Origin of the sequence: Fundicoccus sp. Sow4_D5, from assembly GCF_052116365.1 — a bacterium.
Taxonomy (GTDB): domain Bacteria; phylum Bacillota; class Bacilli; order Lactobacillales; family Aerococcaceae; genus Fundicoccus.
The window spans coordinates 1-57447 of record NZ_JBQKLF010000003.1 but is presented as its reverse complement, the minus strand read 5'-3'; the positions used below and the strand labels follow the sequence as shown (position 1 = coordinate 57447).

Genomic DNA, 57447 nt, shown 5'->3' with positions numbered 1-57447 from the left:
ATGGACACAGTCGCTGTGCCAATTACTGTTACTGAGACTGAGGCGCCTGTAGCGACACATGCCCGTGTCATCGTGCATTTCGTTGACACAGAAGGTAATCTTCTATTACCTTCACAAATAAATGCCCGTGAAATAGGCACAACTTATGGCTCAACACGTGTAGCGATTGAAGGTTACACGTTAGATTCAATTGTTGGTCAGGAAAAAGGCATCGTTGACAAAGATGAAACGAAAAATACAGTCACCTATGTTTACCGTAAATTAACTAATCAGCCACAGTTGCCAAACACAGGAGAAACCAGTAATCTCTTGATTTATGGCTTAGGAAGCTTAGCGCTTTTAGCGGGAGTGGCTTCACTTATAGTAGCTTATCGTAAACGTCGTGGAAATGATTAACCAATATATTCAAGGCGCCGACTGAAAAGTATGGCGTCTTTTTTTGAGGTTCTAGACATGGTAAGGCTTACTAGGATGTGCTGATTTGATCGTGAGGTAAACTCTCCAGCTAATTGATTCTATCGCTAGTTTATAGACTTAATTAGCTGGAGGTTGCTATTATTATGGGAGTTAATCATAACTCTCTATAAGTCGTCGTGTCATCTTCCGCCACGTCTTTTGCAAGCACTGAAAACGCGTGACAAGAGATGACACGTCCTTTTTTTGATAAAAGTAGCTGGATTTGAAGCAGAAAGTCTATTATTTGGTCGAAATATCTGCAGAAAGCGTTAGAACTCTCTATAAGTCGTCGTGTCATCTTCCGCCACGTCTTTTGCAAGCACTGAAAACGCGTGACAAGAGATGACACGTCCTTTTTTTGATAAAAGTAGCTGGATTTGGCAAGTCAAGAACTGTAGGGAAATACATAGAAAGCTTACCAAGCAAGTGTTCTAGCAATAACTCAACTAACTAAATCAACAAATCACTTCCCCTATCACAGTTTGAATATTAATATATCTGAGGTAGTCAAATGTTTTTGAATTTTTCGTCTCATAAAGTCATCGTTTTGACACTAGCGTGTCTGTTGTTTGAATAAATTGTTAGATTCTTGTAACATTCAAGATAGAAATTGTTAGGGGATTCATGGTAAAATTGTAACGTAGTCATTTATATATTCTAATTAAGTTAGGAGCTCAGACATTGGAAAGAAAAATTATGCATAAATCAAAAGGCCGATGGGTTGTATTGTCATCATCTTTGCTAGTTTCTGCGTTTGCTTTAAGCCTAGTGACACCAGTTGCTCAAGCGGAAGAAATAACAGATGATTCAGCTGTTATTTCCGATGAGGTTTCAACAAACGATGCACCAGAAGAAGCGATTGCTTCATTAACAGATGAAGAATCAGAGTTAGTAGACAATGTCGTAGATGAATTAATTTCAGATGTAATTAGTGCGGACGAAACATTAGTCACAGACGAAACAGAAGTTGAAGCAGAAGCAGAAGCCGTAGCTATGGCAACTGAAGCACCTGCAGTATTTGCAAACACTCGTGTAGCGGCAGGAGCACATACGGTTGCTTACGGAGATACTTTATGGAAAATTGCTAATGCACATGGCATTACAGTAGCGCAATTACGTTCGTGGAATAATCTTTCAGGAGATATGATTTTTATTGGAGATCAATTAGTTGTATCAAATCCAGGAACAGTAGTTGACACACCAACAACACCAACTCCTGAGCCGAAACCAGAAACAAAGCCAACACCAGAAACTACTACACCAGCGCCAACAACAGGCAAAACGTATACTGTGCGTCCAGGTGATTATTTATATAAAATTGCGACTGACAATAATATTACGGTCGATCAATTAAAATCATGGAACAATTTGACGTCTAATTATATTTATTCAGGTGACAAATTAACGGTTACGAATCCAGCAACGGTCACACCGAAGCCAGAGAATCCGAAGCCAGAGACGCCGAAACCAGAACCGACGCCAGACCCAGTGACGCCGCCGGTAACGGAAACACCCAAAGCTAAGACGTATACAGTTCGCCCAGGCGACTATCTATACAAAATAGCAACGCAAAACAACGTGTCCATCGAGCAATTAAAAGCATGGAACAATTTAACGTCTAACTATATTTATTCAGGGGATGTATTCTACGTAACAGATCCAAGTAAGGCGCCAGTTAAACCAACGCCAACTCCAGATCCAAAACCAGAAATACCGAAACCTGAAACGCCAACTCCAAACCCAACACCGACGACTCCAACGAAGACATACACTGTCCGCCCTGGAGATTCATTGTGGTTAATTGCCAATAACAATGGCATTACGATTGATCAGTTGAAAGCTTGGAATAAACTAACATCTAACTATATTTATTCAGGAGATGTTTTTGTGGTAACGGATCCTAGCAAGGCGCCAGAACCGAAACCAGAACCGAAACCAGAACCGAAACCAGAATCAAAACCAGAACCGAAACCAGAACCAAAACCAGAACCAGAAACACCAGCTAAGACGTATACCGTTCGTCCTGGGGATTCACTATGGTTAATCGCCAATAACAATGGCATTACGATTGATCAGTTGAAAGCTTGGAATAAACTAACATCTAATTATATTTATTCAGGTGATGTGTTTGTCGTAACAGATCCTAGTCAAGTACCAGCTCCTAAACCAGAGCCTAAACCAGAAATTCCAACAACGCCTCCTGTAGTCGATGAAGGCGATACAACGGAAACGACATTTGACGTGAAAATTAACAAGCCAGACTTAGCTTTCTATGTGGGATCACAATTAGAGTCTGCAGTAGCGTCTGATTCAATTAAATATTTTGGCCAACGGTTTAAAGTTGTGAGTGAATTTACTGATGAGAAGGGTGTTAAATTCTTAGAAGTTTCTCAAAACGGTAAAACCGTTGGTTACGTCAATGCGGATGCTGCGGTTGAAGTGCCAGCGAATAAAAAAGTTGTCTATTTAGACGCTGGACATGGTGGGAGCGAAACCGGAACTTACAATTACGGTGTGGCTGAGAAAGATTTAAACTTGAATATTACACGTCAATTAGCAGAGCGTTTACGTGAATTAGGCTATCTGGTCTATGAAACACGTACAACTGATAAAGAAGTCAAACTGCATGATCGTGATGATCATCCAAACGAAGTGATGCCTGATATTTACGTAAGTATTCACCATAATGCGATGCCAGCTTCTTACCAAGGGCGTGTAAATGGGATTGTGACACTATATCATCATCCAGACATTTCTGAGCCGGGTTGGCCAACGCTGAAAACAGATAATTGGACGCGTATCAATGCAGGTAAAAACTTGTCACAAGCGATCCAAGATGCTTTAGTGGATGCGACAGGTGCAGTGGATCAAGGAATACGTAAACAAAACTTACATGTGACTCGTACAACAAATGTACCAGCAACATTAGTTGAATTAGGATTCTTAGATAACTGGGCAGAGCATCAAAAATTAATCACACCTTCTTACCAAAAGAAATTGGTAGGTGGTTTGGTGACAGGAATTACAAATTACTTTAAACGTTAATTTCAATGAAAATTAAACTCTCCTCCTAACTCAGTTAAATAACAGAGTCGGGAGGAGAGTTTTTATGCTTACACTTAAAACTAACATCTTTCACTTTAGATAACCCAGCACACCGTCGACTAACTTAACAGTGTTACAGGTTGATATTCGTCCCACCGTTAATCCCATGGATTTGACCAGTCACAAAACTAGCATCATCTGAGGCTAAGTAGACATACATATGGGCTAATTCGGCTGGTTGACCGGCACGGCCAATCAAGGAACCTTGTCCGAAATTAGGCAATTGTCCGGGTAACTGTCCTTTATTCAACTGCAAGGGGGTCCAAACGGGACCAGGAGACACTGCATTGACACGGACCCCTTTGTCAGCGAAATATTGCGCCAAGTTGACCGTTAAATTAGAAATGGCGCTCTTAGTTGCTGCGTAGTCTAACAATTGAGGGCTTGGATCGAAACTTTGAGAAGAAGTTGTCGTAATAATGGAACTACCAGGTAGTAAATGCTTCTGCGCTGCTTGGACACTTTCAAACATGCTGATAACATTGACTTTAAAGGTATCTTCCACCTGTTGAATCGGTAAGTCTGCTAAGGTTTCAATCGCCACTTGCATGGCTGAATTCAAAACCAACAGATCTAAACCACCAAAAGCATCAACAGTTTCATGAACAATCCAACTGGCTGCACCTTCATCACGCAAGTCGCAGGGTAACAAGAAGGCTTGTCGACCTTCATCTTCGATATAGCCTTTAACTTCCTTTGCATCGGCTTCTTCTCCAGGAACAAACTGAATCGCAACATCACAGCCTTCACGAGCGAAAGCAATTGCTGCTGCCCGGCCGATACCTGAATCTGCCCCAGTCACGAGCGCTTTTCGGTTCAGTAACTTGCCTGTTCCGACATAGGAGGCTTCCCCACAATCTGGGCGGGGTTGCATTTGACTTTGCAAAGCTGGTTCGGCTTGTGTTTTTTGAACAGGGAATTTGTCTGAATGATACATTACACGAGGGTCATTAAGCACTGATTTTTTCATTTAAATACCTCCATCATCTATGACACACGACATTACTGAATTCAGTATAACATTGCTGTCAGATTATTCGTCTTATTTTGACCGTATTGATTTAAAAAAATGATTAATAAGTATATACTAACGTTAGAAAGAGGTGGCTTTGATGACAATCTTAAATAAAAAATTGACACTTAATAATGGCGTGGAAATTCCACAAATTGCATTAGGAACTTGGCAAGTTTCGACGGCTGACGCTGTCCATTCGACGGCCTTTGCGTTGAAGAATGGTTACCGCCATATCGATGGTGCCCATGGTTATGGTAATAGTAAGGGAATTCGGGCTGGGATTGCAGCTAGCAAAGTGAAACGTGAAGAAATCTTTATTACAACAAAAGTACGCGGAGAATCGAAAACTTACACAGCGGTGATGTCTGATGTGTATGATGAGTTGAAGGACTTGGGAACGGATTATATTGATTTAGTTTTAGTTCACTGTCCAACCCCTTGGCGATTTTTCAGTCGCGATGACAAACGTCCTAACTTTTACCTAGAGAATTTAGAGGTTTGGCGTGCTTTGAGTGAACTCTATGAAAATGGTTTTATCCGTGCGATTGGTGTCTCGAATTTTAATGTGGCAGACTTGGAAAATCTATTGGCTAATACAGATATTAAACCAGTTGTTAACCAAATTCTCTTCCATATTGGTTATACACAATCGGATATTGTTGAATACTGTCAAGCAAATAACATTCTGATTGAAGCCTACTCTTCATTAGGAACAGGAAGTTTACTTGGGAATGCCGATATTCAAGCGATTGCTGATAAGTATGATGCGACAATTCCACAGATCTGTTACCGCTATCCGGTTCAAAAAGGTCATATAATCTTGCCGAAATCGGTACATGAGAAATATATTATTGCAAATACTCAATTGGATTTTGAAATCAGTGAGGAAGATATGTTAGCTTTGGATCAATTGTTTATTTAGTTAGTCAGCTTAAACCTCTCCTTCTGGGGAGGTTTTTAACATCTGTTAAGAGTAAAGTTGATCAGTCCGTATAAACATTCATCGAGGATTGGACCTGAAAGACATAAATGAATTCGCTAACAATCATTCTGGAACTTGTGTTAAACTAGACCTATTAGATTGCGACTTGAGGAGGATGTTAGCGGTGACTGAGAAGGTATATTTGGGGTTTGGAAAAGAGGTTGCATCACTTGAATTGGATAAGCTGAATCGCCACGGAATTATTGCAGGTGCAACGGGAACGGGAAAGACGATCACATTGAAAGTTTTGGCGGAACAATTAAGTGATGCTGGCATTCCGGTATTTCTATCGGACATCAAAGGTGATTTGGCAAGTTTAGCCGAAGCCAACACGAATGATGATTTACAGGGGCGTTTGGAAGCTACGCAGTACACGACATTTGAACCGAAACAGTATCCGGTTGAAATTTGGGATGTATTGGGTGAGGAAGGACTACCCGTTCGTATTACAATTTCTGAGATGGGCCCGATTTTACTGGCTCGCCTTTTAGGACTGAATGACACACAAACGGGAATATTAAATATTGTCTTTGCGGTGGCCGACGAACAAGGCTTGTTGTTGATTGATTTGATGGATTTTCGAGCAATGTTGAATTATGTTGCTGAGAATGCGAAAGAATTGGCCAGCCATTATGGAACCATTTCGAAAGCTTCAATTGGCGTTATCTTGAGAAGTATTGTTGTCTTAGAACAACAAGGAGGCGCTCGTTTCTTTAATGAGCCGAGTTTAGAAATTAACGATTTTCTTCGCCAGGCTCAAGATGGTCGTGGCGTGATTAATATTCTGAATGCCAAGCAACTCTATACACTGCCAACCCTATATGCGACCGTCTTGTTAGCACTTCTATCTGAGCTTTACGAGGAATTACCAGAAGTGGGCGATTTGGATAAGCCGAAGCTAGTGTTTTTCTTTGATGAAGCCCACTCACTATTTGAGGGAACACCTAAAGCATTACTCGATCAAATAGAATTGATTGTTCGATTGATTCGTTCAAAAGGTGTCGGTGTTTTCTTTGTCACACAGAATCCGACAGATATTCCAGATACAGTGGCAAGTCAGCTAGGGAACCGAATTCAACATGGCTTACGAGCATTTACACCAAAAGAATTGACGGTTGTCAAAGCAGTCGCTCAAACGTTCCGTCAAGAAGTTGACATGGATTTAGAAAAAATAATTCAAGAATTAAAGGTGGGAGAAGCAGTCGTTTCAACCCTTCAGGCGGATGGCACGCCATCTTTTTCTGACCGAGTGATGATTTATCCACCACAGAGTAAAATTGGAACGATTGATCCGACTGTTTTACTAAGTCTAATCAATCATTCGACTCTACTTGTGAAATATCAGGAAACAATTAATCGAACAAGCGCCCATGAACAGCTTAATGAATTAGTCGCCGAACAAGAAGCCGCTCTCATAGCAGAAGCTGAAGCAGCCGAACATGAAGCAGTTGCTGCTAAGCAAGCGGCAGAAGCTGAGCGATTGACTCAAGAACATGAAAAAGCCGAAGCAAAGCAAGAGGCCGCTGTGGCTAAAGAACTTGAGCGCCAACGTAAGGACGCCGAAAAAGAATTTGAACGCGCCCAAAAAGCCGCTGAAAAAGCGCGAACCAAAACCAGTACGCGTCGGACTGATTCACCAATGGATCGTTTTACTAAGAATATTATGAGTTCAGTCGGTCGAGAAGTTGGCAAAGCCTTAACTCGTGGAATTACTGGTATGTTCAAGCGCTGATTCACCAGACAAAAAGTGAGAAATTGAAGCGTGGCACTGGATGCGACAGACTCAAGAAAAAGCCGAATAAGTTATGATCATAATGAGCACATATTTTCTGTTTTAGCGAAACAGCTCGTCGATACACAAAACAACAAATAAGACACACATAAGGGGTAATAAACTATGAAATATTCATCAGTGGGTACAACAGGTATTGAAGCAAGTCGAATGATTTTAGGTTGCATGCGTATGGCAGGTTTGTCCACTCAGGAAGCCGCTAAAGTATTATCAGCAACGAGAGAGCATGGAATAAATTTTTATGATCACGCTGATATTTATGGTGGGGGACAATCGGAAGAAGTCTTCGCGGCAGCCGCTAAAGAAATTGGTTTAAAACGTGATGACATCTTTTTACAATCAAAAGTTGGTATCCGCAAGGGCTTTTTCGATTTTTCTAAAGAGCATATTCTAACTGCAGTTGATGGCATTTTAGAGCGCCTGGAAACTGACTATCTAGATTTCTTATTATTACATCGTCCAGATACTTTAGTTGAACCAGAGGAAGTCGCCGCTGCTTTTGAACAATTACAACAGAGTGGTAAAGTTAGACATTTCGGTGTCAGCAATCAAAATCCCATGCAAATTGAATTATTACAAAAGTTCGTTCCGATGAAATTACAAGCGAATCAATTACAATTTGGACCTGCACATACACCGATGATTGATGCAGGCTTCTATGTTAATACCTTAAGTGACGCTGCGACTAGTCGTGATGGCAGCATTCTGGATTACTCGCGCTTGCATGATATGACCATTCAGCCTTGGTCACCATTTTTAGTGGACCTAGATAAAGGGCTGTTTATTAAGCACCCAGATTATCAAAAACTGACGGCTACTTTGACTCGTTATGCGACAACATACGATGTGACTTTAGAGGCAATTGTGATGGCCTGGATTTTACGTCATCCGGCGAAGATGCAGCCGATTGCTGGTTCAATGAATCCAGAGAGAATTTCTGGTATGGTTCGTGGAACAGAGATCGAATTAAGCCGCGAAGAGTGGTATGATATATATCTAAGTGCAGGCAATAGTTTGCCTTAAAATAATAAAAGGTAGGGTATCATGACGATTAAATTAATTGCAATTGATATGGACGAAACGTTCTTAAGAACGGACAAAACTTACGATGTATCACGCTTCAAGCGTGTACTGACAGCTTTATTAGAACGCGATATTATTGTGTGTATTGCTAGCGGGAATAGTTTTCATAAATTAGAAGCTTATTTTGATCAAGAAGACCGTGACCGTTTATATTTTGCCGGGGATAATGGGAATTATATTGTACGTAACCAGAAGTTACTTCATGCACTAGCGATTGAACCTGCAACAATGCTTTCGATTGAGAACTTTCTCGATGAATTTGATGGCTTTCATCCGAACGTCAGTATTGGCGAAAAAACTTATTTCCGTGAGACATCGGGAACAGAACTAGAAGTGGTCAAACGATATAACGATAATATCGAAATCATCAATCATTTTAGTGAAATTCCAAGTGCTGAACAAGCGGTCAAAATAGCGATCCACAGCGAGAAGGCTTTACATGAAAATAAAACGATGGCTCGGATTATTATCGAACGCTATGATGATGTCACGTCCGTGACTAGTGGTGATGGTTGGTTAGATGTTTATCACCGTGACGGTGGTAAAGGCGCATCGATCCGCTATCTCCAGGATAAATATAATATTTCATCTGATGAAACAATGGCCTTTGGCGATAGTTTAAATGATTCATCGATGATGCATGAAGCATTATATAGCGTCTCAATGGGCAATGCCGATCCAGATTTAGTGGCAGACACCCATTATCAGATTGGTAATAATAATGACCAAGCCGTTTTAGATATTCTTGAACAATTGTTGGCAAATGATTCAATGGCCTTCATGAAGAAATTTCGCAGAGATAAACGTTAAAATTTAGAATAGTAAAGAAGGTTAATTATGGCGAAGAAACCAACTAATCGCACAAGCAAGCACCAACGTCGAGATAAAGAAGAAGAATTTGTTCAAATCGATATCTTTAAAGTACCCGCTCAACAAGCTGAAATGTACACAGTATTACGTGAAGCGGTCGCTGAAGAAACACTCGCTATTTGGTCTGACCAATATGGCTCAGCTAAACGCGTCAGTGACAATGAGGACGAAGGGGAAGCGGTTGTAGCCTATGACGAAGCTGGAGTTGAACAAGCACGTTTATACCTCAATCCAAGCAATATCTCCCAGGCCCAAAAAGCCCGCGACAAAGACCAATTGGCTAAGTTTTTAGAAAACCAACAAGGATAGTTTAATCTGAATTAAACAAATAAACAGGCTCTGACCGACATACTAATTGTCGGTCAGAGCCTGTTTATTTTGCTGAATAGAAACATAGTAGATCTTGCTAAAAAACAAGAACAAGAAGCTTCTCAGCAATCACTTTAATTTGCTGGAATCCATTTTCCAAGCCAAGAGCCTGTAGATACATTATATTGTCTTTTATGCAGTACACCATTGATAATTTGATAACGCCATTCAATATAATCTGCTAATGGTGAGACCTCTTGATAGTTAATAGTTAAAATTGTTTCTGCCTTAACGTCTAAGGTTGGTACTGATAGACAAGTAAATAAAAGGCTTATGGTGGCCATAACAATTATTTTATTCTTGAAGTATATTGGGAAAAGCGATTTCGAATCATTTTTTTACTTTTTGAAAATCATTAATTGGGTTTAAATTTCATTATGTTGATAAGGCTATTTTTATTCCTTTTCTACTCCATAACTTAGAACGAGTTTTCATGGATTATGCTGAGGTAGAAGGTGATTTATTGGTGGAACGAATCATTTTGAAAAAGACTGAGTTGATAGTGTGATTCTAATTGATCCTGAATTAAACGTTGGTATTATGGTTATACCGTTACTATCGGACCATCGACTCCAATATGTTCTATTTCTAGAACATATGACGTGTATTATAGAGATGTATCTTTTACCGACGAGTATGCTATTTATGATAAGTACTTAGATAGATACGTAAGAACTGATAGGTATAATATGAATTCAAGAGAGGAACAATGGAGATTAAAATACTAGAAAGAGGGATGATTATGGAAAGTAGTAATAAAAGAAAAAAGAGTTTAGTAGGAATATATGTACTACTACTTATTTATATAATTTTACCAAGAATCTCTGTAATAGATAATTCACTTTTTTCAGTTCTGTTCGTAAACCTAAAACATTTTTTCCCTAGTGTAATAAGTGTGATAATCATATTATTAAATCGTTATCAAGTTAAATACGATAAACATCCAAAAATAAACCTAATTTATTCAGTTTTTTTATATAGCTTATATCTTTTCGTTAATTTGCTGCAACTTGTGATAATTAGCCTTTGATAGCATAATAAAAAAATTACTTAGGCAAATATTATGATTTATGTGACTATAAAGACCAGCAATTACATTTTTGATTGTTAAAATCAATGCATCCCATTACTCAATATCAAGGAGATAAAGCCTTCATATTATAGTTAATCAATATATATTTTCAGACCAACGACCTTAGCAAATACTAGAATACGGCACGCCGTCACGCAAAGAGAAATCTTTGATGTCATGATTGAAGATATGTTTCGCCAGACAAAAGGAGTGTAGTTTTTTTGATATTACAACAAATTATATTATTAGTATTTATTTATTGCAGTAATCTGTTATAATAATATTGGAATCGATTTCTTTGCCGTTTGTAACTTGATGAAATTAAGAATTGGAGGATTATTTCAATGGTAAAACATAGTTTTTAAAAGAAAACACTTAGTCTAGCTTTATTACTGTATACTGTTCTAAGTATCTTTTTTCCTAATAGTTCCGCACACAGTCACTCCGACATTAGTCAAACTGCTTTTTCCATCATAGAACAATCTTGTCCAGTTTCTCTCTGCTCGAGAAACTGGACAAGATTATTATGGAGAAGACTTTACAATTATATATGACGCAAATGATTCCGGTATAATACCTTTTGCTGTTACAGCTTGTCCCTATGGAAATGGTATTTGTGATGCAATAAAACGTGGAGCAGCTAAAGTATTCAATACTTCAGATACATTATTATTTCATGGATCTGCTTGGCAATGCACAAAATGTGGGACTGCCTATATTACAGAAAATGATTTAGGAGTTCCTGTAGGGAGATGGGGATCCTTTGCAGCACAAGGTAAGCTTCCAACTACTACGTACTATTATACCAACTCCCCAAGATATACTAGTGCATATGAAATCTCTGGTATTCAAAGAAGATATCAATAGAAGGTGAAAAAATGTGAAGAAAATTATTCTTATAATATTAAGCATCAGTTTTTTTATAACTTTTAATAGAAACATAATACTCGCCAATTCAATAGAAGAAAATTTTATTCAAGCTCTGTACGAGATCAATTACGATGAAGCAGTCGATTTTGATTCTTCATTAGATCAGGAAATGAAAAATAAAATTGACACTCTTGAAAATTCTGAAAGTGGTTGTCCAATAAAATTTTTCTCGTTTGACAGTGATTATATACAGAATAATATTATCACATCTTTTCATGATATTGTTGACGAAACCTACCTCGAAAAGCTGCTGATTAACGGATGGATCACCGAGAAGTATACAACAGCCTTAACAAATAAATCTGATTTAAAAATTGATCAGCTCACCTTAGTCAGTGAAGAAACCAACAGGGGTACAATCAAACAAAAGTGGCAATTTATTCTCGTTGAAACTAGTATCGTGGACGCTCAGCAAATCGATTTGTGGGAGATTGATGTTGTGACGTATCGGTCCTTAGAATCTCAAAAAATAACTTATTTTAAAGAATTGAGAAAACAGGCACAAGATTAATCAGTAAATATATCGGGTAAACTCAGAAAAAAACTCAATGAAACATAGTGAATCTTCTCGGCGTGTCGTCACGGTGTTTAGGTTCATTTATTCAAAAACTGACTTAAGTTTTGCCAACCATCTATAAACTGATATTTTACTTCAAAAGCCAGTGAGCTGATAGTATCATCAGCACTCACTGGCTTAATTGTAATTCAATCGCTGGTTAATGCGCCAACATATCATGAACGATATCTTGACCATCAGATTCCAATGGGTAATACGTTGGAATATGAGTTCTTTCTGCTAGCAACGCGTCGCGATCTTCGCCAAAATATAACCTGAATTACCGTATTTTTATACCATACGTCGATTGGGAGGTTCGTTCCATTCGGCTTTTTCGTTGTTGTGACAGTGTTTTAAGATGTTCATTCCTAATGTTTTTGGATGATTTTGAATCTTTTATATGGTATATCAAAAGTTTCAAAGAAAATGAAAAATGGAATCACTTATATTTACTATCACACCCGTTTTTATCGAGATGAGAACGGAAAAGCCAAATGTGATGAATCAGCTATCGGTAAACTAGATGAAGCCACTGATAAATTGATTTCCAACCGAAATTATGCCGAGCTATTCTTGACAACCGAACTGGAAGCCGTTGTGTTATCTAAACGGATTCAATCCGCGGGTATCCGACTGGACTGCGATAATTTGGTCGAGGAATTAGGATTCAAACTGGTACTACACATATTCCCAAAAGAAATGGCAGAAACTTTACTCGCCTTAGCCTACTACATGTTAGCCAAGGGCAATGTCTTGAAACGGGTGTTTAAAAATACAAGGGAGTAATCAACAACATAACTGTGATAATAAAAAAATACTTAGACGTGAAAAAGAAGAAGATTGCGTCAAAGTAGGTATTTTCCTAGTTCCTGCACAACAAGGCGAGATGTATATGGTTCTACGTGAAGCAGTGGCTGAGGAAACGCTCGAAATTTTGGGAGCTCAGTTCGCAAAAGCCGCTCGTGTCAGCGATAATCCAGACGAAGGCGAAGTAATCGTGGCCTATGACGAAGACGACACGGAACAAGTGCGCTTGTATTTGAACCCAGGCAATATCTCACAGGCCCAAAAGCCCGCGATAAAAATCAATTGGCTAAGTTTTTAGAAAGCCAACAAGGATAGTTTAATCTGAATTAAACATAAAACAGGCTCTGACCGACATGCTAATTGTCGGTCAGAGCCTGTTTGTTTTGCTGAATAGAAACATAATAGATCTTGCTAAAAAACAAGAACAAGAAGCTTCTCAGCAATCACTTTAATTTGCTGGAATCCATTTTCCAAGCCAAGAGCCTGTAGATACATTATATTGTCTTTTATGCAGTACACCATTGATAATTTGATAACGCCATTCAATATAATCTGCTAATGGTGAGACTTCTTGATAGTTAATAGTTAAAATTGTTTCTGCCTTAACGTCTAAGGTTGGTAGTGATAGACAAGTAAATAAAAGGCTGATGGTGGCCCCAACAATCATTTTATTCTTAATCATTAATCTCTTCCTTTGAAGTATACTGGGGTAAGGCTAAAAATGTTTCGTCGTTAATGTTTTGAAACGACTGTATAAATTGACCGTCAACATATAATTCATAGCCATTATCAGAACTAACTAAAAAATAGGCATTTTCTTCGTTAATTGTAAATGTACCTTCGGTATCAGGCCGATTCGCATAATAAGGTTCAATAATAATTGAAGTTGATAAATAAAACCCTACGATAAATAACCCAATCATTGCCGGAACACTGGGATAAACTTTATGTTTATTCAAAACATTAGAGGCACGCTGTAATAAGGGCTCTGCTGGTGCTGAGGTAAAATACAGCGCAAATTCCGATTCTTTATCAGAATAATTTTGTTCATTTTGAACTTTTAACATTAATTGGATATAGTCAATCCTTTCACTCTTTGAAAAGTTCTTAACAAGCGCTTCATCTACGCTCAATTCAATAGTTGTAGAAAATTGTTGTCTAAAGATATACATCAGAGGGTTCCACCAATAAATGATGACTAACAGTTCATAGATACCTTTTAGGAGTAAATCTATACGTGAAATATGTAAGTACTCATGTTGAAAGATATACTCCAATTCTTTCTCCGTAAAGAAAGTATTCGGTAAAATGATTGTCGGTTTAATGAACCCTACTACACAGGGCGATTTGATACTTGGCAAGACCTTTACATTGTGTTGTTGATAAGCGGGGGGAATAAGATTCATAAAATGATCATCCGAAAAGTCGTATTTCAGAAACTTCTTTAGAGTCAGATACTCTCGAATTAACCTAATAAACTTATATAAACTGCCAAGTGCCCAGACTATGCAGAGAAATACCATTACACTCATATTGAACAGTGGTATTTCAGTGAGGAAAAGATCACGTACAAAAGGAAAAATTACTTTTGAATAGATAGATATGGTATAAGGATACTCGAATGGTAGTAATATTCTAAAGAAAATTAATAATGAAATTAAATTTAACATTCTTGCAGAAATAAGTGATTTATCACTTATTTTCTTCATCAAAATATGCAACAAAAGAATAAATGGTGCACTCAAAACAATCGATATAAAAAGCGTTTTAAAAGAAAGGTTCATAGGGCAGTCTCCAATTACTCGGATTTACGCGCTTTATTTAATAATGCTTCTACCTTGTTAATTTCTTCCTCAGAAATTCCTTTTCCTTGGTCAAAGAATGCTGTCATAAATTTCTGGATATTGATGGAGTCAAATTGGTCTACAATAAATTTCTCTTGGCTAACAGTCGGAATATAGCTGCGTGAAAGTGCTTTACCACTAAATACAACCTCATCTACTTTGATTAGCTCCTGTTTGAGTAAACTTCTAAGGGACGTCTGAACGGTGCTCATAACTAACTCTTCATTTAAATCACAAATTTGTTTGGCAGTTAACGCTTCGTTTGCTTTCCACATCAAAGAAAGAATATCTCGTTCTCTATTACTGATTGTATGTTTTATCATTATAGTCACCTCACTTATAACTAACATAACACAAAAAAGTTACTTTTAGAAGTAGTTATTTCTAAAGTTTGATACAACAACTGTAATTGAAAAGTGTTACTGTTGTTTTTGGAGGTAAATGGAAGGAGAAGGGGCTTTAATCGGAGAGATTTTATAGTTGTCCTTTACAGTAATTGGCCATCTTTTCTTTTGGTTATTCAATTCAATTTATCCTTCCAATACATCTGAAAATAGCAGGGAATGAAATGGTTTTGATATGGTAGGATTAGCGCAAAAAAAGAAGAAACAAAAAAAAACAATCGATACATTTGACTGTTATGCAAAAAAATTATAATTGAATTGAAAACGGTTTCGTTTTTAAAAATCTTAGCATAAGTCATTCATTATGTCGCGTGATTATTTCGATGAACATGTTGTGGAGCGAAGTTTGTTAAAGAAAAGGAGCGATTCTTTATGAAAAAGATTGTCAGATTAATAGTAATTGCGGTAGGTTTGCTTACTTTATGGAATCCGCAAGCAAGGATAGTTTCGGCGCATGTTAGTCTTTCACCATCAAAAGTTGAATTGATCAACACAGGCACTAAGCTTTTAGAAAGTGGCATAGAGAAAGACTATCAGGCGATTCACTTTATCGATGATAATGATCCGATGTTTAATGAAGTATTCTATTACCTTGGTGTCGACGAAGATTTAGATAGGCTCATGTTTGAAAAATTTCCATTACTTACGATTGGTGTCACTAAAAAATATACTGACGCCTCACTGATTCCAGAAACCATCTACTATCATTCATTTGGCTATACTGGCTACATACCAAAAGTATCGCAGGTAAAGCAAACTGAAGAAGGACTTTTTGAAGTTGAATATATTGGCCTTGTTTTTAGAGATGGACCAGTAGATGACTAAATAAACATGAATCGCCCGCAAGTCGTGACTGACTCGCGGGCGTTTTTGGGTTCATATTCTGGCCTTAGATTTTACGGTCTTGGGCTAAGCGATATGCTTGTTCGTAGACTTCTCGTAATTGTTCGCCGATAGCAGGCAAATCACGATCCAATGCAACTTGATAGGCAGCTTCTGTTAAAGAGGGTAATTCCTTGTTTTTGAAAGCGCGAATTTTATGTTCGAATTCATCGATGTCTTTTGCCTTGTAAGTGGTCTCGCCATCAATTAGCCAATCATCGAAGACTGGAATATCACTGACGATAAAATCCGCTTTAGAAGCACAGGCTTCAATCGCTGGAATCCCTTCCGTTTCTTCATGAGTCGGAAAAATAAACAAATCACTTCCTTGCAAAGCAAGTAGGATATCTTGATTATCGACATAGCCGGCAAAATATAAATTCGGCAATTCTGTTTCAACAGCTTCTTCAATTTCATCTGGAACTAAAGAGAGGTCTGTGAAGCCAAACCAAATAAATTTAACATCGGGCATACGTTTAGCTAACTCAACAAATTCGAGAATTCCTTTACGCTTTAAATAAAGGCCAATGGCCATTACCACAAAATCATCCTCAGCATAGTCATACTGACTTAGAAACTTTTCACGAGCATTATTAATAGGAGAAAAACGATCCAAATCAATGCCATTTGAAATTGCGACAATTTCAGTGTCGAGTTCATAAGTGTCGAGGATTATTTTAGAGTAGTTAGTCGGTGTAATAATCATATCACCTAATTTATAACATTGGACCAACCACTGTTTAAAAAGAGGAGCGATTTGATTTGAAAATCGGAAAGAATCCCTGAAATCTTCTTCTGTTGAGTGGGCATGATACACCACTGGGATGCCTTTTTCACGTGCTTTACGGGCAAAAAGCATTGATTTTGGAAAATAGGTATTGATGTGTAGTAAGTCAAAATCGTCATCTGAGTCTGTGGTGAAATCAATGCCTGCAATTTCAAGTGCGCGCATTTGATGTTGGATGGATTTTCCTAAACCCGATTTTTTAATTTTCTCTAAGTGTTCACTATGTAGTAATATTTTCACGTCATGACTCCTTTGCCAAATGCATTCTTACTTCAGTTTAGCGGACTCTTTAAAACTTGGCAACAGATACATAAGATAATCGGTCGCAAGGCTGATAAGACGTGTCAGCCTTAGAAGAATCTTAGACTTTCTAGCATTGCATTCATAGGTAAAGATTGCTATACTTTTTGCATGTATAAATGAAAGGTTGGATAGAATAATGAGAAAACACCTAAGAATGCTATTAATCTCGCTAGTTGCTTTATTATCACTGTCAGCAACTATGCCTCCTGTTTTCGTGAATGCTCAAGATAATGACCCCTTATTAGTTGGAATGGAGGCTGCTTACCCTCCTTATAACTGGACACAGTCCGATGATAGTAATGATGCTGTGACGATTCAAAACTCACCCGATTTCGCGAACGGCTATGACGTTCAAATTGCTCGTAAAATTGGTGAAGCTTTAGGTCGTGAAGTGGTAATTGTCAAGACTGAGTGGGAAGGTTTATTACCAGCCCTTCAATCAGGAAAAATCGATATGATTATTGCTGGTATGTCACCAACAGAAGAACGTGCGAAAGTAATCGATTTCTCGGAACCCTACTATAGTATTCAATTCGCGATGGTGATGTTGAAAGACTCTTCATTTGCTGGAGCTAAATCAATTAGTGATTTTGCAGATGCAAAAGTGACGGGACAATTAGGGACGTTACACTATGCTTTATTGGAGCAACTGGAAGGTGCAGACGTTCAACAAGCGATGGATGCTTTCCCAGTCATGCGTGTAGCCCTTCAATCTAAACGTATTGATGCCTATGTTTCTGAGATTCCAGAAGCTATCTCAGCAACGAATGCATTAGAAGATTTTACTTATGTATTACTTGACCCATCATTTGATGTGCCTGAAGCAGACGCGACAATCTCAGTTGGTGTTAAGAAAGATAGTCCATTATTAGAAGACATTAACAAAGCGTTAGCAGAAATTTCTGACGACCAACGTGAAGAAATTATGGAAAAAGCCATTAATACTCAACCAGGCGCTAACTAAACCTACTCAGTCATCTACTTTAACAGGTAGATGATTTTTTTTTACGTTCTGATTTCTAAACGCATAAGGAATTTAGAGTGATTTTTGGTTTAATAGCCAAGGGAATGTTTTGTCATGGGAAGTATAGTATGTCATAATGAAAGCGTATTAATACTGAGGGAAGACTGTGGATATGGGCAGTGTTAACCGTAGATGATGTCAACGTTAATCCTCATTATGACTGTTACTTAGTGATGGACTAGTGTGTGGCAAATACTCACGGTAGAAGCAAGTAAATTTTCCGAGTGAAGTGACTCTGTCTTTAAAGAAAGGACAATATGATGATTGAGCGATTAAAGCAAGTCATGGTTTATGTTGATGATGTGACAGCTATGAAAAAATTTTGGATTGAACTGATTGGTTTTGAGTTACTTGAGGAGATAGAGCCTGAAGCAGGTGGCATGCATTATGTGGAGCTTGCGCCGGCGAGTAATAGTCAAACGAGTATTGTCTTGTTTGACAGAAAAGTCATCGCAGCTCAATCACCGGAACTCAATCTGGGGACTCCGTCTTTAATGTTTCAAACGCCAGATGCGACAGCTTTGTATCATAAGTTTCGTGATCAAGGAATTACGGTTGGAGATTTAGTTGAGATGCCGATGGGTCACGTGTTTAATTTTTCGGATCCTGAAGGGCATTATTTTGCGATTCAGGATGTGAAGCTAGTAGACGAAAGATAAGGGTGAAAGAATGAAATTAAATCGTTTAAATTTATTAACACTCGGTGTAAAAGATATGGCTGCTTCACTCAAGTTTTACCGAGAGGGTTTAGGCTTTGATGTGTCAGTGGTCGGCGATGAGACTCAACCTAACGTGATTTTTTTTAAGAATAAAGGGACGCGTATATCTTTATTTCCGATTGAAGATTTAATAGAGGATATTGGAGGGCCGCTTGCTTTGACGCCGCCTGAAGGTTTTACTGGTGTCACTTTAGCTTATAACGGCAAGTCGAAAGATGAAGTCGATCAAGTGATGAAGCAAGCGCTTGCTGCGGGTGCTGAGTTAATTAAAGCGCCTCAAACAACGAGTTGGGGAGGCTATGGCGGTTACTTCAAAGAGTTGAATGGCTTTTATTGGGAAGTGGCTTACGGGCCTGATTGGCAGTTTGATGACAATGATATGTTAATTGTCTAAGCATTTGAATAGGTTAAAAAGAAAGCTTATTGGAAGGAAAGATTGCCAGTAGGCTCTTTTGTTTATGTTAGGTGATTTGTGGGGCTATTTTGACCATTGCTTTTGTGGTGGATGCTTGTTAGTATATTTGTTTGGTGCATCGCCAGATTCAGGTTGGTTGAGCTGTGGGATTATGATATAATTTTCATATTATTGAAGCAGTTGATGCGTAAATGCTATTTTAATTGGAGGAAAAAAAGTGGGTACACTAGAGTTTTTACAGGATATGCTCCAAATATTTCTAGATAATAGAGACAGTTATATGCGGGGAATTGGATATACATTATTAATCTCTTTAACGGGGACGATTATTGGTCTGGGTATTGGGGTGCTTGTTGGTGTGATTCGTACGATTCCTACGTCGAAAAACAAGGGCCAACAAGTGTTCATAAAGGTTGTTAACTGGTTATTGAATGCCTATATTTCAATTTTCCGTGGGACGCCGATGATTGTTCAGGCAATGGTTTTCTACTATGGGACGGCGATTCTATGGGGGTGGAATATTTCATCTTTACAAGCAGCTTTTCTAATTGTCTCGATTAACACGGGTGCCTACATGGCCGAGGTTGTACGTGGTGGGATTATTTCAATTGATAAAGGTCAATTCGAAGCAGCGCGTGCGATTGGGATGACACATTGGCAGACAATGAAAGAGGTCGTTATGCCGCAAGTGTTCAAAAACGTTTTACCATCAGTCGGAAACGAGTTTGTGATTAATATTAAAGATACGTCAGTGTTAAACGTTATTTCGGTAAATGAATTATACTTCACGTCAAATACGATTGCGTCGAATAACTTTAATTTCTTTGGTACATTCTTAGTGACGGCTGTTATTTATTTCATTCTCACTTATACTGTGACTTGGATCCTTGGGCGTATTGAACGTCGTATGGATGGGAATGCTAACTTCCAATTAGTGGGTGGCAATCAAAACCAAGTAGCCCAAATTAAAGATAAGGCAGGTGTTTAACATGAGTGAAATTATTCAAGTCAAACATTTAAGCAAAACTTTTGGTACGAATGAAGTCTTAAAGGACATCAACTTTTCTGTTAAAGAAGGGGAAGTTATTTCAATCATCGGTTCATCTGGTTCAGGTAAATCGACATTATTGAGATGTATCAATTTACTAGAAGATCCTACAGGTGGCGAAATTAACTACCGTGGTGACAATGTGTTAGAACGTCAATATAATCCAACGAAATACCGGAGTCATATTGGTATGGTCTTCCAATCCTTTAACTTGTTTAACAATTTAGATGTCTTAGGCAACTGTACGGTTGGTCCCATTAAAGTTTTAGGTAAATCTAAGGCTGAGACAGAAGTGTTAGCTTTGAAGCACTTGGAACAAGTGGGGATGAGTGCTTATATTAATGCCCGCCCTAGTCAATTATCAGGTGGTCAACAACAAAGAATCGCGATTGCGCGTGCTTTAACGATGCAACCAGATGTGATGTTGTTTGATGAACCAACGTCTGCTTTAGACCCAGAGATGGTTGGCGACGTACTAACAGTTATGCGTGATTTAGCAAAATCTGGTTTAACGATGATCATCGTGACGCATGAGATGGAATTTGCGCGAGATGTCTCCGATCGAATTGTATTTATGGATAAAGGAGTAATTGCTGAAGAAGGCAATCCTCAAGAATTTTTCAGTCATCCTAAAGAAGAGCGTACAAAAGAATTCTTAACACGTTTCTTAAAAGGCTAATAATATTATAAGCAACTCCAGTTTCTGCCTTAATAAAGGTGGGGGCTGGAGTTTTTTTATATTGCGTCAACAAGGATCTTGTTTCTCGCTAGCCGTGTTTCAATTAGGTGAAAAGTGCCTGCGAAGTGATAAATGGGGTTGATTTCTGTTTCAAACTACTTTTAACACAACAAAAGCTCCTAATAATGTCAACAGAGATTTTTAATTCTCTGTCAACTTTATCGGGAGCTCTTTGAAATTTTAGACGAAGTCACAGTTATGAGAGGATTATTATTTAAACGGACTGTCTTGAGTGAGTTTAAAATAAGTCAGTAAGTTAGACGTAGCCGAACGATTGAATAGAGCCTCTAACTCCCAAGTGTTTGTTGGTTTTTGATTAGTATCTTGCTCGACAATTGTGAAAGACCATTTCTGTTTAATCAGGTCATCTTCAAGTGTTTCGCTGATCATGTTGAGATCTACTACAGAATAATTGGCTTGATGCTCATAGGCATATACATAGATTCGCGTTAAATCGCCGTTAATCAGCAATTTTTCCAAATAGTCAGCTTCAACTAAGGATTCGAACTGCTCATTGATCAAGTTTGTCATATACTGACTTTCAAAACTAACTAGGACGACAGGCATTAGTGGTAAATTAGGCGCCTGATTTAATTCCTTAACAACAAAATCATGATAGTCCTCTTCAATGCGTTTATCAAATTCAGCAGCTTCCTCATAAGTGACCGTATAAAGCGTCTCTATAAACGTTTCTTCTACGGTACTCGCAATGACTCGATTGATTTGAAGAGTAACTAATCCGACTAGAATAATTAGTAAGGTCGCTAGGTACCTTTTTAAAAAATTCATATTTTCACCTACTTTCATCAGCTTTTGACTGGATGAACAATCTACCTTTCTTTCATTATGAAGGGCTAAGCCGTATATATCAAATTTTAAGTGACGTTTGAATAAATGATTTAAGGCGTCTAACTATTTCCAGAATAAAAAAGCGACTTGTGTATGGTGCACAAGTCGCTTAAATAGTATTTAGTTTTAATTATTTTGCAGCGTCTAAGATTGCTTGTAAGTAACCACCAGCATCAGCTAAAGTAGCACCTGAAACAACGTCAGAAACGTTTCCGTCTTCGCCTAAACCGTTTAATTCTTCAATTGTTGCTGCCACTTCGTCAGTTGTTTTGCCAACTGCTGAGGCAACGACAGCTTGCAAGTTATCAACGTATGATACTGTTGATCCGGCAATGTCAGTCATCATTGCTGAATAGCCTTCGCTATCTACTAATTTAGAAACTAAAGTAGTTCCTTCAGGATAGTTTTCACCAAAAGCAGCAGCTGAGTTAGGAACGCCTGTCCATTGATCACCTTCAACGAATTGGAATTCGTCTAGAGAGGCCGCAACGATAACGTCACCGTCCATTACAACGTTTACTAAAGCAAATGATTTGTCACCATGTGGAGCGGCTAAAACTTGTTTGATTTCTAATTCGCTAGCTTCAGTTGCTGCTGTTGGGAATTCGATTCCTGTTTTTGCAGCTTCTAAGATTGCACCAACATAACCACCCGCATCCGCTAAAGTAGCTCCTGACACAACGTCAGATACGTTTCCGTCTTCGCCTAATGCATCTAATTCAGCAATTAAAGCTTCAACTTCTTCAAAAGTTTTACCTTTAACTGACTCTTCGATTGCAGCTAGGTTTTCATCGTAAGCAACTGTTGAACCTGCTTTTTCAGCCATAGATGCTGAGTAAGCGTCTGAGTTAACTTTCTTACTTGCTAATACTTGACCTTCAGGATAGCCTTCACCAAAGGCAGCATCTGAGTTTGGCACGCCTTCATAACCTTCACCATATTGGTATTCGTCAAGGTATGCATCAACAATAACATCGCCTTTAACTAAGACTGCAACGGATGTAAATGAACGATCGCCATGAGCTGCTAAATAAGCAACTTTTAATACAGTACCTTCTTCTTGTGCTTGAACGATTGCTGGAGTGTAATCAAACCCACTTACACCTGCTAAAACTGCTGGAGCAGCTAATGACAATGAAGCAACTAAACCTAATCCGACTAATTTAATCTTTTTCACAAAATTTCCTCCTCGAAATTGTTTCTGAGCGTATTGTAACACATATAGTGAAGATGTGCACTAGTTGTGAAGCATTTATTTATAGGGTTTCTGTGGTGTTACATTTAATTTTGTGAAAAACAAATTCTGTCTAAATGAAAAGAGCTTGATGTCATGACACTTCTTTGGAAACGCGTCCACTTAAGTTGTGAAAATATTTTATTAATTTTTTTTTAGAAATAAGTATCTTGAGCATAAGTTTGGTACAATAGGATAACAAAATGAAACAGCTAGGAGCTAATTATGAAAGAAATGCGTATATTTAAAAAGAACGAGGAATTACAAGCGACTGTCGTTGACTTAACTTCCCAAGGTGCTGGTGTGGTTAAAGTGGATGATTTTCCATTTTTCGTCGAAGGAGTAATCCCGGGGGAAGAAATTATCTTCAATATTACTAAGGCGGGTAAGAAATTCGGTTATGGTCGTTTACAAAAAATTATTGTTGAAAGTCCAGATCGAGTTGAAATTACTGATCCAGTAGGCCGTCAAGTGGGAACAATGACTTTACAACATATGAATTATCCATCGCAATTAGCCTATAAACAATCTGCAGTGGCTCAAGCCTTCCAAAGAATTGGCCATTTCACAAATGCTGATGTAAGACCAACTCTAGGGATGGAACATCCATGGGAATACCGCAATAAGGCACAAATCCCGGTTCGTACGATTAGAGGACAATTGGAAACTGGTTTCTTCCGTCGTAACAGTCACGATTTAGTACCTGTAGAAAATTTCTACATTCAACAACCAGAAATTGACAAAGCGATTGTTACGATTCGTGATATTCTACGTGAAGAAGGCGTTCAACCTTACGACGAGCAAAGAAAACGTGGTGTTATGCGTCATATCGTTGTGAAGCGTGGCCACTATACTGGTCAAATGATGATCATCTTAGTGATCAACCAAAAACGTTTAGAAAAACAAGAGTTTATCGTTGAAAAGATTAAGCAACAATTACCAAACGTTGTCAGCATCGTTCAGAACATTAACAATAAGGACACGAACGTTATCTTAGGTGGCGAGAACAAAATTTTATGGGGTAGAGACTTTATAGAAGACAAAATGCTTGATATGACGTTCCGCATCTCACCTAACTCGTTTTATCAAGTGAATACACCCCAGGCAGAAGTACTTTATCAAACAGCTATTGAGGCTGCAGGTCTAACTGGTAAAGAAACTGTTCTAGATGCTTATTGTGGGATTGGTACTTTAAGTTTAGCTTTAGCCAAACATGCGAAAAATCTATATGCCATGGAAATCGTTGCAGAAGCCATTGAAATGGCTGAGCAAAACGCTGAATTAAATTCAATTGAAAACGTGATTTTTGAAGTTGGTAAAGCCGAAGAATGGTTACCACGTTGGAACGACTTAGGTGTAAACTTTGATGTCGTTGTAGTGGATCCACCACGTAAAGGTTTAGAAGAAAACTTTGTGACAGCTGTTATTGAACAAGCCCCTGAAAAAATCGTATACGTTAGCTGTAACCCAGCGACTTGTGCACGTGACTGTGAGTTATTCTCGCAAGCAGGCTACGAATTACAATTTGTTCAACCCGTTGATTTATTCGGCCAGACACCCCACGTGGAGTGTGTCGCTTTATTAAAGAAAGTTAATTAATAAAAGAATATTTCGGACAAAATAGCGAACCTAATCATTTGGTTCGCTTTTTTGCGTTCCTTTGGTTTCACTTAGCTATTTTATCCATGAAATAGGACGTAGCTAGTTCGTATGTAAGAAACTATACGGTTTTAATCACTAGATAATAACGGGTGTTTTCTGAATTGAAGTGACTGAGTTGAATATTAGCGGAATGACAGAGAACAAGTTGCTTAAGGGATGTTTTTAGAGTCTTTGAGTTTATTTAATAGAGGGTTGAAAGCATTGAAAGCCTAAATGGCGAACAATGCTTTTTTTGATGGGGTGGGGAAGGGTTTGTTGCATGGAATTGTCAGTAATAGGTGATGTAGCAGTTTGTTATATCACTTCCAGGTGATGTAGCGCTTTGATATATCACTTCCAGGTGATGTAGCGCTTTGATATATCACTTCCAGGTGATGTAGCGACTTGTTATATCACTTCCAGGTGATGTAGCGCTTTGATATATCACTTCCAGGTGATGTAGCGACTTGTTATATCACTTCTAGGTGATGTAGCAGTTTGATATATCACTTCCAGGTGATGTAGCAGTTTGTTATATCACTTCCAGGTGATGTAGCGCTTTGATATATCACTTCCAGGTGATGTAGCGCTTTGATATATCACTTCCAGGTGATGTAGCGCTTTGATATATCACTCCCAAGTGATGTAGCAGTTTGTTATATCACTCCCAAGTGATGAAGTAGTTTGTTATATCACTCCCAGGTGATGTAGCCGTTTGTTATATCACTCCCAAGTGATAAAATCAGGTTTAATATTTTATTTTCTCATTTAAAACTATGTTATTGGACAAAAAACAGCTACAAATCTAATTATGAAATAAACTTAACGAAAACTTAATAAATTCGAGGCATATTTGGACACTAATTACGTATTTATATATAAATAATAAAAGGAGAATCAGATATGTTGTATAAAACCCAAGCACATTATTGGTTGGAAGAAATGTATGTTCGTCAAGCGTTAGATGAGAAAGAACAACAAGATTTGAAGTATTGTGAATCAGGCTTTCAAGGAGAAGTTGAACTCGCAAGTATTCTTCAAAAAGAAATCCCTCAAGATTGGCTACTTCTTAAGGACTTACGATATAGAACACGCGGGGGAGAAATTCAAATTGATATATTATTGGTTAAGCCATCAGGTGTGACTATTCTTGAAGTTAAAAATTATACTGCAGAATATATTTATAGTCAGGGCTTATGGCAAGTCAATGGTCGGCCCAAGTATCATGATGATTTTCGACAATTAGAAAGAACGCATCAACTTTTGGCTCAATTGATGCGTGAACAAGGATTTAAAATCCCCATGAGTAGTTATGTTGTTTTTATCAGTGAAGAGGATACAGTTGATATTGATGATGCTAGTTTACCCTTCATTAAACGTGCAAGGTTGCGTTCCTTTATTCGTAAATTACAGGAGGAAAGTAGAAAATATCCTCAAGAAACTTGGCAAAAAGAAGTAGAATGGCTATTGAAAAATAGTGTAGAGGATGATCATTTGATGTCTTTAACAGCAGAACGTTACGCAGTCGTTCAGAAAGGAATCTATTGTCCAGAATGTAAAAGTTTTAATACCAACTTCTATCATAAGCATTTCAAATGCGAAAACTGTTATTACTCAGAAGCTTTTTCGCGTACAGTTCTTAGAATGGCTTGTGCATTTGGAATCTTGTTTCCCTATGAACCACTCCGAGTTTTGAGAATTAAAAGTTTGGTAGATGATAGAATTAAATACAATACCATTCTCAATATAGTGACGAGTAACTTTCAGAAACATTCCGCTTCGAATAGTTATGTTAATACTCATAAGTCATTTGACTATTTATTTAAAGATAAAGCATTTAAGTACAAAATTAGACAGTAAAATTCTAACAAAATATTTATTTATTTTTCTCGGTTAGAAACGTTAATAAGATGAAAAAAAACTACAGTCGTACGACATTTTATTCCGCAATGTAGTCCGCCTGTAGGTTTAGTTTTTCGACCTCTACCTCTTAAAACAAAAAGCAAGCAGAGCCCCATTAGGCACTGCTTGCTTATCAAATTACCTATTAATCTTCCAACGGAACCACCAAACGTTCAACCACATACAATATAGCATTTACCAATAAACATAAACCTGCTGTTAATATAGTACCCCAAAATAGTTTAACTAAACTTGCTGTACGCATCCCATCAAATAGAATCGTTCCCAACCCACCTGCATTAATCGTCGCAGCAATTGTTGTAATACCTATCGTTGAAATAGCCGCAATTTTAATGCCAGCCAGTAGCCCCTTCATTGCGAGTGGTAGCTGAATTTTACGAAACACTTGTTGAGGCGTCATGCCCATCCCGGTAGCTGTCTCAACCATCAAAGGATCGACCTCCAACAAGGCAGTATTAAAACTTCGCAACAGAATATACTGACAATAAATCACCAAGACTACAATCGCAGTCGTACGACCTAAGCCAGTTAAAGGAATCAACAGAGCGAACAGCGCCATACTAGGGATGGAATAAACTACCGAAAACAAGTAAATAGAACGATTCAACCATCGTGGAAAACGAGCCAATAGCACAATCAGACTGGCCGCAATGATAATTGAGATCAACATCACCAGTCCAACAATCTGCACATGTTGCCAAGTTGCTTCAATTAAGCGGTCGTTGTAGCGAAGCCAGTAGTCAATCATTTGAACTCACCCCACAATGCTTCTTGTTCATTGACTGTATCAATCAATTTCTGAACAAAACCCGGTTGAGGAGAGCGAATAATTTCCCGAGGCGTAGCAAACTGACAAATACGACCGTGATCCATAATCATCACGCGATCGCCCAATTTAAAAGCTTCATTGATATCATGTGTCACAAAAATAAAGGTTTTATTATCTAATTGCTGATGAATTTTCTGGATTTCAGCTTGTAGATCTAAACGCGTTATGGCGTCCACCGCACCGAATGGCTCGTCCAACAACATAATGGCCGGATCAGCAGCTAAAGCACGGGCTACACCGACTCTTTGTTGTTGCCCACCAGACAATTCACGCGGACGACGGTTCAAATAATCCTCAGGAGGAAGTTTCACTAAATGAAGTAACTCTTCTGTACGAGCCAATATTTTCCTTTTGTCCCATTTTAATAGACTAGGCACAGTCGCTATATTTTCAGCCACCGTCAAATGAGGAAATAGGCCGATTTGTTGTACAACATAGCCCATTTGTCGACGAAGTTGAATCGCATCAATCCCTCGTATATCATGACTATAAAACTCAATATGGCCGTTGTCAGGTTCAATTAATCGATTCATCATGCGAAGGGTAGTGGTTTTACCAGAGCCAGATGAACCTAAAACGGTGATGAACTCGCCTTCTTTAATTTGAAAAGAAACATCAGACAGAGCGGGCTCTGCGTTTAGATGAAATGTTTTACTGACCGATTTAAATTCAATAGCTATTGGCATCATCATACTCTCCCTTCAAAAGCTACTTAAGTGAATCGAAAAATTCCTTAGCAACTTCTAGATATTCTTCGCCATCAACATCGACTTTAGCATTCAATTCAATCATTTTTTCTGTGTCCAACTGATCATTAACTTCCCCTAGAATCTCTTCAATTTCCGGATGAGCCTCCAAGACATTATTACGCACAATCGGCGCTAAATTATAAGGCGGCCAGAATTGCTTGTCATCTTCTAGAACTGTATACAAATCATTATTCACAAGCTGACCTTCGGTCGTATAGGCAGGCGTCACATCGGCTTCATCATTTTTTAACACTTGGTATTTTAAGCTATTATCATAAATCGTGGAAGAGGCCCAAGTAAAACTGCCATAGACGCCTTCTAAACCAGGAAGCCCATCTTCACGCATATCAAATTCACCTTGAGAAGCGAAACGCAACTCATCGGCGTGAGCTTGAAGATCAGAAATCGTCTCAATCTCTAATTCCTCGGCTTTGGCCGTCGTAATGACCAAACCTTGACTATCATTGGCCTGGGAATAGTCTAACCAGGTTAAGTCGAACTGCTCATTATATTCAGTCTTTACAATTTCAAACACTTTCTCCGGATCCGTTTCCATTGGCAACTGTAAAACCGTCAATAAGCCCGTACCAGTATATTCAGGATACAAATCAATTTCATCATTAGTAATCGCTGTATGTACAATCGCACTCGAGATAGCTGGCACGCGTTCCACGTCAAACCCCTCAGCCTCTAATGCTAAGGCATAAATTTCAGCCACCAGTAAATTCTCCGTAAAATCTTTTGAACCAATACGAATGGCTTCTCCTTCGTGATTAGCTGAGACGCTGACACTGCTGGTCACAATCGCAGAGGCGAACAACACTGCGACAAGACTGATTAAATATTTTTTTATCATTAAATATCACTCCTTCTAATAAAGTAATCGAACAAGACGGTTGAAAACAGAGACAGAATCGCGACCGATAACCCACCAATTAATAATAAATCTAGCCGATAAAGCCCTAGACCAGTGAAAATCAAAGTCCCTAAACCACCTGCACCAATATAAGTCGCTAAAGTCGCACTCGCGATGATTTCAACAAGCGCCAATTTAATGCCATTCAGTAAATAAGGCAAAGACAATGGAATCTGTATTTTACGAAATAATTGACGACTATTCATTCCCAAACCGGTTGCTGTTTCAATTGTGACTGCAGGCACTTCACTAAAACCAACTTGAGTATTAATCGCAATCGGAGGCACCGCCAGAAACACTAGCGCAATCGTCGCGGGCAACTTACCCGTTCCCACAATTGGAATTAGAATAAACAACACAGCTAAACTCGGAATAACGCGCAAAGCTTGCGAACCCGTCAAAAACAGATTACCTACACGCTTAAATCGGTAGCCAAAATACCCCAAGGGCAGGCCAATCAACATCGCAATCACTAAAGCACTCAAGCTCAAAGAAACATGTTCACTGACATATTGAACATACTTTGACGCATTCGTCCCAAAGTAATTAGCTAAATCCATGAACATCGTGGCACCCCCTCCTAGTGTAAGTGTAATAAACCAAGAAATAGTGCAACTAATTTGCACCCCCACCTCCGGATACAATAAGAACCACAGCCAGTCAACGAAACCAACAGCTGCAACAATTCCCAAATTAGACACTTCCATGATAAACACTCAATCAGCAATGATTATCCCAACCAACCTGTTGCTAATAGTTATAGTAGACATGCTTTCTTATCTTGTATATCCTATAGATATCGACTAACCATGAAAGTTTAGAAAGTCCTAGGAGCGAGCATACCAAAGATGAAAAGGTGACTAAAATGAAAAAGATACTTGTATTAGGTGGAACTAATTTTTTCGGCAAGAAAGCAGTGCAACTATTATTAGATAAAGGTTACGATGTAACGTTAGCGACAAGAGGCAATAAAGCGAATCCATTTGAAGGAAAAGCAGCACATATCCTACTAGATGCTAGCGAACCAGAACATGCTGGTTGGCAAAGAGTAAAAGCTGAAAACTGGGACGCGGTGTTCGATAACATCTGTTATGATGCAAGCGATGCCCATATTCGGATTGATAAATTTGGAAAGCAACTGGAACATTATTATTTTACATCCTCTTTAGCTGTCTACGATGGTGCCAAAGATGGTTTTGTTGAAGCAGATTTTGATCCAACCGCATACCATATTGACCCCGAAAAACAGGTGGATTATGGCGAAGGCAAGCGTCAAGCCGAACAAGTCTTGTTCACAAAAGCACCATTCAAGGTAACTGCCTTTCGTTTTCCAATTGTTTTAGATGAGGATGATTATACGAAACGTTTGCACCTGTACGTTGAAAAAGCACTCAACAATGACACGATTCAATTTAATAACCCAGAAGCAAAAATTAATTTTGTTAAAGGTAGTAGTGCGGCTAATGCGATTGTATGGGTAATTGAAAACCAACAAACCGGTAGTCTAAATATAAGTTCTCGCGATTCGATTAGTCGTCAAACTTTTATCGAGTGGTTACAAGAAATGACTGGGCAAACAGTGAAAGTCGACTATACGCAAGAAACCATTACTGGTTCACCGTTTAATACACGAGAGAACTGGTATCTGATTTCAGATAAGATTGAAGCAGCAGGCTTTGGACTGGATGAACTTGAAAGTTGGTTAAAACCATTAATCAGAACATTAGCGACAGAAATGAAAGCCAGCCAATAATCACAAAACAAGAGCAGCCCCTGGGCTGCTCTTTAGTTTAACTAAGTTGGATCCAAAACCACAACAGAAGGAGTGAAACGACCAAGCGTACAATAAGATGGCTCCAGTGAAATGTGTTCATTACCAAGCCACTTATGGCAGCGGCGAGTAATAAACCGACTAATCCGATATAAAGTAAATTCAACGGCTCAGTTTTAATGGCAAAATACATTAAACACAGAGAAAATAGCGGATAGAGGGCATGCACCCATTGTAGACCATAAATTTTTGCATCTTCGCCAATTGCCAGGACCGTCAATAAACCATATAAAAAGGTCAAGATTCTTAACATTAACATTTACTCACTCCTCAAGATTATTTGATATACTTATTCTAAAAGATGGAGTGCGCTCCATGTCAAGAGAGGGGATTCAAATTGCGAACGAATGAAGTGGTGGCCAGAACAGGTCTGTCGAAAGATACGCTCAGATATTATGAAAAGCTTGGTTTAATCAGTCCCAACCGTGATCACTATGCACGCCTTTATAATGAAAAGGATCTTGAGCGTCTGCAGCATATTCAGCAACTCAAACACCTGGCTTATTCATTAAATGAGATTCAGCAATTAGTAGCTTTTGATGAAAGTTTTGAAACAATTGAAGATATCCAGACGATGCCTCTCAAGGACCGTCAAGAAATAGAAAGTCTGCTAGCGATTAAAATTGCCGAAACCCAGGACAAAATAGGACGCTTAAACGCTAGCTTGGAGCAACTCATTCGGATGCACCAAAAAATAAAAAACTTGCCGGAGTAATTGGAAATCATTTTTTTCCAATGATTTATTTAGAGATAGGAGTTTTTTTAAAGGATTATGAAATTGAAAGACTTGGTCAGCAAAATCAACGTTATTTAGAAGTGTTTGAAGCAGAATTAAAAGCGGCCAATTTGAAAGCAAAGACGATTGAAAAGCATTTAGACAATACTGAATTTTATATAAATACTTATCTTATGAATCGATTGGTCCAAGAGATGAAAGACGGGTGTGGTTATGAACTCGATGCATATTTCGGAGATTATTTCGTTCGTAAAACCGACTGGGCCACACCAGCGACCATTAAAGCCAATGCCGCTAGTATTAAGAAGTTTTACAAAGCCATGCTGACACATGGGCATGTTGATAAAGAAAGTTACGATGAATTATGTGATGTCATTAAGGAAAGTATGTCAGACTGGCAAGGCGAGTGTGAAAGTTATAATGATGATGACGGCTTCTTTTTCTGATCCAATTGAAGGATATCCAAGTGTGATAGTGCTTTTGGCCGTTTTTTAGTATACTAAGGTGTATCGAGAACTTTTAAAGGTTAAGGTGAAGAAATGACTAAAAAAAGATATCCAACAGAAACACTTGAAGTAACGATTGAATTTATCAACCCAAACGGTTACGGTTATGCCCGTTATATTCATCCACCAGATCGAGGATCGAATGGAAAACATCTAAATATTAATGTAACGAATGTTGTTCCAGGTGATGTGGTCAGAGTAACGGTTGAAAATGCGAAAGGTCGCAGTAAAGCAGTGGTTGAGTATGATGAGTTACTTAAAGCAGGCCCAACCCGTAATTTAGACGTCCCAATCCATGAAGCAATTTCTGGAGGAACCCCACTACAATATATGTTGTATGATGCGCAATTAGAATATAAATCGAATATGGTCAAAGATTACTTAAAAGAGTCCGGCTTTGATCCGGCTTTAGTTCAGCCGATTATTGGGATGGAAAATCCAGAGCGCTACCGTAATAAAATGGAATTGACTTTTGGTGCGACAGGCGAACTTGGCATGCATCAACAAGGGAATTTTCGCAATGTGATTGATTTAGAAGATTCGATTCTTGCGCCAAAAGTGATGGTTGAGATTAAACATGTACTTGGTCAATGGCAAAAGGATTATAACTTTCCAGGTTATGACAAAGATGAAAAATCAGGTTTATTACGTAATTTATTACTTAGAACTTCTTTTGTGACAAAGGAGATTATGGTTGTTGTTTATGCAACGAAAGCACCAAGCGAATTGCAAGCAGCCGTCGATGATTTAGTTGAAAGACTGACATCAAAATTTGAGAATCTTGTCAGTTTACAGTGGGTGGAACACGCAGAAGCAGTTGAAAGAATTCAAGCTGATGAGACGTATATCCTGCATGGCCGTGATTATATCAATGATGAATTAAATGGCTTTAAGTATCGTATTTGGCCGGATACATTCTTTCAGGCGAATCCCGTACAAGCAGAAAAATTAGTTGAGTTGGCTCTTGAGATGGCTAATGTTAATTCAGACATGAAAGTATTAGACTTATTCTGTGGTGTGGGGACTTTTAGTTTACCACTTGCCAGAAACAGTAAAGAATTAGCTGGAATTGAAATTGTCGAAAATTCGATTATCTCAGCGCGTCGTAATGCGAAAGATAACGGTTTGGACAATACCTTCTTCATGACTTCTGACGCACGTACCGGGCTTAAAGAGTTAAGAGACGTTTGGGGCCAACCAGATATGTTGCTCCTGGATCCACCTAGAAGTGGAGCAGGCGGTAAAGTGATGCGTAGCATCGGCCGCTACGGAACGGACAAAATAGTCTATGTATCTTGTGCGCCGAAAAGTTTAGCAGAAGATTTAGTCTGGCTACGTGAATTCGGTTATGAATTGGTCACGGTTCAACCAGTCGACCAATTCCCGCATACGACACATGTTGAGACTGTTTGTCTCTTAGTCAAAATAGATAAATAATAACGATCTAGCAGTAAATTATAGATGTAGGTAGCCCATGACTCTTAAATAAAGTTGTGGGCTTTCTATCATTTGAGATTGATTTAATGAAAGGATATGAACATGAAAATTACTAAGCATAAAGATAAGTATCTGATAGAAAACTCTGGAGAACAACTAGCTAAAGTCGAAACGTATCGAAATACTTATCATAAGAATCATTGTTATATCAAATTTGATTTGGAGGATACAGCAGTAATAAGTGAGGCGAACTTGTTTCAGAAAATTGCTGATGAAGAGAAGTCTCCACTACAAGTGATGATATCTTCTCTTGAAACTCAGAAAACAACTTTCTTAGCATCTCAAGGCTTTAAGAAGGCTAGAATTAGTCATGAAATGGAAGTAAAGAAACAAGATTTGCTAAAGGGTTTATCCTCTGGTGAAAGTAAAATATTCAATGCAATCCGAGGTCAAAATGACTATAGAGAGTGTTGCGAGTTGCTTTTTAATCACTATAAAGAGACTCACCAAGCGATAAATCCTCTATCAGCTAATTTTGAGGACTTTACAAAGATTTTACCAGCAGAAGTTTACTATGTTAAAAATAATAGCATCCAACATGTTGCTTTCGTTTCGGATAATTTAATTGCTTATGTTTGCTCAAAAGATGAAAGTACGTTTGAGAATTTTGTATTAGCTGTTGTTAATAAACTTTTTGAAGAGAATCAGTCAATTGAGTTTGAGGCAGACGATGTAGATTGGGCCTCGATGACGTTGAAAAATCTATTTTTGACAGACTCAACGGAATCGTTTGATACCTGGATATATTAGAACTATGTCGTTTTAAGTTATCAAATAATTGAAAAAGTGATGCTTTACAAAATAGGCAAAGTTCCATTATATACTTTTGAATATAAACGTTTCTGAATTTGTTAGATACAATTGATAGATTCCGCAGAACATCAATAGGAAATTAAAACGGGTGACAGGAAGTTTAGATGAGATAAAAGTTATTGGAGATGCATTTGGTATGAAGTTTCAGCAGGGATTTGTTTGACCTGTTGGTGATGAAATAAAAGTTCCTATCGAATAAAGGAGACAGTCTATTATGATGATCAGTCCGGAAAGTTACTATGAAGAGCATCTTAAAGGAAAAACGAAAGAGGAAATAATGACCACTATCCGAGGGCTTAAGCAAGAAATAGGTCGCCTCAAAAATTCTCTGGAAAACCCATATGCTGACAAGAAAACTGTTATTAAGCCCAGTAAAGATAACCGAATTTATTGGAACCGTGAGTATTTAGATATAGCCAAACAAGCCTATGTTGAGGCTGGCGGAATTTATAATTTATCAAAGGCTGAAAAAAAGATAGCTGATTTTGATGCAAACGTTAATGCTATCTGTAAGATTACTTTTAACATTGGAGGTTATTTGGGTGGTTATCGTACCTATATTGTACTGCTATCCGATGAATTGAAAGCCTATACAAAGTTATGGGAAGTAAAGGAACCACTCTTATTATTGGATGATAATGATGAACCATATACAAAAAATATATTCGTAGCTGCGCTTAAAGAGCTACACATCAGTGAGTGGAGACGACATTATACAACTGGACGCTTTGGATACACGGTACTTGATGGAACACAGTGGGAGTTGGAATTTAAATATAGTGATGGGCATAAGGCGGTAGTATTTGAAGGAGATAACTCTTACCCTTATAACTTTAATACGCTTCTGAGACTATTTGGCATTGATGTCATTGAGCGGGATTAGGATGAGGATACTCGATATTTTGATAAAATATCTATCTATGATTTAGACATACAGTCTTGGAGAATGGGTTATTGATAAATAATACGATCTAGCGGTAACTTGTAGATGTAAAAAGCCCATGACTCTAAACAAAGTTGTGGGTTTTCCGTTTATCCCCTAATCGTGATAAGATAATTGAAGAAAGATACCGCTTTATTTCAATTATGAAAATACACTACAAAATAGCACCATTAATATTAGGAAGGTGAAAATATGAACTTCAATAGTAACTATTTAGAAACTTATAAAAATCTTTTAGAAACCACTGAACTTCAACTTGGTTATCAGGAATTCATTAAATTATTTAGGTTTCTACGTGTTGGGCTTGAAAAAGAATTACCGGACTATTCTTTTTCTGGTAATATCGCTGAGAATAATATGGATTTTGCCTATTTTCAATTAACTGATCCAGAATTAAAGGCAAAGGGGATTAAAATTCAACTTGTCTTTGTACATAAGACATTTAGATTTGAAGTTTGGGCTTCCGGTCATAACAGAAAAATTCAAACTCACTATTACAATCGGTTAAAAGATCAACCTCTGAAATACGTCCTAAACGATAATCCTCAAAGAGTGGATTACATTATTAAACAGGAAATCGATAATATTGAGTTGCAGAGCGGGGAATATGTTATTTCTAAAATAAAACCTGTCATTTTGGAAATGGTAGAATTTGTGAAGAAGCAGATGGATAATTTATGATGCGGATGTATTTAAAAAACGAGCTACAAATTTATCTTTGAGCAAATTATGACAGATAAAATTGAGTCGATGATTCCTTAGAATGAGAAGCGTGAAAGGAGAATTGCTATGACCTTAACTTTATTTATTCAAGCAATCGCAAAATTCACATTGGGACTTTTGCTAGTAGGGCTATTGATATTCTTACCAGCTGGAACGACCGCATATGCTAATGCATGGCTATTCATGGGCATCCTGTTTATTCAGATGTTTTGCGCGGGGCTTGTCATGATGTATAAAAATCCAGAGTTATTAAGAAAACGACTGAATGCAAAAGAAAAACAAAAAGATCAAAGCCTGGTTGTAAAACTAAGTGGATTAATGTTTTGTGCAGGCTTTATTGTGGCTGGACTAGGCGTTCGGTTTAATTGGTATATTTTGCCAAAGGGAGTAGTGATTTCAGCGACCCTAGTTTTTCTTGTGGCCTACCTTTTATATGCTGAGGTGCTGCGTGAGAACACCTATCTTAGTCGGACAATAGTGAAGCAGGAAAACCAAAAGTTGATAGATACAGGGCTTTATGGAATTGTCAGACATCCAATGTATAGTGCGACGGTTTTGCTGTTTTTATCGATGCCTTTGATACTAGGATCAATTTACGCCTTTGCTATTTTCCTGTTGTATCCATTAATTATTGCTAAACGAATCAAATCAGAAGAGGTATTTCTTGAACAAGAATTGTCAGGCTATGCCGAGTATAAGCAAAAGGTACCTTATCGATTGATACCATTTATTTGGTAATAGCCAAAATAGGCTAAAAATCACCTGACTCGATATGGTTTAAAGGAGAAATTTAATGAAAGTAATATTGATTCATGGCCTGGGGCAAGAACCTTCGAGCTGGGAGGCAGTCAAGGAAAAATTATCCGTGAAGGATACATCAGAGATTAATTTGGTTGTTGTACAAGATAAAGGTCCGATTGGCTATAAAAATTTATATGATGAAGTAAAACGTATTTGTGGTAACTCAGGAGACAAATTTTCTCTGGTAGGTATATCACTTGGAGGTACTTTAGCCCTTAATTATGCAGTTGATTTCCCAGAAGCTGTCGATTCATTGACTTTGATAAATACCCAATTTAAAATGCCGAAAGTATTACTGTCACTTCAAAATATATTTTTTAAATTTATTCCGAGATGAGTTGCAAAAGAATACGGTTGGTTGTTAAGGATTCTGCTGATGAGTCATCCTACGTTCCAGTGTTGGAAGCGGCCGGATATGTGCTACAGATTCGAGAACCTGACTGGTTTGAGCATCGTTTGTTTAAAGGACCGGATACCGATATTAATCTGCATGTGTTCAGTTTGGGCACATCAGAGATTGATAGAATGTTACGCTTCCGTGATTGGTTGCGGACTAATGATACTGATCGGGACAAATATGCACAAGTCAAACGAAGCTTGGCAAAGAATAAATGGAGGCATGTCCAGCACTATGCGAATGCTAAAACATCAATAGTACAGGAAATCATGAAAAGAGCGAATAGTAATAATGCTTAAGGAGAGTGTCATGTTTTCTTGGTTTGTTATAGGAGGTTATATCAATGAAAAATACAGTAGATAATTTGTCGAAAAGTAAAGTTATTTTAATGTGCGGCCCTGCGGGAGCAGGTAAATCAACACTAGCAAAAAAAATTGAAAGTACCGGGATGACAATACTATCTTATGATGAAGAATCATTCAAACGAGGTTTGAATGAACATCCTTTACCTCAGGAGGTTTTAGAAGATATTAAAACCTATCTTGATGAAAAACTAATTTCACTTATCATGCAAAACATTGATATTGTTCTCGATTATTCATTTTGGTCTAGAGAAATGAGAAATGAATATATTTCATTATTAAAGAAATACGACATAGAACCCAAAATCTATTATATAAAGACACCTAAGGAAGTTGTTATGGAACGTATTCGAAAAAGAAACGGAAATCATCAAAATGATATCATATTGACGGAGCAAACAGCTTCCACTTATTATGATCATTTTCAACCCCCAACTGATGAAGAAGGTGAAGTTATAGTAGTCGAGGGATATTAATATTGTGGTTTTAGGCATGGAAATTGTACTAGATGATAAGTTTTGTCAAATTTTTTGAAAGATATACTTCCAACAAGGGGATACCAGCTTCAGGTGATATCATTATTGTCATCTCAGAGCAGGGGGTAGTATTGATTTAGCCGGAAGAATAAGTGGCGATGCAATGAAGACGATGAATGCATTATTGAAATTACAGGAAAAAAACTTACTGAAATACGTTATGTTTATTCTTTTGACAACTCTACTCAATCATGATTATGCAATTAGACACGTTATTTTTTATCATGAATGGATATGTTCCCGTCTACCGATAGTGCTAAAAACGCAGTGGATATGTTTCCGAGAACGAACATACTCAAATGACATTCATTCTGTCCTCTCAAGCCATGTTGAGACGATTGTGTTGATGGAGAAGAAGTATGAAGAATAAGTAATAGAGTGACGAACCTAGGCTTTGTGATAATGTTTGAACTCTCATTTTTAGATGGATTGTAATATTAAATACGACAACAAAAACAATGAGAGTGCTCCACACTCTATGCCATGTGTACAGACCTTATAATATTTGTTTGATTTAGTGTTGACAATCCAATTTGGCAAGACCTATAAATTTTGTACGAATACTGTAGGGTAGTAAAAGATATTCTCCACTATACTAAAGTAAACCAAAAGAGAGGAGGGAAACCAAAATGAATATTATCAAGTCGTTCAATAATACGATTGATTATCTTGAAACAGTTCTTGATGATGAGATAGAGGAAAGGAAAGTAACGCAGCTATCAGGATACTCTTATTCAATGTTTAGTCGATTATTTTCTATTCTAACTGAAATAACGCTTTCGGAATATTTAAGAAGTAGAAGATTAACAGAAGCAGCCATAATATTAAGAGATACCGATGAAAAGATTATTGACATTGCCCTCAAATTTGGATATGAGTCATCAGATTCATTTGGTTCTGCTTTTAAGAATTTTCATGGATTTACCCCTTCAGAGGTACGAAATGGGAAGCCATTCAAATTATTTTCACGAGTGCAATTATCACTTAGTGTAAGAGGAGGAAGAAGTATGAATATTACAATTCAAAAGAAAAAAGCCTTTACAGTTGCAGGGATTAATGAACAAAACATCAACTCATCAGTATGCCCAAGTGTTTGGGATAAGCTATATAAAAAATATAGCCACGATGAACTTTTAGGTTTAGGAAGCGATCAAAGTGTAGGTATTTGTCATGACATAGTAAACCTTGATAATCACGATGTTTTAGAAAATAATACCATAAACTATATGGCAGGCTATATAGTTACTGATATAGACAAAGCCATAAGCATGGGCTTAGATGTTTTGGAAGTGGAAGAAGCAGAGTATGCAGTTGTAGAGTTAATAGGAAGTGTTCCGGAATGCATTCATAACGGGTGGAAATATGCGATGGAAGTATTTTTTCCCGAGCATGGCTATGCACATTCAGGAAAACCCGACTTTGAATATTACTATGAAGGTGATATGCACAGCAAAGACTACAAAATGGAACTTTGGATTCCGATAACTAAAGCTTAATAAATCCCAGTCAATCTTTCTGAAACCTTTTAACTATAGATAGTAGATATCGTTAAAAGGTTTTATGATAAGTTTTCACGAACGGACACGCTGACTAGTTATTCATATTGTCCTAGCGTGCCATGTGGAGTGTGTATCGTTGCTACAAAGAGAAACTATATAGAAATCCTTAGTTTTAAACACTTTCACAAGCATTTCGTGTTTGTGGGAGAAGGTGAAAAAACGAGAAATAAAGTACTGAAAAACCACATTACCGTTTCAGTGGTAATTGATCAGGGTATGGGAACACAATAGAATAAAAATATTGTAAGGCGTTCAAATAAAATGAACGTCTTTTTTTTGCGCCTAAAAAAGGAGAATAGAAGGTGGAATATGACACAAATTAACTTTAGGAAGTTTATTTGATGGGATTGGTGTATTTCCATTAGCTGCTTCTCGTTATGGGATTCAACCGATTTGGGCAAGTGAAATTGAAAAAGCTCCCATATCTATTACGAAGCGGCATTTTCCTAACATCCATCATTTAGGAAATATTACAAAAGTAAATGGTGGGGAAATTCCACCTGTTCATATCATTACATTTGGTTCACCTTGTCAGAACCTATCTAATATTGGTAAACGAGAAGGTCTTACTGGAAGTCAATCCAGTTTATTTTATCATGCAATCCGAATCATAGAAGAAATGAGGTGTGCAACGAATGGAACATATCCAGTTATTGCTGTTTGGGAAAACGTCATGGGAGCTTTTTCATCAAATAACAGGCTGGATTTTAAGGCCATACTTGAATCGTTCACAAATGACGAAATGTACCCATGAGGACCTTGAAATATAACAAGAATATTTTCCTTCTCTACTTCAAACGCTTTCCATTGAGGATTCGCATAAGCCATATGCCCAGTAATGTAGTCACCATCGCTGGTTCGGATTAATTGTAACGGTGCATGAGTGGCAATTGGCTTCCCCTGAACTATTGTAACAACCGTACCAAAAGAGTTTTTTTGAATAAATTCCCACACTTCATCAACATTTGTCACCTTAATATGTTTTGGAATATACATAGAAATCCACCTTTCCAATAGGGTTATACGAGTGTTTTGCTCATGATCAAATCTGTTTGCTCTTCATCACCCATAAAAAAGGAGTGGGTTCCGATTTTAATAAATCCCATTTTCTTATAAAAGGAAATAGCATTTTCATTCTTTTCCCATACACCTAACCAGATTTTCTTTCTATTATGTTCCTTCGCAACTTCCAATGCTTTATTAAACAGAACTTTACCAAGCCCATGTCTTTGAAATTTGTTCTTAATATAAATCCTTTCGATTTCAAGTGAATCATGGCCCATTTCTTCAGACTGAGCATCATTGATATTGATTTTTAAATATCCAGCGACTTCATTTTTAAAATAAACAAAATAAAACTCTGAAGAAATAGTGGATAATTCATTTTCTAATTGTTCAAGGTTAAATGCCCTTTCCAAATAGGACGTCATATTTTCAGGTGAATTCTGATCTTTAAATGTTGCATTGAATGTTTCTATACTTATTTCTTGAAGTGCTTGTAAATCCTCAACCGTGCACTTTTTCGTTCTTATCGTCATGTTACTTTTTCGCTCCTTAATATAATCAATAACTTCTCTTGTTTCCCTTTTTTACATGTTCCCAGTCAACCTCTATATTCTTTCTAACTCTTTGAAGAAGGTGAGAAATGATTTCTACTTCTCTTTCGGAAAATCCTGCTAATGCGACACTATTCGAATAATCATTCTCTCTTTTAATCTTAGGATAAACATTTTCCCCCTTCATAGTTGGAAAGATTTTTTTTATTTTCTTGTTATACTTATCTTCCCTTCTTTCAATAAAGCCATTCTTTTCAAGTTTCTTTATAGCTCGAGAGGCTGTTGTTCGATCTACTTTTATCATCTCAGCCAACTTTTCTTGAATGATTCCGGGGTGCTCACATATTCGTAAAAGATACAAATACTGTCCTTTTGTAAGGTCATATTCTTTAAATTCTATATTACTTATAGAATCTAACGCTCTTGCTATCATTCCAATCTCACGAAGAATCTCCTTCATAGCTTAACTCCTTAGTAAATATTTTATTGCAAATGCAACAAGATTAATCGACATTAAACTTAACCTATTTTTGTTGTATTTGCAACAAAAATAAAATAATGTGGTGTCGAAAAGTGAAATATATTTTTTATGTATTAAGAATTTTATTATTAACCCTTGGTATTTCATTTACAATACAATCAGACTTTGGAACTTCACCCTTTGATGCAGTTTTGGTGGGACTATCTATAAGGGTAGGGCTTACCGTGGGAAGTTGGGTAATAATAGCTTTAACATTGAGTTGCTGTAATTCGTTTTTGATTAGACAAAAACCTGACGTTTTGGAGCTGGTAACAGCAACCATAACAGGTATCGGTATCGATAGTGTACTGACCCCCAAAAGTTAGAGTTAAAAAATCTAACTTTTGGGGGTCACTACATTTCGCTGACTTACTGAGTCTTTTGCTTTATTTAAAAATAGAGACTAAAGCTTGAATAGCTTGATCAATTTCATCAAGCTCTAGCCCACCATAACCTAATATATAACTTTGGTCGAACCGGTTCTTTAATTTAGCGTAGTGGTTGACCGGTTGTAAGCGGATCTTATTTTCAGCCAGCCTAGCTTGAATCACGTCAGTCGGTGGAATCTCACCCTCAAAGTTAATAATTAAGAAAAGTCCAGCCCCTGCTTCCTTAATGGTTAGGGGTAGTTGGGTTTGGTTAAGCGCTGCTAGAACCGCTTTTTCCTTACGACGGTAATTAGTCCGCAGGCTATTAATATATTTAGGAAAATGGGGAGAATTGAGAAAATCAGTCATTAAATATTGCTCAAAGCTGGAAATATCACTGATTTTTAATTTAGCTTGATGGAATTTATTCATTAATTGATCGGGTAAAACTAAATAAGACATCTTAAAAATTGACCCCATACTTTGACGAAAGGCCCCTAATAAAATGACTCGCTCTTGGTCGTCCAGACTTGTCAAAGCAGGAACAGGACGGCCCTTAAGGCGGAACTCATTATAGTAGTCATTTTCAATAATATAACGGTTTTCTGCCTGATAGGCCCATTTTAATAAACGCTGACGTCGACGCATCCCCATGATAATGCCAGTGGGAAACTGATGGCTGGGAGTAGTTATCACGATGTTAGCTGAGGTAGTCTCCAAATCTTTAACTGAGAAACCATATTTATCAATCGGAATTCGAATCGTCTTTTGATGATAGTCTGTAAAGAAATCTAAATTTTTATAATAGCCAGGATCTTCTAAGGCATAAATCGCATCGTCTAATAAGGCAAATAGTGTCTGTAAGCTAGCCGTATGACCACCTGTAATGATGATATTGTCAGCTGAAGTCTTCACTCCCCGATATTTACGTAAATAATTAGCAATAGCCAAGCGTAAAGAGAGAGAACCCAAGTCATCTTTTAAATTACAATTAACCACGCTTCTTGCTAGCGCTTCGGGTGCATACTGCAATAATTGTTTGGGATTTAAAGTTGACATATCACGGTTGGCAAAGTGAAAATCATAAGTATATTGGCTGACTTCACTTATTTTAGAATGCTCATGTTTTAGCGGCTTTGTCTCCATTTCCTCAGAGGGCAACATATCAATTTCTAGTAAATCCACATAATAACCAGATCTTTCCCTCGGCACTATATAGCCTTCATCGGTCAGTTGGTCATAAGCGTTAATGACTGTATTAAGACTGACTTTTAAATGATCTGCCAAGGCCCTGCGTGAGGGGAGTTGGTCTCCACTTTTTAAATGTCCTTGGGCAATTTGCCGAATGACTTCATCGACTATTTGTAAGTAGAGGTGTTGGTCTTCGTTAAAGTTTACCGTAATCATGCTATTCCTCCTCTCGTATTATCCATTATACAATAAAAAACTATTTGGACCCATAAAAGTATCTGTTTTTGCATCTTAAGAAACATCCAAAAGATTGTTAAAGTGGAGATAATATATATAAAGGAGCAATCAAAATGAAACGATCAATTGAAGAAGTACATAAACAATTAGCTGGTGGCGTCATTATGGACGTGGTAAATGTGGAACAAGCTAAAATTGCTGAAGCAGCTGGTGCCGTAGCGGTCATGGCTTTAGAAAGAGTTCCTGCAGACATTCGAGCTGCTGGTGGTATTAGTCGGATGAGTGACCCTCAAATGATAAAAGAAATTCAAGCAGCAGTTTCTATACCAGTCATGGCGAAAGTAAGAATTGGTCACTTTGTCGAAGCTCAAATCTTAGAAAGTTTACAAATTGACTATATTGATGAGTCAGAAGTCTTATCAGTCGCTGATCAAGTTTATCATATTGATAAACAACCCTTTGAAACACCTTTCGTTTGTGGAGCTAGAGATTTAGGTGAAGCTTTACGCCGTATTCAAGAAGGGGCTAAAATGATTCGTACTAAAGGTGAAGCAGGAACGGGGGATGTCAGTCAAGCGGTTAGTCACTTAAGAAAAATCCATGAACAAATCCGCTATGTGGCTTCGTTACAAGATGATGAGCTCTTTAACCAAGCTAAGGAATTAGGCGTCTCTTATGATTTATTAAAGCGAGTCCATGATACTGGTAAATTACCTGTGTTGAACTTTTCGGCTGGCGGGGTGGCAACACCTGCTGATGCGGCTTTAATGATGCAATTAGGTGCTGAAGGAGTTTTCGTTGGTTCAGGTATTTTCAAATCAGGTAATCCAGAAAAACGTGCCAAAGCCATAGTTGAAGCAGTAGCCCATTACAAAGATGCTGCCAAATTAGTCGAAATCTCAACTGATTTAGGCGAAGCGATGGTAGGTATTAATGAAGACGAAATTAAAGTCATCATGTCTAAGCGTTAATCATTAAAAACAAGGGCTTCAAAAGTCAGTGGGCTTGGTCTACTGACTTTATTTATTTTGTCCTAGACCGTCTGGGAGCTCCTCTTGTGTGGAGGGTTATCGAGGAGTTACTTAACACCACGTCAAGGGAGGAAATTGTAAACGACGAAGAGTATTGGTTTATAAAAGAAGAATACTTAAAAGCATTAGGTGGCATGTATGCTCGTTTAAGATTAGTGGCTCAAGTTGATTCAGAAGAGTTAACATTAGTAAACAAGTATCAGTGAAGTTCTATAGCACGTCAAAAGTGTATTCAATATTATGGATGTAAGTGTTTTGTCTGTGGCTTCGAATTCGAAAAGGTATATGGCGAACACGATAAAAACTTTATTCGTGTTCACCATCTAATACCAATGAACTAAATTGGAAAAGTCCATGTCAATGATACGATGGATTTAAGGAGGCAATAAGCCCTGAAACTTACGATCAATTAATCAATTTGATTACTAATTCTTCATATACAGATTTGGACTATAAAGCAATACGGTAGTAAAAAAAGAAAAATTACGCTTTTAGTAGTTGATTAAATGATGACGTAGATTAACCATACGGCAATACATATGATAGACGGGTGCTTAATAAAAGGCTGCCCCTATTGGTGGTTGGATCTTTGACTTGATGTCAAATTTTAGGTAGCCAGAAACGATTTTTCGATTTGAAGGTATTCATATTCAAAAAGAGCCCCTACTAGTTGTCATTAAGGCTAGCTAGTAGGGGCTCTTGATCTTTTTATGAAGAATGGTTTATTGAACGATATGAAATTATTGAAGTAATTCTTTAAAGGCATCCACAAGCGGTGTTAATGGCTTGCCTAATACCGTTTCAAAGTCATCTGATTGTACATCTAATACACCATTTTTGATGTCACCTTGGATCGCTAGGAAGAAGCCTGCTACTGGATCTGGTAATTGATTGTCAGTTAGATTTTTAACGAATGCTTCGTCGTTAGTATCTAGAGGGGTAATTTCTTTACCTATTGCTTCTGCTAGTGCTTTAGTTAAAGTAATGTAGTCTACTGGTTTCCCAGATAATTCTAGAATTTCAGGGAAAGTTTTTTCACCAGCTAAAACGATCGCAGCTGCTTCAGTGTATTCGCGACGTAATGCCCAACCTGCTTTACCATTTTCAGCGGTGTATAATAGTTTACCACTATTTAAAGCTGCACCTACAAGCGGTAGTTCATTTTCCAAGTACCAGTTGTTTCTTAAAATTGTAAATGGAATGCCGGATGCTTTGATGGCTTTTTCGGTATAACGGTGGTCAGTTGCTAGGTCGGCAGAAGATTGGTCTGCATGGGCAAAGCTTGTATAGGTGATAAAGCTAACACCTGCTTCTTTGGCTGCATTAATCGCATTTTGATGTTCTTCTTGACGAGTGCCGGGTGCTGATGAAACTAGTAATAAGCGGTCAATACCTGTGAAGGCAGCTTTTAAAGATGCTTTATCTAAGTAATTACCGATGTGTACTGTATAGCCAGCTTCAGCAAGTGGCGTAGCTTTTTCTTTACTACGCGCTAAGATGTGGATATCTGATACGGGAACTAATGTTTTTAATTTGTCTAATGCGAGGCCACCAAAGGCACCTGTTGCGCCAGTTACTAAATATTTCATGAATAAACACTCCTTTTTCATTAACTTGTAACAATTAAAGTTACAGGTTAATGATAGTGAATGTGCTATAATAAGTCAAGAGAAAAGAGGTGGGATATTCAGATGAAATATTCAGTAAAATTTAGTAATGCTATTCATATTCTAGTTTATATCGAGATGCTTCAAGGCACAGACTTATCTAGTGAGGTCATTGCCAAAAGTGTGAATGCTAATCCCGTTTCTGTTAGACGCATTATGAGTAGCCTTAAAAAGGCTGGCCTGATCACCAGTCAATCAGGAAAAGCCAATCCGAAATTAAGTAGAGAACCCGAAAATATTTCGTTTTACGATATCTATCAAGCAATTGATGAAGCGCAACAACTATTTCGTGTGGATGAGAAGACAGCACCTGCCTGTATCGTAGGAGGTAATATCCAAGGTGTATTAGCCGAAAAATATGATCGATTGCAACGTAGCGTTGAATTGGAGATGCAGCAAATCAACTTAGCGGATATTATCCATACCGTCTCTCAAAGTGCCAATCAATCTGAATCAAACGACGAAGAAACTAAGCAAATACTTCAACGATTTTTATAAAAATAAGCTAAGTCGATAATACTTGGGGGTGCGCTATGTCATCCAGTAAAGAATATTTAGATTATATTTTAGAACAACTAGGGAACTTATAAGATATTACTCATCGAGCCATGATGGGAGAGTATATTATGTATTATGCAGGAAAAATTGTAGGTGGTACTTATTAAAAAGGGAATTTTTTTGTTTATGGGGCTACGGCAATTCACCTGGTGATACTTTATTTGTAAATATTTGATTGGATTGGCAAGGTGTGCTGATAGTAGGTAGGAGTGCTTTAGGGAGTGTGGGAATTGAAAAATCATTAGTGGTTTATCCGGTTTGAGTGACACTTAGCTAACTAACGAAAGAAGAACCAGTTGAAGGTGGCATTAAACCTGAAACAATCCGTTTATCTTTAGACTCGAAGGTGTCAGTAATATCATGACAGATCTAGACAAAGTATCAGCAGTAATTTAATGCGTAAGTAAAAGTTGCGGAGAGATTACCTGTAAGCAAAAATTCAGTTGATGAAGCTATAAAACTAATTTTAAAAAGTTATAGGCTACATATTTATTAATATAATGAATAAAGCTTAACAAAAGGTTTAAAATGAAAAGAAAATTAAAATTAAAGGTTGACTTATCATCAAAATGCCATTATCATATATCTAAATTGATATATGCAATACGCGATGATGGGATAAGTATTTTATGACCCTTGTTGAGAGAGCCTATGTGTGGTGGAAGTAGGTCAAGGAGATTAGAAGAAAATGGTCTTGGAGCATAATAGTTTAAGCCTAAGATAGGTGAGGATTATTCGGGAGCCCCCGTTACAGGGAAAGAGTATAATGATTTTTTAACGTACTCTGTGAGTTTATATTAGCGATAATATAATAAATTAAGGTGGTACCATGAAGTAGCTTTCATCCTTTGCATAAGCAAGGGATGGAAGCTTTTTTTATAAAAAAAATTATAAAATCGGGGGAATTTATTATGACAAAAGACTATAGAATTGAGACACAAGCCATTCACGCTGCCCAAACGATTGATGAAACAGGGTCACGTGCTGTTCCTCTACACCAAACAACAGCTTATGTTTTTGATGATGTAGCGCAAGGAGCTAATCGTTTTGCCTTAACAGAAGGTGGCAATATCTATACACGAATCACAAATCCTACTCAGGGCGTCTTTGAAGGTAGAGTGGCTGCTTTAGAAGGTGGTTCAGCTGGTTTGGCTGTCGCTTCGGGTATGGCCGCTATTTCTTATGCTATTCAAGTTTTAGCTAAAGCAGGAGATCACATTGTAGCGACAGCTAACCTATATGGCGGAAGCCACAACTTATTTGAACATACTTTCAAGGACTTCGGTATCGATGTGACGATAGTAGATACGAGTGATTTAGCGAATGTAGACCAAGCTATTCAAGACAATACTAAGGCTGTATTTGTAGAAACAATTGGCAATCCGGCTGGAAATATTGAAGATATTAGTGGCTTAGCTGAAGTAGCGCATAAACATGGTATTCCACTAATCGTTGATAATACTTTTGCAACACCTTATCTATCACGACCTATTGAACATGGTGCAGATATTGTTGTCCATTCAGCGACTAAATTTATTGGTGGTCATGGTACTTCAATCGGTGGGGTAATTGTAGAAAGTGGACAGTTTGACTGGAAACAAAATGATAAGTTCCCAGGCTTAAGTCAAGCAGATCCAACTTATAATGATCTTGTTTTCGCAGATGCCTTTGGCCCAGCAGCATATACTACAAAAATTCGTGCGACGCTATTACGAGATACTGGGGCTTCAATTTCACCTTTCAATGCGTGGTTATTAGTTCAAGGCTTAGAATCATTACACGTACGTATGGATCGTCATGTTGAAAATGCAGAGAAAGTGGCTACATTCTTAGCGCAACACGACAAAGTAGAATGGGTTGATTATGCGGGGTTAGAAAGTAGCCCATATTATAGCTTAAAAGAAAAATACTTACCTCTAGGGGCGGGTTCAATCTTTACCTTTGGTGTTAAAGGTGGCTATGAAGGTGGGGTTAATTTCATTGAAAATTTAGAATTATTCTCTCTATTAGCGAATGTTGGAGATGCTAAATCATTAGTGGTTCACCCCGCTTCAATGACCCATAGTCAGTTAACTGAAGAAGAACTAGCTGAAGGTGGTATTAAGCCTGAAACAATCCGTTTATCTATCGGAATTGAAAATGTGGATGATATCATAGCTGACTTAGATAAAGCATTAGCTGCGATTTAACGACTTAGTGAAAGATAGATTGATGTAGGAACAATTTTATTGGTTATGCAGGCTATAATTGAATAGATTATAGCCTTTTTTATCCCAAAAATAATAGTCGTGATTGTATATATTACAATATAAAATATACAATCATACTTTCAATAATTTGAGAAAAACGAACGTTAAAAAGTTAGATAAGTTTAGGTTGTTAGAGGACTGATAGGGAGATTTTATTTTGGAAATAGAACCCGAATAATTATGCTACGGTATTTTATGTTGGTTTGTTGTTGGGATTATTACTGGTGATATTGGTAAAGGTACAGCGACTGGCTTTACATTTTTTTCATATTAGCCTTTTTCGATGATCTTCTGATAAAATAGGTTAAACAAATGGTTGCGACTATAAAAAAATCGAGACCTTTAAAAGGAGCCCATCATGAACGAAGGTAATAAAAGAAGTAATATTCAAATTGGTAACCAGGTAAAAATTGTTCAAAAACAGGACCAACAATCTGGAAAATTAACAGAGGGTATTGTGGGTAAAATCCTGACAAACTCTCAAAACCATCCACATGGTATTAAAGTCATGCTAGAGATGGCACCGTTGGCCGAGTAAAGGAAATATTATAATTGAAATAATACTTTCAAATAATTAGGAAGCTAGGTATCTACAACCTTAGTGGATACCTAGCTTTTTTATTGTTGCTTCAATTAATTTATAATTTGTTGCTTGATTTGGAAGAAATGGTATATATTACATTTAAGTTAAGTGGTAGCTGAAATCTAAATTCGCGCTGTAGTATTATTTGGCTAAATTTATGACGATTGATTTTGTTGATGTATGCAGCGAGAAAAGTTTCGTGAAGTTATAATAAGGAGAAAAGTTATGGTCAAAAGTTTAAATAATGAAAAAGAACTGAATAGGATGCTCAATATAGATAGTTTTAGAAACCTTTCCAAGGATAAAATTATGAATTTTGTTTCTGAGATACCTAAAATGGGTAAAGAAATTGCAATGAACATTTGATATGAATAATTAAGATATAATGATTGAAACATCCATATTTTTAATGTTCTGTTAATAAAACCCTTGACTTCTTTTTGCCTGTCCCGTTATAATCTAGTTAATCGAATAACAACTTTAAACCAATGAAGTGGAGATAACGGTGTAACGTGCAGTTACAGGGAGTGGGGGTTACTGAGAGCCTCGCACAACGCAGTGCATCAAATGGACCACGGAGGGCGCAGTTAAAGGAAGTGTATTTTTGGAGATAAACTTCTGATTATTCTGCGACGTGACGCATACGTCAGTTGCGAGGGATATGTTAGTATCCTGCAGAGCGTACAGGCGTAGTGTCTGTAAATTCAAGGTGGTACCGCGGATGTTTTTAGAGCACCCGTCCTTGACTTGTATAAGTCATGGATGGATGCTTTTTTTGTTGTTTTCGCCCCAATCGTCATGACTAGCCGTAATTTTATGATTTTAATAATGAATTAAAAGGAGCGTACGACAATGATTAGACCAAGTTTAGAAGAGGCGAGACAGTTAGCCAAAGACCATACGATTATTCCAATTGCTTTAGAAATTTTTTCCGATGTAGCAACCTCAATCGAAGTGCTGAGAACGATCAGCAAACAATCCGACCACTTCTACCTACTGGAGAGTGTGGTGAATAAGGATAACTGGAGCCGTTATTCTTTTATTGGCTATAAACCGAACTTGTCGATCTACTCAACAGACGGTCAAGTAACCGTGCAAGAGGGCAAGCAAGAAGAAAGCTTCCAAGCAGATGATCCACTAGCATCCTTGAACGATATCCTTGACCGTTATAAGAGCCCAAGTATTGATTATTTACCGCCTTTTACAGGTGGTTTGGTTGGTTACTTGTCTTATGACTGCATCAAATATACGGAACCATCTCTACAGTTAACGAAAAATAACCCAGAAAATTTCCGGGACTACCATTTCATGTTGATGGATAAGGTCATTGCCTTTGATCACTTCCGCCAAAAGATTGTCTTAATCGTCAATATTGAAACCGATAAATTAGAAGAAAACTACATCCAAGGGGCTACAGACTTGAAGGATATGGAGCAGCTGATTATGCGTCCAGACCATGTTCGCGATGAGGACTTGACCCAAGCGGTGGGCGATTTTGAAGCTTTGTTTAGCCAAGAAGATTACGAGCGTATCGTAGAGAAAATCCAACACCATATTGTGGAGGGTGACATCTTCCAAGCGGTGGTATCCAACCGGTTTAAGGCCCCTTTTTCCGGGTCATTACTACAAACTTATCGCCTGCTTCGGACGATTAACCCGTCACCTTACATGGTCTACATGCATTTCGATGACTTAGAAATCGCGTGTGCATCACCGGAAACCCTGGTCTCTGTTCGTAACGGTGTCGCTTCATCCTTCCCATTAGCCGGTACTGTACCGCGCGGGGCAACGGATGCGGAAGATAGAGCATTGGTTGAAGGCCTTTTGGAAAATGAAAAAGAGTTGGCCGAACATGACATGCTTGTTGACTTAGCCCGCAACGATATCGGAAAGGTCGCTGAATTCGGTACCCTAGAAGTCAGTGAATACAGAGCCATCAAGCAGTTTTCACACGTCAGCCACATTTCATCCAAGGTAACAGCCAAAGTCAGACCAGACGCGACTTGTTTAGATGTCTTAAAATCAGCACTACCAGCGGGTACTTTATCCGGTGCCCCTAAGATTCGGGCCTGCCAATTGATTGATGAAATTGAAAATACCAAACGAGGCCCATATGGCGGTGCTTTAGGGTATATCGACTTTGCCGGCAACATGGATATGTGTATCGGGATCCGGATGGCTGTCTTGAAGAATGACCAAGTCTTTGTCCAATCTGGCGCAGGGATTGTGGCAGATTCAGATCCTGAAAAAGAATACTTAGAAACGAAGAACAAGGCCAAAGCCATGATGATAGCATTAGGACACGAGGAGGCGTAACCATGATTTTACTGATTGATAACTACGACAGCTTTACCTACAATCTCTACCAATTGATCGGCAAGAATACGGGTGAAGCCATCCAAGTTGTGCGAAATGACCAAGTCACCATCGAAGAAATTATTGATTTAAGTCCCTCACATATTGTCATCTCTCCTGGTCCAGGACGACCGGAGGATGCAGGCGTCACAGTAGCTGTCACCAAAGAATTGGCTGACCACTTTCCAATTTTAGGGGTTTGTCTAGGTCTTCAAGCGATGTGTCTAGCTTACGGGGCGGATATTATTCATGCCCAACCGGCTGTCCACGGGAAACAGTCGACCATTCATGTGGCGAGTGGGAGTGAGATTTTTAGAGGGTTACCGCCAGTTGTGCCAGTAGCCCGCTACCATTCGCTGATTGCGGACCGACAAAGTATGCCGGATGAGCTATTGGTGATTGCCGAATCGGACAAGGGTGAGGTGATGGCTGTGCGTCACCGTAAATATCCAATGTTTGGCGTCCAGTTCCATCCCGAGTCGATACTGACACCTTCAGGCGAAACGATGATTCAGAATTTTCTTAAAGTAGGAGGAAATACTCATGATTAACAAGGCGATTAATGAATTATTCTTAGGCAATGATTTATCTAAAGAAACGGCAGGCCAGGTTATGAACCAAATGATGGAAGGGGAAGCTACTGACAGTCAAATGGGTGCTTACCTTGCGGCTTTGCGGATGAAGGGTGAAACAATTGACGAAATTACTGCTTCAGCTGAAGTCATGCGAGATAAGGGCCTTAAATTATCCGCGAAAAAGGACGTCCTTGATATTGTTGGGACGGGTGGGGATGAGCTAAACTCCTTCAACATTTCAACCATTTCTTCCTTTGTCGTTGCGGCGGCTGGTGTTGCGGTAGCCAAACATGGTAACCGGTCAGTATCGAGTAAATGTGGGTCAGCGGATGTACTGGAAGCCTTGGGCGCAAACATTTTCCTAACGGCGGACCAAAGTGCACAAATCTTAGAGGAAACAGACTTCTGCTTTATGATCGCCCAAACTTACCATTCAGCCATGAAACATGTGGCGCCTGTCCGTAAACAATTAGGGGCCCGTACCATGTTCAATATTCTAGGTCCCTTAGCCAATCCAGCGGGTGCAACCAAACAGTTATTAGGTGTATACGACGAGAAATTAGTGGAACCGCTTGCTCAAGTATTAAACCAATTGAATGTGAAACGGGCTATGGTGGTTCACGGTCATGACGGCTTGGACGAAATTACAATTACGGATACCACAACTATTTGTGAAGTCAATGATGGTAAGGTAACTAGCTACTTTATTACCCCAGAACAATTCGGCCTTGAACGTGGTCAATTGAGCGAGCTAATCGGTGGAGACCCAGAAGAGAATGCTCAAATCGCTTTAGATATTTTAAACGGTGAACAAGGTGCCCGCCGCAATATCGTTGTCATGAACGCGGCTTGCTGCCTGTACATGGGTAAAGATGAATTGTCTTTACGCGACTGTGTTCGACTGGCTGAAGAAATGCTTGATTCAGGTAAGGCTAAAGCCAAATTAGATGAATTTATTGCCGCAACAAACCTTATTGGTCAGGAGGTCATTGCATGAGTATCTTAGATGAAATTGTTATTACCCGGGGAAAAAGGGTAGCCGAGGATAAGCTGAAAACACCTTTGGAAGAATTGTTGGTGACTTTTCCAGACCGTCATTTGCCACCATTTGCTTTTGAACAAGCCTTGAAAGAAGGGGACATGTCTTTTATATGCGAAGTGAAAAAAGCCTCGCCATCAAAGGGTTTAATTGCTAAAGAGTTCCCTTATGTGGACATTGCCAAAGATTACCAAGCGGCTGGAGCGACGGCCTTATCGGTTTTAACAGAAGAAGATTATTTCCAAGGGCGCAACCAATACTTACAGGAAATTAGCCAAGCAGTGGATATTCCCATTTTGCGGAAAGATTTTGTGATCGACCCTTACCAAATCTACCAAGCTCGGGCAATCGGGGCGGACGCTATACTATTGATTTGTGCAATCTTAAGTCCAGACCAGTTGGCCGAATACATTTCCTTAGCGGACGAATTGGGCTTGTCGGTTTTAGTGGAAGCCCATGATGCGGATGAAATCGCCATGGCCATTGAAGCTGGTAGCCGAATTATTGGGGTCAACAACCGAAATTTACATAACTTTGAAGTGGACTTCCAAAATTCGATTCGCTTGAGAAATCTGACGCCGGATGACACGGTATTTGTTGCTGAGAGTGGGGTTAAGACAGCAGCGGATATCAAATTATTGCATGACAACCGGGTGGACGCGGTTTTAATCGGTGAATCTATGATGTTGGCTGAGGATAAGCAAGTGAAATTAAGTGAACTTAAAGGGGCTTTGTAATGATTAAAGTGAAAATTTGTGGCTTGAGAAGGCCGGAAGATATTGAGGCAGCGAATGCGGCTAAACCAGATTATGTGGGTTTTATCTTTGTGCCAGAAACCAAGCGGTATGTGAAGCCTGACTTAGCGGCAAGCTTTAGACGTGATTTAGCGGCGGATATTCAAACGGTGGGCGTTTTTGTAAATGCCCCAATTGAAGAGATTGTGGCGATTTGTCAGGCGGGGACTATTGATTTAGTCCAGTTACACGGCGAAGAAGACCAGGCTTATATTGCACATTTGAAGGGTCAAGTTGACCAACACATTATCAAATCGGTTGCGGTTGGGGATGAATTGGTGGTAGATCCAAATCAAGCTGACTATTTATTATTCGACAGCTTGAGTCCTAGCCGCGGTGGTTCAGGGAAGATATTTGATTGGCAAATGGTGTCAGCATACCAAGAGAAGCCCTTTTTTCTGGCTGGAGGTCTAGGGATTGGAAATATTGAAGAGGCCTTAAAAGTGGTCCGACCATATGCGGTAGACGCGTCGTCGTCACTTGAAACAGACGGGGTAAAGGATCCAGTGAAAATGCAGAAATTCGTAGCGAAAATACGGGAGGTAACACATGACTAATGGTAGATTTGGCGACTTTGGTGGCCAGTATATTCCAGAAACCTTGATGGCTGAAGTGCAACGGGTGGAGAAAGACTACAATTTTTATAAGAATGATGAGGCATTTCAGGCGGAGTTGACGACTTTATTAAATGATTATGCTGGTCGTCCGTCGCGTTTATATTATGCAGAGAATATGACGGCTGATTTAGGCGGGGCCAAGGTCTATTTAAAAAGAGAAGACTTGAACCATACCGGGTCGCACAAAATTAATAATGTCCTAGGGCAAGCCTTGTTGGCGAAAAAAATGGGGAAAACCCGTTTAATTGCAGAAACTGGGGCTGGTCAGCACGGGGTGGCGACAGCAACAGCGGCGGCCTTGTTGAAGATGGAATGTGAAATTTTTATGGGGCAAGAAGATACAGACCGCCAAGCTTTGAATGTCTTTCGGATGGAATTGTTAGGGGCTAAGGTTAACAGTGTGGCTAAGGGGACCAAAACCTTGAAGGATGCGGTGAATGAAACCATGCGTGAATGGAGTAACCGGGTGGAGGATACCCATTATGCTCTAGGTTCTGTCATGGGGCCTCATCCATATCCAACTATGGTGCGTGACTTCCAAAGTGTGATTTCTCGTGAAATTAAAGATGAATTCCAGAAAAATCACGGGCAATTACCGGATGCGGTCATTGCTTGTGTGGGTGGTGGGTCCAATGCTATTGGGACTTTCTACCACTTTATTGAAGATGAAGGAGTTCGGTTAATTGGGTGTGAGGCGGCTGGAAAAGGCATTCATACCACTCAACATGCAGCGACTATTGCTAAGGGGACGAGAGGTATTTTCCACGGTATGAAGAGCTTGTTTTGCCAAGATGAATATGGTCAAATTGCACCAGTTTATTCTATTTCAGCGGGGCTTGACTACCCAGGCATCGGCCCAGAACACGCCCGTTTAAATGAAGTTGGGCGCGCTGAATATGTACCGGTAACAGACGATGAAGCGGTAGCTGCCTTCGAATATTTATCTAGAATAGAAGGGATTATTCCAGCGATTGAATCAGCACATGCTGTGGCTTACGCTAAGAAGCTGGCCCCAACCATGTCACCAGACCAAAGCATTGTGATTTGTTTATCAGGACGCGGGGACAAGGATGTGGCAGCCATTGCCCGTTATAAAGGAGAAGAGATTTATGAGTAAAATAGCTGAAGCATTCCAAGATAAAAAAGCCTTTATCACCTATTTGATGGCAGGCGATCCCAACCTGGACCAATCAGCTGAAAATATCCTAGCTGCCCAAGAAGTAGGGGCTGACCTGATTGAAATCGGGATTCCATTTTCAGATCCAATCGCTGAAGGACCAGTCGTAGAAAATGCGAGCGTTCGGGCCTTATCAGCAGGGGTGCGCTTGAATAATGTCTTTGATATGGTGGCTGATTTAAAAGATAAAATACATGTACCATTAGTTTTTATGACTTATTTAAACCCAGTTTTTGTTTACGGTTATGACAATTTCTTCGCCAAGTGTCAGGAAATTGGTATTTCGGGTATTATTATCCCTGATTTACCTTTTGAAGAACAAGAAGAAGTTAAACTAGTTGCTAGCCAATATGGGATTGAAGTGATCACTTTGATAGCCCCAACGTCAAAAAATCGAATTCGAGCGATTGCTAAAGAGGCGGAAGGGTTTATTTATTTAGTATCTTCAATGGGGGTAACTGGGGTCCGTTCAAATATCACAACGGATATTTCAGCTATGGTTGCTGAAATTCGGGCAGTTTCAGATATTCCAGTAGCAGTTGGCTTTGGTATCAACCGACCTAGTCAGGTTAAAGATATTGCAGCTAAAGCAGATGGCGTGATCGTAGGGAGTGGGATTGTGCGTCTAGTGGAAACCCACGGTGAAAAAGCAAAGCCTTACATTTACGACTACATCCATGAAATGCAAGCCGCTTTAAGATAGGATGTGAGACAGGGCGTTCAGACAGGAGACTTCTAACGCATTTAAGCGAGTATGTACTAAAGCATCAACTCGCTTATAAGATGGAAGAATAGTGGGGGATGTAACAAACTGTGTTAATGGGCGAATATTTAGGATTAAACATTTTTTACAGGAGTGGTGAACTATAAGTGGGGCCCCCCC

62 protein-coding genes, 4 pseudogenes and 1 other annotated feature (1 of these 67 only partly in view) are annotated in these 57447 nt (G+C 38.4%); of the genes and pseudogenes, 47 read left to right on the top strand and 19 right to left on the bottom strand.

Going from position 1 to position 57447, the window contains the following annotated elements; genetic code table 11:
- On the top strand, positions 1-396 hold the final stretch of the coding sequence (locus ACTQ45_RS05670; protein WP_441763179.1) for a Rib/alpha-like domain-containing protein. 1275 nt of this gene lie to the left of the window's left edge; the window shows 396 of its 1671 coding nt (coding positions 1276-1671); the start codon falls outside the window, past its left edge; it ends in the stop codon at positions 394-396.
- A 741-nt stretch (positions 397-1137) separates the two neighbouring features.
- The gene (locus ACTQ45_RS05665; protein WP_441763178.1) at positions 1138-3501 is read left to right on the top strand and encodes a LysM peptidoglycan-binding domain-containing protein; all 2364 of its coding nucleotides are present in this window, start codon (positions 1138-1140) and stop codon (positions 3499-3501) included.
- Between the two features lie 133 nt (positions 3502-3634).
- Here ACTQ45_RS05665 and ACTQ45_RS05660 read toward each other — a convergent pair whose 3' ends face one another.
- The gene (locus ACTQ45_RS05660; protein WP_441763177.1) at positions 3635-4531 is read right to left on the bottom strand and encodes an SDR family oxidoreductase; all 897 of its coding nucleotides are present in this window, start codon (positions 4529-4531) and stop codon (positions 3635-3637) included.
- Positions 4532-4673: 142 nt separating this feature from the next.
- On the opposite strand from ACTQ45_RS05660, the gene ACTQ45_RS05655 reads away from it, so the two are divergent.
- The 5 genes from ACTQ45_RS05655 to ACTQ45_RS05635 all read left to right on the top strand — a co-directional run bounded on the left by ACTQ45_RS05655 (position 4674) and on the right by ACTQ45_RS05635 (position 9612).
- Positions 4674-5498, top strand: a complete 825-nt coding sequence (locus ACTQ45_RS05655) for an aldo/keto reductase (RefSeq protein WP_441763176.1) — start codon at positions 4674-4676, stop codon at positions 5496-5498.
- Between the two features lie 184 nt (positions 5499-5682).
- A complete protein-coding gene (locus ACTQ45_RS05650) occupies positions 5683-7290 on the top strand; it encodes a helicase HerA-like domain-containing protein (protein WP_441763175.1) in 1608 nt (535 codons plus the stop codon).
- 165 nt (positions 7291-7455) lie between these two features.
- On the top strand, positions 7456-8373 hold the full coding sequence (locus ACTQ45_RS05645; RefSeq protein WP_441763174.1) for an aldo/keto reductase: 918 nt from the start codon (positions 7456-7458) through the stop codon (positions 8371-8373).
- 21 nt (positions 8374-8394) lie between these two features.
- Complete coding sequence (locus tag ACTQ45_RS05640; RefSeq protein WP_441763173.1) at positions 8395-9243, top strand: HAD family hydrolase; 849 nt, start codon at positions 8395-8397, stop codon at positions 9241-9243.
- 27 nt (positions 9244-9270) lie between these two features.
- Positions 9271-9612 carry a hypothetical protein gene (locus ACTQ45_RS05635; protein WP_441763172.1) on the top strand — a complete coding sequence of 114 codons (342 nt, stop codon included), beginning with the start codon at positions 9271-9273 and terminating at the stop codon, positions 9610-9612.
- Between the two features lie 134 nt (positions 9613-9746).
- On the opposite strand, the gene ACTQ45_RS05630 is transcribed toward ACTQ45_RS05635, so the two are convergent.
- Entirely contained in the window at positions 9747-9956 is a 210-nt protein-coding gene (locus tag ACTQ45_RS05630) for a hypothetical protein (RefSeq protein ID WP_441763171.1), read from the bottom strand.
- A gap of 1668 nt (positions 9957-11624) precedes the next feature.
- Between ACTQ45_RS05630 and ACTQ45_RS05625 the strand changes: the two genes are divergently transcribed.
- Entirely contained in the window at positions 11625-12185 is a 561-nt protein-coding gene (locus ACTQ45_RS05625) for a hypothetical protein (protein WP_441763170.1), read from the top strand.
- Positions 12186-12390: 205 nt separating this feature from the next.
- Here the strand turns inward: ACTQ45_RS05625 and ACTQ45_RS05620 are convergent.
- Positions 12391-12498 (bottom strand): annotated as a pseudogene (locus ACTQ45_RS05620) (ZinT/AdcA family metal-binding protein); the annotation flags it as partial.
- A 158-nt stretch (positions 12499-12656) separates the two neighbouring features.
- Here ACTQ45_RS05620 and ACTQ45_RS05615 point away from each other — a divergent pair.
- Positions 12657-13016, top strand: coding sequence for a hypothetical protein (locus ACTQ45_RS05615; protein ID WP_441763169.1), 360 nt, complete (start codon positions 12657-12659; stop codon positions 13014-13016).
- A gap of 106 nt (positions 13017-13122) precedes the next feature.
- On the top strand, positions 13123-13335 hold the full coding sequence (locus tag ACTQ45_RS05610) for a hypothetical protein (RefSeq protein ID WP_441763168.1): 213 nt from the start codon (positions 13123-13125) through the stop codon (positions 13333-13335).
- A gap of 150 nt (positions 13336-13485) precedes the next feature.
- On the opposite strand, the gene ACTQ45_RS05605 is transcribed toward ACTQ45_RS05610, so the two are convergent.
- From ACTQ45_RS05605 to ACTQ45_RS05595, 3 genes are all read right to left on the bottom strand, one after another.
- Positions 13486-13719, bottom strand: coding sequence for a hypothetical protein (locus tag ACTQ45_RS05605; protein WP_441763167.1), 234 nt, complete (start codon positions 13717-13719; stop codon positions 13486-13488).
- Positions 13712-14560 carry a M56 family metallopeptidase gene (locus tag ACTQ45_RS05600; RefSeq protein ID WP_441763261.1) on the bottom strand — a complete coding sequence of 283 codons (849 nt, stop codon included), beginning with the start codon at positions 14558-14560 and terminating at the stop codon, positions 13712-13714. The genes ACTQ45_RS05605 and ACTQ45_RS05600 overlap by 8 nt, the downstream gene beginning before the upstream one ends.
- A gap of 275 nt (positions 14561-14835) precedes the next feature.
- Positions 14836-15204 (bottom strand): BlaI/MecI/CopY family transcriptional regulator, encoded by a 369-nt coding sequence (locus ACTQ45_RS05595; RefSeq protein ID WP_441763166.1) that lies wholly within the window; start codon positions 15202-15204, stop codon positions 14836-14838.
- 453 nt (positions 15205-15657) lie between these two features.
- Here ACTQ45_RS05595 and ACTQ45_RS05590 point away from each other — a divergent pair, with 453 nt between their 5' ends.
- Positions 15658-16110, top strand: coding sequence for a hypothetical protein (locus ACTQ45_RS05590; RefSeq protein ID WP_441763165.1), 453 nt, complete (start codon positions 15658-15660; stop codon positions 16108-16110).
- Positions 16111-16174: 64 nt separating this feature from the next.
- Here ACTQ45_RS05590 and ACTQ45_RS05585 read toward each other — a convergent pair whose 3' ends face one another.
- A complete protein-coding gene (locus tag ACTQ45_RS05585) occupies positions 16175-17194 on the bottom strand; it encodes a glycosyltransferase family 4 protein (protein WP_441763164.1) in 1020 nt (339 codons plus the stop codon).
- Positions 17195-17393: 199 nt separating this feature from the next.
- Here ACTQ45_RS05585 and ACTQ45_RS05580 point away from each other — a divergent pair, with 199 nt between their 5' ends.
- From ACTQ45_RS05580 to ACTQ45_RS05560, 5 genes and pseudogenes are all read left to right on the top strand, one after another.
- Positions 17394-18221: a transporter substrate-binding domain-containing protein gene (locus ACTQ45_RS05580; protein WP_441763163.1), complete on the top strand. Its 828-nt coding sequence runs from the start codon at positions 17394-17396 to the stop codon at positions 18219-18221.
- Between the two features lie 320 nt (positions 18222-18541).
- Positions 18542-18940 (top strand): VOC family protein, encoded by a 399-nt coding sequence (locus tag ACTQ45_RS05575; protein WP_441763162.1) that lies wholly within the window; start codon positions 18542-18544, stop codon positions 18938-18940.
- Between the two features lie 10 nt (positions 18941-18950).
- Positions 18951-19394 (top strand): VOC family protein, encoded by a 444-nt coding sequence (locus tag ACTQ45_RS05570; RefSeq protein ID WP_441763161.1) that lies wholly within the window; start codon positions 18951-18953, stop codon positions 19392-19394.
- Positions 19395-19647: 253 nt separating this feature from the next.
- Positions 19648-20403: pseudogene (locus ACTQ45_RS05565) on the top strand (amino acid ABC transporter permease); the annotation flags it as partial.
- Between the two features lies 1 nt (position 20404).
- Entirely contained in the window at positions 20405-21142 is a 738-nt protein-coding gene (locus tag ACTQ45_RS05560; RefSeq protein ID WP_441763160.1) for an amino acid ABC transporter ATP-binding protein, read from the top strand.
- Between the two features lie 270 nt (positions 21143-21412).
- On the opposite strand, the gene ACTQ45_RS05555 is transcribed toward ACTQ45_RS05560, so the two are convergent.
- The gene (locus tag ACTQ45_RS05555) at positions 21413-21991 is read right to left on the bottom strand and encodes a hypothetical protein (protein ID WP_441763159.1); all 579 of its coding nucleotides are present in this window, start codon (positions 21989-21991) and stop codon (positions 21413-21415) included.
- Positions 21992-22181: 190 nt separating this feature from the next.
- Entirely contained in the window at positions 22182-23228 is a 1047-nt protein-coding gene (locus tag ACTQ45_RS05550) for a peptidoglycan-binding protein (protein ID WP_441763158.1), read from the bottom strand.
- A gap of 282 nt (positions 23229-23510) precedes the next feature.
- Between ACTQ45_RS05550 and rlmD (ACTQ45_RS05545) the strand changes: the two genes are divergently transcribed.
- Positions 23511-24884 (top strand): 23S rRNA (uracil(1939)-C(5))-methyltransferase RlmD, encoded by a 1374-nt coding sequence (gene rlmD, locus ACTQ45_RS05545; RefSeq protein ID WP_441752485.1) that lies wholly within the window; start codon positions 23511-23513, stop codon positions 24882-24884.
- A gap of 945 nt (positions 24885-25829) precedes the next feature.
- Positions 25830-26786 carry a nuclease-related domain-containing protein gene (locus ACTQ45_RS05540; protein ID WP_441752484.1) on the top strand — a complete coding sequence of 319 codons (957 nt, stop codon included), beginning with the start codon at positions 25830-25832 and terminating at the stop codon, positions 26784-26786.
- Positions 26787-26973: 187 nt separating this feature from the next.
- Here the strand turns inward: ACTQ45_RS05540 and ACTQ45_RS05535 are convergent, their stop codons facing one another.
- The 4 genes from ACTQ45_RS05535 to ACTQ45_RS05520 are packed head-to-tail and all read right to left on the bottom strand — an operon-like array spanning position 26974 to position 29909.
- Positions 26974-27597, bottom strand: coding sequence for an ABC transporter permease (locus ACTQ45_RS05535; RefSeq protein WP_441752483.1), 624 nt, complete (start codon positions 27595-27597; stop codon positions 26974-26976).
- The gene (locus tag ACTQ45_RS05530) at positions 27594-28364 is read right to left on the bottom strand and encodes an ABC transporter ATP-binding protein (RefSeq protein ID WP_441763157.1); all 771 of its coding nucleotides are present in this window, start codon (positions 28362-28364) and stop codon (positions 27594-27596) included. The genes ACTQ45_RS05535 and ACTQ45_RS05530 overlap by 4 nt, the downstream gene beginning before the upstream one ends.
- Positions 28365-28386: 22 nt before the next feature.
- On the bottom strand, positions 28387-29283 hold the full coding sequence (locus ACTQ45_RS05525; protein WP_441763156.1) for a glycine betaine ABC transporter substrate-binding protein: 897 nt from the start codon (positions 29281-29283) through the stop codon (positions 28387-28389).
- A complete protein-coding gene (locus ACTQ45_RS05520) occupies positions 29283-29909 on the bottom strand; it encodes an ABC transporter permease (protein ID WP_441752515.1) in 627 nt (208 codons plus the stop codon). Before ACTQ45_RS05520 ends, ACTQ45_RS05525 begins: the two co-directional genes overlap by 1 nt.
- A gap of 299 nt (positions 29910-30208) precedes the next feature.
- Here ACTQ45_RS05520 and ACTQ45_RS05515 point away from each other — a divergent pair, with 299 nt between their 5' ends.
- The gene (locus ACTQ45_RS05515; protein ID WP_441763155.1) at positions 30209-31096 is read left to right on the top strand and encodes an NAD-dependent epimerase/dehydratase family protein; all 888 of its coding nucleotides are present in this window, start codon (positions 30209-30211) and stop codon (positions 31094-31096) included.
- Positions 31097-31133: 37 nt separating this feature from the next.
- Here the strand turns inward: ACTQ45_RS05515 and ACTQ45_RS05510 are convergent, their stop codons facing one another.
- Entirely contained in the window at positions 31134-31427 is a 294-nt protein-coding gene (locus ACTQ45_RS05510; RefSeq protein ID WP_441763154.1) for a hypothetical protein, read from the bottom strand.
- Between the two features lie 84 nt (positions 31428-31511).
- On the opposite strand from ACTQ45_RS05510, the gene ACTQ45_RS05505 reads away from it, so the two are divergent.
- The 13 genes from ACTQ45_RS05505 to ACTQ45_RS05445 all read left to right on the top strand — a co-directional run bounded on the left by ACTQ45_RS05505 (position 31512) and on the right by ACTQ45_RS05445 (position 40801).
- Complete coding sequence (locus ACTQ45_RS05505; RefSeq protein ID WP_441752478.1) at positions 31512-31889, top strand: MerR family transcriptional regulator; 378 nt, start codon at positions 31512-31514, stop codon at positions 31887-31889.
- Positions 31890-31909: 20 nt separating this feature from the next.
- On the top strand, positions 31910-32356 hold the full coding sequence (locus tag ACTQ45_RS05500; RefSeq protein ID WP_441763153.1) for a hypothetical protein: 447 nt from the start codon (positions 31910-31912) through the stop codon (positions 32354-32356).
- Between the two features lie 93 nt (positions 32357-32449).
- Positions 32450-33853, top strand: coding sequence for a 23S rRNA (uracil(1939)-C(5))-methyltransferase RlmD (gene rlmD, locus ACTQ45_RS05495; RefSeq protein WP_441763152.1), 1404 nt, complete (start codon positions 32450-32452; stop codon positions 33851-33853).
- Between the two features lie 102 nt (positions 33854-33955).
- Positions 33956-34663 (top strand): hypothetical protein, encoded by a 708-nt coding sequence (locus ACTQ45_RS05490; protein WP_441763151.1) that lies wholly within the window; start codon positions 33956-33958, stop codon positions 34661-34663.
- Between the two features lie 277 nt (positions 34664-34940).
- The gene (locus ACTQ45_RS05485; protein ID WP_441752474.1) at positions 34941-35609 is read left to right on the top strand and encodes a hypothetical protein; all 669 of its coding nucleotides are present in this window, start codon (positions 34941-34943) and stop codon (positions 35607-35609) included.
- A 252-nt stretch (positions 35610-35861) separates the two neighbouring features.
- Positions 35862-36350 carry a DUF7000 family protein gene (locus ACTQ45_RS05480; RefSeq protein WP_153833512.1) on the top strand — a complete coding sequence of 163 codons (489 nt, stop codon included), beginning with the start codon at positions 35862-35864 and terminating at the stop codon, positions 36348-36350.
- Positions 36351-36458: 108 nt separating this feature from the next.
- Positions 36459-37130 carry a methyltransferase family protein gene (locus ACTQ45_RS05475; protein WP_441763150.1) on the top strand — a complete coding sequence of 224 codons (672 nt, stop codon included), beginning with the start codon at positions 36459-36461 and terminating at the stop codon, positions 37128-37130.
- A gap of 55 nt (positions 37131-37185) precedes the next feature.
- Positions 37186-37530: an alpha/beta fold hydrolase gene (locus ACTQ45_RS05470; protein WP_441763149.1), complete on the top strand. Its 345-nt coding sequence runs from the start codon at positions 37186-37188 to the stop codon at positions 37528-37530.
- A complete protein-coding gene (locus tag ACTQ45_RS05465; RefSeq protein ID WP_242835549.1) occupies positions 37527-37889 on the top strand; it encodes a GrpB family protein in 363 nt (120 codons plus the stop codon). Before ACTQ45_RS05470 ends, ACTQ45_RS05465 begins: the two co-directional genes overlap by 4 nt.
- Positions 37890-37933: 44 nt before the next feature.
- Positions 37934-38428, top strand: coding sequence for an AAA family ATPase (locus tag ACTQ45_RS05460; RefSeq protein WP_441763148.1), 495 nt, complete (start codon positions 37934-37936; stop codon positions 38426-38428).
- Between the two features lie 163 nt (positions 38429-38591).
- Complete coding sequence (locus ACTQ45_RS05455; RefSeq protein WP_441763147.1) at positions 38592-38858, top strand: hypothetical protein; 267 nt, start codon at positions 38592-38594, stop codon at positions 38856-38858.
- Between the two features lie 259 nt (positions 38859-39117).
- On the top strand, positions 39118-39984 hold the full coding sequence (locus ACTQ45_RS05450; protein ID WP_153862759.1) for an AraC family transcriptional regulator: 867 nt from the start codon (positions 39118-39120) through the stop codon (positions 39982-39984).
- A gap of 409 nt (positions 39985-40393) precedes the next feature.
- Complete coding sequence (locus ACTQ45_RS05445; RefSeq protein ID WP_441763260.1) at positions 40394-40801, top strand: DNA cytosine methyltransferase; 408 nt, start codon at positions 40394-40396, stop codon at positions 40799-40801.
- Between the two features lie 38 nt (positions 40802-40839).
- Here the strand turns inward: ACTQ45_RS05445 and ACTQ45_RS05440 are convergent.
- The 3 genes and pseudogenes from ACTQ45_RS05440 to ACTQ45_RS05430 form a co-directional block, all read right to left on the bottom strand.
- A pseudogene (locus tag ACTQ45_RS05440) lies at positions 40840-41043 on the bottom strand (FMN-binding negative transcriptional regulator); the annotation flags it as partial.
- Between the two features lie 23 nt (positions 41044-41066).
- Positions 41067-41585 carry a GNAT family N-acetyltransferase gene (locus ACTQ45_RS05435; protein ID WP_441763146.1) on the bottom strand — a complete coding sequence of 173 codons (519 nt, stop codon included), beginning with the start codon at positions 41583-41585 and terminating at the stop codon, positions 41067-41069.
- A 25-nt stretch (positions 41586-41610) separates the two neighbouring features.
- A complete protein-coding gene (locus tag ACTQ45_RS05430) occupies positions 41611-42063 on the bottom strand; it encodes a MarR family winged helix-turn-helix transcriptional regulator (protein WP_441763145.1) in 453 nt (150 codons plus the stop codon).
- A gap of 113 nt (positions 42064-42176) precedes the next feature.
- On the opposite strand from ACTQ45_RS05430, the gene ACTQ45_RS05425 reads away from it, so the two are divergent.
- Positions 42177-42449: a hypothetical protein gene (locus ACTQ45_RS05425; protein WP_441763144.1), complete on the top strand. Its 273-nt coding sequence runs from the start codon at positions 42177-42179 to the stop codon at positions 42447-42449.
- Positions 42450-42509: 60 nt separating this feature from the next.
- Here the strand turns inward: ACTQ45_RS05425 and pdxR are convergent, their stop codons facing one another.
- The gene (gene pdxR, locus ACTQ45_RS05420; protein WP_441763143.1) at positions 42510-43898 is read right to left on the bottom strand and encodes a MocR-like pyridoxine biosynthesis transcription factor PdxR; all 1389 of its coding nucleotides are present in this window, start codon (positions 43896-43898) and stop codon (positions 42510-42512) included.
- A gap of 134 nt (positions 43899-44032) precedes the next feature.
- On the opposite strand from pdxR, the gene pdxS reads away from it, so the two are divergent.
- Together pdxS and ACTQ45_RS05410 are read left to right on the top strand one after the other, a co-directional pair.
- A complete protein-coding gene (gene pdxS, locus ACTQ45_RS05415) occupies positions 44033-44890 on the top strand; it encodes a pyridoxal 5'-phosphate synthase lyase subunit PdxS (protein ID WP_441763142.1) in 858 nt (285 codons plus the stop codon).
- Between the two features lie 86 nt (positions 44891-44976).
- Positions 44977-45156 (top strand): hypothetical protein, encoded by a 180-nt coding sequence (locus ACTQ45_RS05410; protein WP_441763141.1) that lies wholly within the window; start codon positions 44977-44979, stop codon positions 45154-45156.
- 534 nt (positions 45157-45690) lie between these two features.
- Here ACTQ45_RS05410 and ACTQ45_RS05405 read toward each other — a convergent pair.
- On the bottom strand, positions 45691-46539 hold the full coding sequence (locus tag ACTQ45_RS05405) for an NAD(P)H-binding protein (protein WP_441763140.1): 849 nt from the start codon (positions 46537-46539) through the stop codon (positions 45691-45693).
- A gap of 102 nt (positions 46540-46641) precedes the next feature.
- Between ACTQ45_RS05405 and ACTQ45_RS05400 the strand changes: the two genes are divergently transcribed.
- The 12 genes and pseudogenes from ACTQ45_RS05400 to trpA all read left to right on the top strand — a co-directional run bounded on the left by ACTQ45_RS05400 (position 46642) and on the right by trpA (position 57267).
- Complete coding sequence (locus tag ACTQ45_RS05400; RefSeq protein ID WP_441752461.1) at positions 46642-47115, top strand: Rrf2 family transcriptional regulator; 474 nt, start codon at positions 46642-46644, stop codon at positions 47113-47115.
- A 35-nt stretch (positions 47116-47150) separates the two neighbouring features.
- Positions 47151-47279, top strand: a pseudogene (locus tag ACTQ45_RS05395) (TfoX/Sxy family protein); the annotation flags it as partial.
- 497 nt (positions 47280-47776) lie between these two features.
- Positions 47777-48027: a binding site (T-box leader), on the top strand.
- Positions 48028-48086: 59 nt separating this feature from the next.
- Complete coding sequence (locus ACTQ45_RS05390) at positions 48087-49364, top strand: O-acetylhomoserine aminocarboxypropyltransferase/cysteine synthase family protein (protein WP_441752460.1); 1278 nt, start codon at positions 48087-48089, stop codon at positions 49362-49364.
- 418 nt (positions 49365-49782) lie between these two features.
- On the top strand, positions 49783-49962 hold the full coding sequence (locus tag ACTQ45_RS05385) for a YwbE family protein (RefSeq protein WP_441752459.1): 180 nt from the start codon (positions 49783-49785) through the stop codon (positions 49960-49962).
- Positions 49963-50232: 270 nt separating this feature from the next.
- Positions 50233-50373 (top strand): hypothetical protein, encoded by a 141-nt coding sequence (locus ACTQ45_RS05380; RefSeq protein WP_153833292.1) that lies wholly within the window; start codon positions 50233-50235, stop codon positions 50371-50373.
- A gap of 486 nt (positions 50374-50859) precedes the next feature.
- Positions 50860-52323, top strand: a complete 1464-nt coding sequence (locus ACTQ45_RS05375; protein WP_441752458.1) for an anthranilate synthase component I family protein — start codon at positions 50860-50862, stop codon at positions 52321-52323.
- A 2-nt stretch (positions 52324-52325) separates the two neighbouring features.
- Positions 52326-52913: an anthranilate synthase component II gene (locus ACTQ45_RS05370; RefSeq protein WP_441752457.1), complete on the top strand. Its 588-nt coding sequence runs from the start codon at positions 52326-52328 to the stop codon at positions 52911-52913.
- Positions 52906-53934 (top strand): anthranilate phosphoribosyltransferase, encoded by a 1029-nt coding sequence (gene trpD, locus ACTQ45_RS05365; RefSeq protein ID WP_153833295.1) that lies wholly within the window; start codon positions 52906-52908, stop codon positions 53932-53934. The genes ACTQ45_RS05370 and trpD overlap by 8 nt, the downstream gene beginning before the upstream one ends.
- Positions 53931-54713 carry an indole-3-glycerol phosphate synthase TrpC gene (trpC, locus tag ACTQ45_RS05360; protein WP_153833296.1) on the top strand — a complete coding sequence of 261 codons (783 nt, stop codon included), beginning with the start codon at positions 53931-53933 and terminating at the stop codon, positions 54711-54713. The genes trpD and trpC overlap by 4 nt, the downstream gene beginning before the upstream one ends.
- Positions 54713-55327, top strand: a complete 615-nt coding sequence (locus ACTQ45_RS05355; RefSeq protein ID WP_153833297.1) for a phosphoribosylanthranilate isomerase — start codon at positions 54713-54715, stop codon at positions 55325-55327. The genes trpC and ACTQ45_RS05355 overlap by 1 nt, the downstream gene beginning before the upstream one ends.
- Positions 55320-56504, top strand: a complete 1185-nt coding sequence (gene trpB, locus ACTQ45_RS05350; protein WP_441763139.1) for a tryptophan synthase subunit beta — start codon at positions 55320-55322, stop codon at positions 56502-56504. Before ACTQ45_RS05355 ends, trpB begins: the two co-directional genes overlap by 8 nt.
- Positions 56497-57267 (top strand): tryptophan synthase subunit alpha, encoded by a 771-nt coding sequence (gene trpA / locus ACTQ45_RS05345; protein ID WP_441763138.1) that lies wholly within the window; start codon positions 56497-56499, stop codon positions 57265-57267. Before trpB ends, trpA begins: the two co-directional genes overlap by 8 nt.
- The last annotated feature ends 180 nt before the right edge of the window (positions 57268-57447 follow it).

Bases quoted from the DNA above. Each gene is read 5' to 3' on its own strand.
- ACTQ45_RS05660 (WP_441763177.1), bottom strand. From the start codon at position 4,531: ATGAAAAAATCAGTGCTTAATGACCCTCGTGTAATGTATCATTCAGAC.
- ACTQ45_RS05655 (WP_441763176.1), top strand. From the start codon at position 4,674: ATGACAATCTTAAATAAAAAATTGACACTTAATAATGGCGTGGAAATT.
- ACTQ45_RS05645 (WP_441763174.1), top strand. From the start codon at position 7,456: ATGAAATATTCATCAGTGGGTACAACAGGTATTGAAGCAAGTCGAATG.
- ACTQ45_RS05640 (WP_441763173.1), top strand. From the start codon at position 8,395: ATGACGATTAAATTAATTGCAATTGATATGGACGAAACGTTCTTAAGA.
- ACTQ45_RS05635 (WP_441763172.1), top strand. From the start codon at position 9,271: ATGGCGAAGAAACCAACTAATCGCACAAGCAAGCACCAACGTCGAGAT.
- ACTQ45_RS05630 (WP_441763171.1), bottom strand. From the start codon at position 9,956: ATGGCCACCATAAGCCTTTTATTTACTTGTCTATCAGTACCAACCTTA.
- ACTQ45_RS05615 (WP_441763169.1), top strand. From the start codon at position 12,657: ATGAAAAATGGAATCACTTATATTTACTATCACACCCGTTTTTATCGA.
- ACTQ45_RS05610 (WP_441763168.1), top strand. From the start codon at position 13,123: ATGGTTCTACGTGAAGCAGTGGCTGAGGAAACGCTCGAAATTTTGGGA.
- ACTQ45_RS05605 (WP_441763167.1), bottom strand. From the start codon at position 13,719: ATGATTAAGAATAAAATGATTGTTGGGGCCACCATCAGCCTTTTATTT.
- ACTQ45_RS05600 (WP_441763261.1), bottom strand. From the start codon at position 14,560: ATGGTATTTCTCTGCATAGTCTGGGCACTTGGCAGTTTATATAAGTTT.
- ACTQ45_RS05595 (WP_441763166.1), bottom strand. From the start codon at position 15,204: ATGATAAAACATACAATCAGTAATAGAGAACGAGATATTCTTTCTTTG.
- ACTQ45_RS05590 (WP_441763165.1), top strand. From the start codon at position 15,658: ATGAAAAAGATTGTCAGATTAATAGTAATTGCGGTAGGTTTGCTTACT.
- ACTQ45_RS05580 (WP_441763163.1), top strand. From the start codon at position 17,394: ATGAGAAAACACCTAAGAATGCTATTAATCTCGCTAGTTGCTTTATTA.
- ACTQ45_RS05575 (WP_441763162.1), top strand. From the start codon at position 18,542: ATGATTGAGCGATTAAAGCAAGTCATGGTTTATGTTGATGATGTGACA.
- ACTQ45_RS05570 (WP_441763161.1), top strand. From the start codon at position 18,951: ATGAAATTAAATCGTTTAAATTTATTAACACTCGGTGTAAAAGATATG.
- ACTQ45_RS05560 (WP_441763160.1), top strand. From the start codon at position 20,405: ATGAGTGAAATTATTCAAGTCAAACATTTAAGCAAAACTTTTGGTACG.
- ACTQ45_RS05555 (WP_441763159.1), bottom strand. From the start codon at position 21,991: ATGAATTTTTTAAAAAGGTACCTAGCGACCTTACTAATTATTCTAGTC.
- rlmD (WP_441752485.1), top strand. From the start codon at position 23,511: ATGAAAGAAATGCGTATATTTAAAAAGAACGAGGAATTACAAGCGACT.
- ACTQ45_RS05540 (WP_441752484.1), top strand. From the start codon at position 25,830: ATGTTGTATAAAACCCAAGCACATTATTGGTTGGAAGAAATGTATGTT.
- ACTQ45_RS05535 (WP_441752483.1), bottom strand. From the start codon at position 27,597: ATGATTGACTACTGGCTTCGCTACAACGACCGCTTAATTGAAGCAACT.
- ACTQ45_RS05530 (WP_441763157.1), bottom strand. From the start codon at position 28,364: ATGCCAATAGCTATTGAATTTAAATCGGTCAGTAAAACATTTCATCTA.
- ACTQ45_RS05525 (WP_441763156.1), bottom strand. From the start codon at position 29,283: ATGATAAAAAAATATTTAATCAGTCTTGTCGCAGTGTTGTTCGCCTCT.
- ACTQ45_RS05520 (WP_441752515.1), bottom strand. From the start codon at position 29,909: ATGTTCATGGATTTAGCTAATTACTTTGGGACGAATGCGTCAAAGTAT.
- ACTQ45_RS05515 (WP_441763155.1), top strand. From the start codon at position 30,209: ATGAAAAAGATACTTGTATTAGGTGGAACTAATTTTTTCGGCAAGAAA.
- ACTQ45_RS05510 (WP_441763154.1), bottom strand. From the start codon at position 31,427: ATGTTAAGAATCTTGACCTTTTTATATGGTTTATTGACGGTCCTGGCA.
- ACTQ45_RS05500 (WP_441763153.1), top strand. From the start codon at position 31,910: ATGATTTATTTAGAGATAGGAGTTTTTTTAAAGGATTATGAAATTGAA.
- rlmD (WP_441763152.1), top strand. From the start codon at position 32,450: ATGACTAAAAAAAGATATCCAACAGAAACACTTGAAGTAACGATTGAA.
- ACTQ45_RS05490 (WP_441763151.1), top strand. From the start codon at position 33,956: ATGAAAATTACTAAGCATAAAGATAAGTATCTGATAGAAAACTCTGGA.
- ACTQ45_RS05485 (WP_441752474.1), top strand. From the start codon at position 34,941: ATGATGATCAGTCCGGAAAGTTACTATGAAGAGCATCTTAAAGGAAAA.
- ACTQ45_RS05480 (WP_153833512.1), top strand. From the start codon at position 35,862: ATGAACTTCAATAGTAACTATTTAGAAACTTATAAAAATCTTTTAGAA.
- ACTQ45_RS05475 (WP_441763150.1), top strand. From the start codon at position 36,459: ATGACCTTAACTTTATTTATTCAAGCAATCGCAAAATTCACATTGGGA.
- ACTQ45_RS05470 (WP_441763149.1), top strand. From the start codon at position 37,186: ATGAAAGTAATATTGATTCATGGCCTGGGGCAAGAACCTTCGAGCTGG.
- ACTQ45_RS05465 (WP_242835549.1), top strand. From the start codon at position 37,527: ATGAGTTGCAAAAGAATACGGTTGGTTGTTAAGGATTCTGCTGATGAG.
- ACTQ45_RS05460 (WP_441763148.1), top strand. From the start codon at position 37,934: ATGAAAAATACAGTAGATAATTTGTCGAAAAGTAAAGTTATTTTAATG.
- ACTQ45_RS05455 (WP_441763147.1), top strand. From the start codon at position 38,592: ATGAAGACGATGAATGCATTATTGAAATTACAGGAAAAAAACTTACTG.
- ACTQ45_RS05450 (WP_153862759.1), top strand. From the start codon at position 39,118: ATGAATATTATCAAGTCGTTCAATAATACGATTGATTATCTTGAAACA.
- ACTQ45_RS05435 (WP_441763146.1), bottom strand. From the start codon at position 41,585: ATGACGATAAGAACGAAAAAGTGCACGGTTGAGGATTTACAAGCACTT.
- ACTQ45_RS05430 (WP_441763145.1), bottom strand. From the start codon at position 42,063: ATGAAGGAGATTCTTCGTGAGATTGGAATGATAGCAAGAGCGTTAGAT.
- pdxR (WP_441763143.1), bottom strand. From the start codon at position 43,898: ATGATTACGGTAAACTTTAACGAAGACCAACACCTCTACTTACAAATA.
- pdxS (WP_441763142.1), top strand. From the start codon at position 44,033: ATGAAACGATCAATTGAAGAAGTACATAAACAATTAGCTGGTGGCGTC.
- ACTQ45_RS05405 (WP_441763140.1), bottom strand. From the start codon at position 46,539: ATGAAATATTTAGTAACTGGCGCAACAGGTGCCTTTGGTGGCCTCGCA.
- ACTQ45_RS05400 (WP_441752461.1), top strand. From the start codon at position 46,642: ATGAAATATTCAGTAAAATTTAGTAATGCTATTCATATTCTAGTTTAT.
- ACTQ45_RS05390 (WP_441752460.1), top strand. From the start codon at position 48,087: ATGACAAAAGACTATAGAATTGAGACACAAGCCATTCACGCTGCCCAA.
- ACTQ45_RS05385 (WP_441752459.1), top strand. From the start codon at position 49,783: ATGAACGAAGGTAATAAAAGAAGTAATATTCAAATTGGTAACCAGGTA.
- ACTQ45_RS05380 (WP_153833292.1), top strand. From the start codon at position 50,233: ATGGTCAAAAGTTTAAATAATGAAAAAGAACTGAATAGGATGCTCAAT.
- ACTQ45_RS05375 (WP_441752458.1), top strand. From the start codon at position 50,860: ATGATTAGACCAAGTTTAGAAGAGGCGAGACAGTTAGCCAAAGACCAT.
- ACTQ45_RS05370 (WP_441752457.1), top strand. From the start codon at position 52,326: ATGATTTTACTGATTGATAACTACGACAGCTTTACCTACAATCTCTAC.
- trpD (WP_153833295.1), top strand. From the start codon at position 52,906: ATGATTAACAAGGCGATTAATGAATTATTCTTAGGCAATGATTTATCT.
- trpC (WP_153833296.1), top strand. From the start codon at position 53,931: ATGAGTATCTTAGATGAAATTGTTATTACCCGGGGAAAAAGGGTAGCC.
- ACTQ45_RS05355 (WP_153833297.1), top strand. From the start codon at position 54,713: ATGATTAAAGTGAAAATTTGTGGCTTGAGAAGGCCGGAAGATATTGAG.
- trpB (WP_441763139.1), top strand. From the start codon at position 55,320: ATGACTAATGGTAGATTTGGCGACTTTGGTGGCCAGTATATTCCAGAA.
- trpA (WP_441763138.1), top strand. From the start codon at position 56,497: ATGAGTAAAATAGCTGAAGCATTCCAAGATAAAAAAGCCTTTATCACC.